At 41.0% G+C, this 57,671-nt stretch carries 52 protein-coding genes, 1 tRNA gene and 1 other RNA gene (1 of these 54 running past the window's edge); 35 read left to right on the top strand and 19 right to left on the bottom strand.

What is annotated here, in order from left to right:
- Positions 1-186, bottom strand: partial view of an SsrA-binding protein SmpB gene (gene smpB / locus GBN19_RS02970; RefSeq protein WP_111894706.1) — the 5' end (the start) only. Its footprint begins 291 nt before the window's first position; 186 of the gene's 477 nt are visible here — the first part of the coding sequence; the start codon lies at positions 184-186; the stop codon falls past the left edge of the window.
- Between the two features lie 145 nt (positions 187-331).
- Here smpB and coaD point away from each other — a divergent pair, with 145 nt between their 5' ends.
- The 5 genes from coaD to GBN19_RS02945 all read left to right on the top strand — a co-directional run bounded on the left by coaD (position 332) and on the right by GBN19_RS02945 (position 3,210).
- Positions 332-823, top strand: a complete 492-nt coding sequence (gene coaD / locus GBN19_RS02965; RefSeq protein WP_151777101.1) for a pantetheine-phosphate adenylyltransferase — start codon at positions 332-334, stop codon at positions 821-823.
- A gap of 1 nt (position 824) precedes the next feature.
- The gene (locus GBN19_RS02960; RefSeq protein ID WP_111894702.1) at positions 825-1,094 is read left to right on the top strand and encodes a YfhL family 4Fe-4S dicluster ferredoxin; all 270 of its coding nucleotides are present in this window, start codon (positions 825-827) and stop codon (positions 1,092-1,094) included.
- Between the two features lie 20 nt (positions 1,095-1,114).
- Positions 1,115-1,470, top strand: an RNA gene (gene rnpB / locus GBN19_RS02955) — RNase P RNA component class A.
- Positions 1,471-1,532: 62 nt separating this feature from the next.
- A tRNA-Met gene (locus GBN19_RS02950) sits at positions 1,533-1,609 on the top strand.
- A gap of 143 nt (positions 1,610-1,752) precedes the next feature.
- On the top strand, positions 1,753-3,210 hold the full coding sequence (locus tag GBN19_RS02945; protein WP_151777100.1) for a sensor domain-containing diguanylate cyclase: 1,458 nt from the start codon (positions 1,753-1,755) through the stop codon (positions 3,208-3,210).
- Here the strand turns inward: GBN19_RS02945 and GBN19_RS02940 are convergent.
- Complete coding sequence (locus GBN19_RS02940; RefSeq protein WP_151709042.1) at positions 3,207-3,983, bottom strand: DeoR/GlpR family DNA-binding transcription regulator; 777 nt, start codon at positions 3,981-3,983, stop codon at positions 3,207-3,209. The genes GBN19_RS02945 and GBN19_RS02940 overlap by 4 nt on opposite strands.
- A gap of 185 nt (positions 3,984-4,168) precedes the next feature.
- Here GBN19_RS02940 and GBN19_RS02935 point away from each other — a divergent pair, with 185 nt between their 5' ends.
- Positions 4,169-5,512 carry an aspartate aminotransferase family protein gene (locus GBN19_RS02935; protein ID WP_151777099.1) on the top strand — a complete coding sequence of 448 codons (1,344 nt, stop codon included), beginning with the start codon at positions 4,169-4,171 and terminating at the stop codon, positions 5,510-5,512.
- A gap of 234 nt (positions 5,513-5,746) precedes the next feature.
- On the opposite strand, the gene qhpR is transcribed toward GBN19_RS02935, so the two are convergent.
- Both qhpR and GBN19_RS02925 read right to left on the bottom strand, forming a co-directional pair.
- Positions 5,747-6,784, bottom strand: coding sequence for an AraC-like transcriptional regulator QhpR (gene qhpR / locus GBN19_RS02930; protein ID WP_151709082.1), 1,038 nt, complete (start codon positions 6,782-6,784; stop codon positions 5,747-5,749).
- A gap of 242 nt (positions 6,785-7,026) precedes the next feature.
- The gene (locus tag GBN19_RS02925) at positions 7,027-8,037 is read right to left on the bottom strand and encodes a phosphotransferase enzyme family protein (protein WP_151777098.1); all 1,011 of its coding nucleotides are present in this window, start codon (positions 8,035-8,037) and stop codon (positions 7,027-7,029) included.
- 235 nt (positions 8,038-8,272) lie between these two features.
- Here GBN19_RS02925 and GBN19_RS16400 point away from each other — a divergent pair, with 235 nt between their 5' ends.
- Positions 8,273-8,971, top strand: coding sequence for an amino acid permease (locus GBN19_RS16400; RefSeq protein ID WP_266095373.1), 699 nt, complete (start codon positions 8,273-8,275; stop codon positions 8,969-8,971).
- Positions 8,905-9,666 carry an amino acid permease gene (locus GBN19_RS16395; protein ID WP_266095372.1) on the top strand — a complete coding sequence of 254 codons (762 nt, stop codon included), beginning with the start codon at positions 8,905-8,907 and terminating at the stop codon, positions 9,664-9,666. Before GBN19_RS16400 ends, GBN19_RS16395 begins: the two co-directional genes overlap by 67 nt.
- A 69-nt stretch (positions 9,667-9,735) precedes the next feature.
- Here GBN19_RS16395 and GBN19_RS02915 read toward each other — a convergent pair whose 3' ends face one another.
- A complete protein-coding gene (locus tag GBN19_RS02915) occupies positions 9,736-10,527 on the bottom strand; it encodes a YdcF family protein (protein WP_151777097.1) in 792 nt (263 codons plus the stop codon).
- 134 nt (positions 10,528-10,661) lie between these two features.
- Here GBN19_RS02915 and GBN19_RS02910 point away from each other — a divergent pair, with 134 nt between their 5' ends.
- Both GBN19_RS02910 and GBN19_RS02905 read left to right on the top strand, forming a co-directional pair.
- On the top strand, positions 10,662-11,648 hold the full coding sequence (locus tag GBN19_RS02910; RefSeq protein WP_151777096.1) for a patatin-like phospholipase family protein: 987 nt from the start codon (positions 10,662-10,664) through the stop codon (positions 11,646-11,648).
- 183 nt (positions 11,649-11,831) lie between these two features.
- Entirely contained in the window at positions 11,832-12,356 is a 525-nt protein-coding gene (locus tag GBN19_RS02905) for an acyl-CoA thioesterase (protein WP_151709037.1), read from the top strand.
- 92 nt (positions 12,357-12,448) lie between these two features.
- On the opposite strand, the gene GBN19_RS02900 is transcribed toward GBN19_RS02905, so the two are convergent.
- A complete protein-coding gene (locus GBN19_RS02900) occupies positions 12,449-12,703 on the bottom strand; it encodes a hypothetical protein (RefSeq protein ID WP_151777095.1) in 255 nt (84 codons plus the stop codon).
- Between the two features lie 358 nt (positions 12,704-13,061).
- Here GBN19_RS02900 and GBN19_RS02895 point away from each other — a divergent pair, with 358 nt between their 5' ends.
- From GBN19_RS02895 to GBN19_RS02865, 7 genes are all read left to right on the top strand, one after another.
- On the top strand, positions 13,062-13,403 hold the full coding sequence (locus tag GBN19_RS02895) for an FKBP-type peptidyl-prolyl cis-trans isomerase (RefSeq protein WP_151709035.1): 342 nt from the start codon (positions 13,062-13,064) through the stop codon (positions 13,401-13,403).
- A gap of 450 nt (positions 13,404-13,853) precedes the next feature.
- Positions 13,854-15,848 carry a poly-beta-1,6-N-acetyl-D-glucosamine N-deacetylase PgaB gene (gene pgaB, locus GBN19_RS02890; RefSeq protein ID WP_151777094.1) on the top strand — a complete coding sequence of 665 codons (1,995 nt, stop codon included), beginning with the start codon at positions 13,854-13,856 and terminating at the stop codon, positions 15,846-15,848.
- 13 nt (positions 15,849-15,861) lie between these two features.
- Positions 15,862-17,118, top strand: coding sequence for a poly-beta-1,6-N-acetyl-D-glucosamine synthase (pgaC, locus tag GBN19_RS02885; protein WP_151709033.1), 1,257 nt, complete (start codon positions 15,862-15,864; stop codon positions 17,116-17,118).
- A gap of 27 nt (positions 17,119-17,145) precedes the next feature.
- Positions 17,146-17,559 (top strand): poly-beta-1,6-N-acetyl-D-glucosamine biosynthesis protein PgaD, encoded by a 414-nt coding sequence (pgaD, locus tag GBN19_RS02880; RefSeq protein ID WP_151709032.1) that lies wholly within the window; start codon positions 17,146-17,148, stop codon positions 17,557-17,559.
- 121 nt (positions 17,560-17,680) lie between these two features.
- Entirely contained in the window at positions 17,681-18,802 is a 1,122-nt protein-coding gene (locus GBN19_RS02875; RefSeq protein WP_151777093.1) for an acyltransferase family protein, read from the top strand.
- 47 nt (positions 18,803-18,849) lie between these two features.
- Entirely contained in the window at positions 18,850-19,434 is a 585-nt protein-coding gene (pnuC, locus tag GBN19_RS02870) for a nicotinamide riboside transporter PnuC (RefSeq protein ID WP_151777092.1), read from the top strand.
- 136 nt (positions 19,435-19,570) lie between these two features.
- Complete coding sequence (locus GBN19_RS02865) at positions 19,571-22,363, top strand: M16 family metallopeptidase (RefSeq protein ID WP_151777091.1); 2,793 nt, start codon at positions 19,571-19,573, stop codon at positions 22,361-22,363.
- Positions 22,364-22,432: 69 nt separating this feature from the next.
- On the opposite strand, the gene GBN19_RS02860 is transcribed toward GBN19_RS02865, so the two are convergent.
- The gene (locus GBN19_RS02860; RefSeq protein WP_151709028.1) at positions 22,433-22,828 is read right to left on the bottom strand and encodes a DUF3144 domain-containing protein; all 396 of its coding nucleotides are present in this window, start codon (positions 22,826-22,828) and stop codon (positions 22,433-22,435) included.
- Between the two features lie 105 nt (positions 22,829-22,933).
- Here GBN19_RS02860 and GBN19_RS02855 point away from each other — a divergent pair, with 105 nt between their 5' ends.
- Positions 22,934-23,566: a hypothetical protein gene (locus GBN19_RS02855; protein WP_151777090.1), complete on the top strand. Its 633-nt coding sequence runs from the start codon at positions 22,934-22,936 to the stop codon at positions 23,564-23,566.
- A 59-nt stretch (positions 23,567-23,625) separates the two neighbouring features.
- Here GBN19_RS02855 and GBN19_RS02850 read toward each other — a convergent pair whose 3' ends face one another.
- Entirely contained in the window at positions 23,626-25,038 is a 1,413-nt protein-coding gene (locus tag GBN19_RS02850) for a CYTH domain-containing protein (protein WP_151777089.1), read from the bottom strand.
- A 391-nt stretch (positions 25,039-25,429) separates the two neighbouring features.
- Here GBN19_RS02850 and GBN19_RS02845 point away from each other — a divergent pair, with 391 nt between their 5' ends.
- From GBN19_RS02845 to rapA, 5 genes are all read left to right on the top strand, one after another.
- Positions 25,430-26,191, top strand: a complete 762-nt coding sequence (locus GBN19_RS02845) for an OmpW/AlkL family protein (RefSeq protein WP_151777088.1) — start codon at positions 25,430-25,432, stop codon at positions 26,189-26,191.
- Between the two features lie 121 nt (positions 26,192-26,312).
- Positions 26,313-26,936, top strand: a complete 624-nt coding sequence (gene thiE / locus GBN19_RS02840; RefSeq protein ID WP_151777087.1) for a thiamine phosphate synthase — start codon at positions 26,313-26,315, stop codon at positions 26,934-26,936.
- A gap of 26 nt (positions 26,937-26,962) precedes the next feature.
- Entirely contained in the window at positions 26,963-28,261 is a 1,299-nt protein-coding gene (gene hemL, locus GBN19_RS02835; protein ID WP_151777086.1) for a glutamate-1-semialdehyde 2,1-aminomutase, read from the top strand.
- Positions 28,262-28,425: 164 nt separating this feature from the next.
- Complete coding sequence (locus GBN19_RS02830) at positions 28,426-29,070, top strand: RluA family pseudouridine synthase (RefSeq protein WP_151709022.1); 645 nt, start codon at positions 28,426-28,428, stop codon at positions 29,068-29,070.
- A 102-nt stretch (positions 29,071-29,172) separates the two neighbouring features.
- Positions 29,173-32,010: an RNA polymerase-associated protein RapA gene (gene rapA / locus GBN19_RS02825; protein ID WP_151777085.1), complete on the top strand. Its 2,838-nt coding sequence runs from the start codon at positions 29,173-29,175 to the stop codon at positions 32,008-32,010.
- A 56-nt stretch (positions 32,011-32,066) separates the two neighbouring features.
- On the opposite strand, the gene GBN19_RS02820 is transcribed toward rapA, so the two are convergent.
- Positions 32,067-33,083, bottom strand: a complete 1,017-nt coding sequence (locus GBN19_RS02820) for an AI-2E family transporter (RefSeq protein WP_151777084.1) — start codon at positions 33,081-33,083, stop codon at positions 32,067-32,069.
- Between the two features lie 138 nt (positions 33,084-33,221).
- A complete protein-coding gene (gene fabR, locus GBN19_RS02815; protein WP_151777117.1) occupies positions 33,222-33,896 on the bottom strand; it encodes an HTH-type transcriptional repressor FabR in 675 nt (224 codons plus the stop codon).
- Positions 33,897-34,078: 182 nt separating this feature from the next.
- Here fabR and GBN19_RS02810 point away from each other — a divergent pair, with 182 nt between their 5' ends.
- The gene (locus GBN19_RS02810; RefSeq protein ID WP_151709079.1) at positions 34,079-35,152 is read left to right on the top strand and encodes a flavin reductase family protein; all 1,074 of its coding nucleotides are present in this window, start codon (positions 34,079-34,081) and stop codon (positions 35,150-35,152) included.
- Between the two features lie 14 nt (positions 35,153-35,166).
- The gene (locus tag GBN19_RS02805) at positions 35,167-36,261 is read left to right on the top strand and encodes a fatty acid desaturase family protein (protein WP_151777083.1); all 1,095 of its coding nucleotides are present in this window, start codon (positions 35,167-35,169) and stop codon (positions 36,259-36,261) included.
- Positions 36,262-36,307: 46 nt separating this feature from the next.
- Here the strand turns inward: GBN19_RS02805 and GBN19_RS02800 are convergent, their stop codons facing one another.
- Together GBN19_RS02800 and GBN19_RS02795 are read right to left on the bottom strand one after the other, a co-directional pair.
- Positions 36,308-36,670 (bottom strand): Imm10 family immunity protein, encoded by a 363-nt coding sequence (locus tag GBN19_RS02800; RefSeq protein ID WP_151777082.1) that lies wholly within the window; start codon positions 36,668-36,670, stop codon positions 36,308-36,310.
- 31 nt (positions 36,671-36,701) lie between these two features.
- Entirely contained in the window at positions 36,702-37,400 is a 699-nt protein-coding gene (locus tag GBN19_RS02795; RefSeq protein ID WP_151777081.1) for an SIMPL domain-containing protein, read from the bottom strand.
- 465 nt (positions 37,401-37,865) lie between these two features.
- Here GBN19_RS02795 and GBN19_RS02790 point away from each other — a divergent pair, with 465 nt between their 5' ends.
- The 7 genes from GBN19_RS02790 (at position 37,866) to sohB (ending at position 47,152) form a co-directional block, all read left to right on the top strand.
- The gene (locus tag GBN19_RS02790; RefSeq protein WP_151777080.1) at positions 37,866-39,239 is read left to right on the top strand and encodes a diaminobutyrate--2-oxoglutarate transaminase; all 1,374 of its coding nucleotides are present in this window, start codon (positions 37,866-37,868) and stop codon (positions 39,237-39,239) included.
- Complete coding sequence (locus GBN19_RS02785; RefSeq protein ID WP_151777079.1) at positions 39,239-40,771, top strand: pyridoxal phosphate-dependent decarboxylase family protein; 1,533 nt, start codon at positions 39,239-39,241, stop codon at positions 40,769-40,771. Before GBN19_RS02790 ends, GBN19_RS02785 begins: the two co-directional genes overlap by 1 nt.
- 455 nt (positions 40,772-41,226) lie before the next feature.
- Positions 41,227-42,258 (top strand): substrate-binding domain-containing protein, encoded by a 1,032-nt coding sequence (locus GBN19_RS02780; RefSeq protein WP_151777078.1) that lies wholly within the window; start codon positions 41,227-41,229, stop codon positions 42,256-42,258.
- 87 nt (positions 42,259-42,345) lie between these two features.
- Positions 42,346-43,725: a phosphate ABC transporter permease subunit PstC gene (gene pstC, locus GBN19_RS02775; RefSeq protein ID WP_151777077.1), complete on the top strand. Its 1,380-nt coding sequence runs from the start codon at positions 42,346-42,348 to the stop codon at positions 43,723-43,725.
- Positions 43,722-45,113: a phosphate ABC transporter permease PstA gene (gene pstA / locus GBN19_RS02770; protein WP_151710515.1), complete on the top strand. Its 1,392-nt coding sequence runs from the start codon at positions 43,722-43,724 to the stop codon at positions 45,111-45,113. Before pstC ends, pstA begins: the two co-directional genes overlap by 4 nt.
- A gap of 13 nt (positions 45,114-45,126) precedes the next feature.
- Positions 45,127-46,038: a phosphate ABC transporter ATP-binding protein PstB gene (gene pstB, locus GBN19_RS02765; RefSeq protein WP_151777076.1), complete on the top strand. Its 912-nt coding sequence runs from the start codon at positions 45,127-45,129 to the stop codon at positions 46,036-46,038.
- Positions 46,039-46,189: 151 nt separating this feature from the next.
- Entirely contained in the window at positions 46,190-47,152 is a 963-nt protein-coding gene (sohB, locus tag GBN19_RS02760) for a protease SohB (protein ID WP_151777075.1), read from the top strand.
- Between the two features lie 63 nt (positions 47,153-47,215).
- Here sohB and GBN19_RS02755 read toward each other — a convergent pair whose 3' ends face one another.
- Both GBN19_RS02755 and GBN19_RS02750 read right to left on the bottom strand, forming a co-directional pair.
- The gene (locus GBN19_RS02755) at positions 47,216-47,830 is read right to left on the bottom strand and encodes an alpha/beta fold hydrolase (protein WP_151777074.1); all 615 of its coding nucleotides are present in this window, start codon (positions 47,828-47,830) and stop codon (positions 47,216-47,218) included.
- Positions 47,831-47,928: 98 nt separating this feature from the next.
- Entirely contained in the window at positions 47,929-49,194 is a 1,266-nt protein-coding gene (locus GBN19_RS02750) for a L,D-transpeptidase family protein (RefSeq protein ID WP_151777073.1), read from the bottom strand.
- 186 nt (positions 49,195-49,380) lie between these two features.
- Here GBN19_RS02750 and hemE point away from each other — a divergent pair, with 186 nt between their 5' ends.
- Positions 49,381-50,454: a uroporphyrinogen decarboxylase gene (gene hemE / locus GBN19_RS02745; protein WP_151777072.1), complete on the top strand. Its 1,074-nt coding sequence runs from the start codon at positions 49,381-49,383 to the stop codon at positions 50,452-50,454.
- A gap of 51 nt (positions 50,455-50,505) precedes the next feature.
- Complete coding sequence (locus GBN19_RS02740; protein ID WP_171494422.1) at positions 50,506-51,297, top strand: DUF817 family protein; 792 nt, start codon at positions 50,506-50,508, stop codon at positions 51,295-51,297.
- A 24-nt stretch (positions 51,298-51,321) separates the two neighbouring features.
- Here the strand turns inward: GBN19_RS02740 and folE are convergent, their stop codons facing one another.
- From folE to GBN19_RS02715, 5 genes are all read right to left on the bottom strand, one after another.
- Positions 51,322-51,870 carry a GTP cyclohydrolase I FolE gene (gene folE, locus GBN19_RS02735; protein WP_171494421.1) on the bottom strand — a complete coding sequence of 183 codons (549 nt, stop codon included), beginning with the start codon at positions 51,868-51,870 and terminating at the stop codon, positions 51,322-51,324.
- A gap of 91 nt (positions 51,871-51,961) precedes the next feature.
- On the bottom strand, positions 51,962-52,648 hold the full coding sequence (locus GBN19_RS02730; RefSeq protein ID WP_151777069.1) for a Smr/MutS family protein: 687 nt from the start codon (positions 52,646-52,648) through the stop codon (positions 51,962-51,964).
- A 211-nt stretch (positions 52,649-52,859) separates the two neighbouring features.
- Positions 52,860-53,666 carry an indole-3-glycerol phosphate synthase TrpC gene (gene trpC, locus GBN19_RS02725; RefSeq protein WP_151777068.1) on the bottom strand — a complete coding sequence of 269 codons (807 nt, stop codon included), beginning with the start codon at positions 53,664-53,666 and terminating at the stop codon, positions 52,860-52,862.
- A 9-nt stretch (positions 53,667-53,675) separates the two neighbouring features.
- Positions 53,676-54,725 (bottom strand): anthranilate phosphoribosyltransferase, encoded by a 1,050-nt coding sequence (trpD, locus tag GBN19_RS02720; RefSeq protein WP_151777067.1) that lies wholly within the window; start codon positions 54,723-54,725, stop codon positions 53,676-53,678.
- 8 nt (positions 54,726-54,733) lie between these two features.
- Positions 54,734-55,318: an anthranilate synthase component II gene (locus GBN19_RS02715; RefSeq protein ID WP_151777066.1), complete on the bottom strand. Its 585-nt coding sequence runs from the start codon at positions 55,316-55,318 to the stop codon at positions 54,734-54,736.
- 776 nt (positions 55,319-56,094) lie between these two features.
- Here GBN19_RS02715 and glnA point away from each other — a divergent pair.
- Positions 56,095-57,504: a type I glutamate--ammonia ligase gene (glnA, locus tag GBN19_RS02710; protein ID WP_151710504.1), complete on the top strand. Its 1,410-nt coding sequence runs from the start codon at positions 56,095-56,097 to the stop codon at positions 57,502-57,504.
- Positions 57,505-57,671 lie beyond the last annotated feature (167 nt).

Genomic DNA, 57,671 nt, shown 5'->3' with positions numbered 1-57,671 from the left:
GCCATTTTTAAAAATAATATAACTTTCAACCAGACTCATTCGTCCGGCACGCAGAGATTTAACTTCCCAACCTTGTAGGGACATTCCTGCTTCAAATTTTTCTTCGATAAAATAATCATGGCGGGCACGCTTATTTTGAGCAATGGTTCCGCCATTATTTTTCTTGACTACAGTTGCTTTCGTCATAATTAAATCATTCCAAAACTGCGTCTATTGTGCCGTAAAGTTTTCGCAAGGTGAAGCTTTTCTACAGAAAACAAAGCATTCCTTCGCTAAAAAACAACTTTTTGCTAGAATAGCAACACCTAAGCGGAAACTAGAGAAGATGAGGATGTCGAAATCACGCATCATTTACCCAGGGACGTTCGATCCGATTACCAAAGGTCATATTGATTTGGTTGTGCGTGCAGCCAAAATGTTTGATGAGGTGGTGGTTGCCATCGCTGTTGGGCATCACAAAAACCCCGTTTTCTCTCTTGAAGAACGTGTTCATTTGGCGCAGCAGTCATTGAGTCATCTGAATAATGTTGAATTTATGGGCTTTGATGGCTTATTGGTCAATTTTTTTAATGAACAAAAAGCCACAGCCGTGTTGCGTGGTTTACGTGCAGTCTCAGACTTCGAATATGAGTTTCAGCTTGCCAATATGAACCGTACCTTAGATGCAAGTTTTGAAACCGTGTTTTTGACGCCAGCAGAGCAATATTCATTTATTTCATCGACAATGGTACGTGAAATAGCCCGCTTAAAAGGGGACGTTTCAAAATTTGTTCCTCAGCATGTCGCTGAAGCCTTTCAGCGTAAACATCAGCAAGGTTGGTAAAGTGTCTTTATATATTACCGAAGAATGTATTAACTGTGATGTTTGTGAACCAGTTTGCCCCAATGAAGCAATTTACTTTGGGGAGCTGATTTATGAAATTAACCCCGATTTATGCACTGAATGCGTGGGACATCATGACAAGCCACAGTGTCAGCTGTTCTGCCCAGTTGACTGTATTCCACTCGATCCGAATCATGCAGAAACGCAAGAACAGCTCATGGAAAAGTATGAACGACTAACTGCTCAAAAAAACGCAAGCAATTCTGAATAAGATTTGCTACTATACGCGCCGAAGTGAGCTGGACGGTCGCTGCTGTGGAGGTCTTCGTGACTGAAGCAGGAGAGGAAAGTCCGGGCTTCAAAGGGCAGGGTGCCAGGTAACGCCTGGGCGGCGCGAGCCGACGGAAAGTGCAGCAGAGAGTAGACCGCCTCATTCGTGAGGTAAGGGTGAAAGGGTGCGGTAAGAGCGCACCGCGTGTCTGGTAACAGTTCACGGCATGGTAAACCCCACCAGAAGCAAGACCAAATAGGAATCCTGAGGTACGGCCCGTACTGGATTCGGGTAGGTCGCTTGAGCGTATGAGTGATTGTACGCCTAGAGGAATGATCGTCCTCGACAGAACCCGGCTTACAGGCTCACTTCTCCAAATTTTTTGAAAAAAAGCTTGACGCTGTTACAAAAAATAAAGATAATGCGCGCACAGTTTTCGGCTATGTAGCTCAGTTGGTTAGAGCACCGCACTCATAATGCGGGGGTCACAAGTTCAAGTCTCGTCATAGCCACCATTTTATAAATCACGCTCCTGCGTGATTTTTTTTTGAATAATTTTTACATTTAAATCCAAGTTTTTGTGTTTATTCAAGTTATGATTGTGCTATTACACAGAATAACCTAACACATTTCACATTTATAACAATAAGGATGAACGATGCAACAAATTGATGCCACCCATTCATTTCATATCTTCCAGCTTGCTCCGATTGCGTTGTGGATTGAGGACTGGAGCGAAATTGGGCATTTGTTTGGAGAGTGGCGAGCGCAAGGCATCACCGATTTGCGTGAATTCTTATCAGAAGATTTACAGCATGTACGGCAATGTGTGGAAAAAATCCGAATTTTAGATGTCAATCAGGCAACGCTGACTTTATTTGAGGCACGAGATTTAGCACATTTAATTGCACATTTGCCCGATATCTTTCGTGATGAAATGTATAACCTACAAATTGATGGACTGGTTGCAGTGTGGAATGGGGAATTACAATTTGCCAGTGAACAGGTGAATTATTCCATTACAGGAAAGCGGATTGATATTCAACTCCGTGGGCAAATTTTACCTGATGCTGAGCATGATTTAAGCCGTATTTTGGTGACGACGGAAGACATCACTGCGTATCAAAATGCTCGTCGGCAAGAATTTAAAAATCGTGCTTTGGCAGAAGGGCGATTTATCTATTCACCAGCAGCCTTGTGGGTTGAGGACTTCAGTGAAATCAAACATAAGTTGGATCATTTACGAAAAATAGGTATTGAAGACCTGCGTACCTTTTTAGATGTACATCCTGAATTTATTCGGGATAGTATTGCCAGTATTCGGGTGCTTGACGTTAACCAGAAAACATTGGACTTATTTCTTGCGCCTAATCGCCATGCTTTACTGGAAAATATCGACAAAGTGTTAGGTGGCCCAGAAATGCTCAATTCATTTCGTGAGCAACTGATGGAGCTTTGGGAAGGAAATCTGTTCCATCAACGTGAAGTAGTGAACTACGCACTCGATGGTTCAGAGCGGCATGTGTTGCTGCAATTTTCGATTTTTCCAAGTTATGAACATGACTGGTCGATGGTGCAACTGGCGATGACTGATATTACCGCACGTAAAAAAGCCGAGTCATATTTGGAGTATTTGGGCAAACATGATGTGCTGACTAAACTTTATAATCGGGCATTTTTTCATGAAGAACTTAAGCGACTTGCTCGTCAAAAAATATTTCCTGTTTCAATGATTTATCTCGATCTAAATGCACTAAAAGGTGTTAATGATGAGTTCGGGCACGATGCTGGAGATGATGTTTTACGTCGCACAGGTGAGATCGTGAAGCAGGTTGTAAACCCACCATATTCAGGTTCACGCATTGGTGGAGATGAGTTTATTGTACTTTTACCGCATGCTGATCAAAGCACGGCTGCAAAACTGATTATTACGCTAAAAGAACTTTTTCATTTGGATAATCAATATCATGCGGGTCTATCGATCAGTGTCGCAATTGGTACAGCCACCAGTGAACCGTATGAAAGCCTTGAAGATGTGCTTAAGCGTGCTGATGATCAGATGTATGTGGAAAAGAAACGTTTTTATGCTAAAAAAGTTTTGTTTGCCAATCATTAAGCCAAAATCACATGCTGAAAATGTTGTTGGTAAATAGCAAGATCAATTTCTGATTTGGCTTCCTGATTGCTAATCAGCATCGAAACTTCATGGCTTTGTGCATAGCGTACGCGACTGACAATACCGAGTTTACTCTGATCTGCCAAAATAAAGGTTTGCTTCGCTTGCTTGACCATGGCTTGAGCAATATTGGCTTCTTCACTATAAAAACTGCTTGCGCCGTGTTGCGGATCAATTCCAACGGGTGAGAGTAAAGCTACATCGGCTTGATAACGATAAATCTCAGAAATCACCAAATCGCCTTGGGTTTGTGGGCGCTGCTGTACCCGTCCACCCAGTAAAATAATTTCATGGGGGGGCGCTTCATGTTCATAACCAATGGTGAGATTGAAAACGGCTTGTAGACTGTTGGTGATGATGGTCAGTCCTGACAGCGTTCGTAATTCTTCCGCCAAAATTGAAGTGGTGCTACCTGCATCTAAAAAGATGGTTTGCCCTGTGTGTAAATGTTGTAGTGCAGCTCGGGCAATGGCACGTTTTTCTTTGGCCATTTGGGTATGACGTACATTGAGTGGTGCTTCAACGGCAACACTATCCACCGCCACAATTCCGCCATGTACACGTTTGGCAACCCCTAGAGCTTCCAGTTCAATAATGTCACGTCGTGCAGTTTCCCGAGAAATATCCAGCTCTTGCATCACGCGTTCCGTGCTGATGCGTTGTATTTTTTTCAGGAGCGCCTGAATTCGGTGTAAGCGTTCTTGCTGCAACATGCCTGTTCTCAATCATGATTTTTTCTAGGGTTCATCTTACTGAGTATTGGAGCGAAAATCGAGCCTAAATGTGTATAAAAAAGTATTTGTGTATTTTATTGCATTTTAAAAAAAAGCGGATTATGATCAAAACATGCAGAAAAATTAACCTCAGTCAGTATGAAACAGGTTTCAGGAGAATACGCATGAATACACGCTCAACGATTATGGACACCAACAGCTTCCGTGCTGAACATGCGGATGCTCTCGATACAGAAACACGTAAACTCACGGATAAACGCAGCAAAATTCTAGGTGATTCATATCGTCTGTTTTACCGTAACCCTGTGCATTTGGTTCGCGGTGAAGGGCAGTATTTGTGGGATGCTGCGGGCAACCAGTATTTGGATGTGTATAACAATGTGGCGAGCATTGGGCACTGTCACCCTGCGGTGATTGAAGCAGTCAATGCCCAAATGAAAATGCTCAATACTCACACGCGTTATTTGCATGAAAATATTCTGGATTACACTGAAGAGTTGCTTAAAACGGTTCCGAGCGAAGTCGATCGCGCCATGTATATGTGTACAGGTTCAGAAGCCAATGACTTGGCGATTCGTATTGCGCGTGAATACAGCGGTGGTACAGGGATTATTGTGTCGCAAGAAGCCTATCATGGCACCAGCAGTTTAACGTCTGGCTGTTCACCTGCACTAGGTACAGGTCAAGCTTTGGATGCAACCACACGCTTAGTGCCTGCGCCTGATTATTACCGTATTCAAACTGAAGATTTAGGCGACTGGTTTGCTGCACAAATCCAACAACAAATTGATGATATGAAAGCACACGGTATTAAATTTGCGGGCTTCCTTGCAGATTCGATTTTCTCATCAGATGGCGTGATGCCAAACCCAGTCGGCTTCTTGAAAAAAGCAGTAGATGTCGTGCATGCCAATGGCGGGATTTTTATTGCCGATGAAGTACAACCTGGTTTTGCGCGTACAGGCGATGCGTTCTGGGGCTTTGCGCGCCACGGGATTGTTCCTGATGTGATTACTACGGGTAAACCTATGGGGAATGGTATTCCTGTGTCTGGTTTGTTGGCAAAAGGCGATGTTTTGGCGGCATTTAGTGACCAGATTCCATATTTCAATACCTTTGGTGGTAACCCTGTGTCGATGGCTGCGGCACAAGCAGTATTGAAAGTGATTCAGGAAGAAGAATTGCAAGCGCATAGTAAGAAAGTCGGTGCATTGTTACAGGCTGAACTGGCAAAACTGATGGATAAACACGAATGCGTGGGTGATGTGCGCGGTGCAGGTCTGTTTATCGGTTTTGAACTGGTTAAAGACCGTGACAGCAAAAAGCCTGATAAAGCGTTAGCACTCGATTTGATTGAAGAATTGCGTAATACGCATCGTGTATTGACTTCAGTGGCAGGGCCTTATGGCAATGTCTTGAAACTTCGTCCACCGTTAGCATTCCAAGCGCATGACATTGACTGGTTGGTGAATGCGCTGGATCAAGCGATTACTAAACTCAAAGGCTAAACTCTAAAACATCTCATTGCAAAAAAGCCCGATCAGCAGATGGGGCTTTTTTTATGCGGTTTCTTTTATCACTATATACCCTCATCTTAGCCTTCTCCCAAAGCGAGAAGGATGTAAGGCTCGGTGATAGAAATTTAGGATGTTTCTAGTTCGACATTTTCATCACGATCTTGCGGATGCGGTTTGCCATATAAAGGGGGTAATGCTTTTAGAATTGTATTTTGAAGTCTAACATTAATTCCGCCACTGTCTTGGGTTAATCCCAAACCAGCGTTTAAATGCACGCGAAAAAGCACTGACTTCTGAATAACCCAGTAAAAATGCCATTTCAGAAATCGGGATATTTTTCTGTTTCATATAATGTTCAGCAAGCTCACAGCGCACACCATCGACCAGTGATGTGAAGGTCATGCCTTCCGATTTTAGGCGACGGGTTAGGGAACAGCTCGACATTCCCAAATCATCCGCGATATGTTCCAAATTGGGTTCACCTTCGCTCAGTGCCAGTTGAATCTGTGAACGAACCTGATCGCTTAAACCTTGTGTGGTATTGGACTGGTTGAGGAGTTGCAAGGTATCTTGCATCATGGTCAGTAGCAGAGGGTCGCTACTTGGCATATCACGCATTAAATCTTTTTTTGGAATCACAATCGAGTTAAATGGCTGATCAAAATACACGGTTGAATTAAACAACTTGCTGTGTTCTTGCCAGTATTCTGGGCGGGTATGCTCAAAGTGAATTTCACGGGGTGAATAATGTGAACCCAATACGCCACGAATCACATTCATAAACATGCCAATGGTCAGTTCAGCGTCTTGGCGACGTGTTAAAATTGCACCATGTTGGACTTGATAGTCCAGTCGCCAGCAATCTTGCTGTTCGACCATGCGGGTTAAAGTATCTTTCTGATGCAGGTGAAAATAGCTCACCATATTGCGCAGTGCAGTTTCTAGTGTAGCAGAGCACAGACCAATATAACCAATTAACCCCAGTTCTTTGGGTTGAAACTGTTGCCCATAGTGCAAACCAAAGTTGTCACAGCCTGAAATGTGAGCGGCTTGTTCTAAAACTTTACAATAATTAGGAAGTTGCAAGCTTAATGTCGGGCTTGAGAGTAACTCAGGATTGATTCCACTGATACCAAAGACACGGTCGACATCGGCACCTTTTTGCACAATAAAGTCGCTCAAACCTGATGCCGCAGCCGACAACACGCCTTGATTACCCATATTAGACTGAAAAAGTTGCGAAGAACTGGCGATGTGACGCATCTGAATCATATGAAATCTCCATATATCACATATTCATTAGATTAAGCAAAATGCATACCAACTGAGGAATCCTGAAATGGCAGTGGCATGCATTTGCTTAAAAGGGGAATCACCTGTCCGTGGTGATTAAATATTCAATATGAAAATATAACAGACTTCTTTCATCCTTGTTGACACCTGCTTTACATTTCTCCCACAAGGAAAAATAAAGGCTTGATGGTAGAAGTTTCATTCAACAAGATTTATGCAGCACCAACAGGCAGTTGTTGATGGTTCATATATTTTTTGCACAGGCGAACGGTGTGATCTGCCCAATCGGTACCTAAACTGAGTGCCATTTCGGTTTGTGCATGTGAACCAACCCACGCCATCATCTGAATACGACGTTGCATAATAAATGTTGGAATCAGTGCATATTCTTCATTGCTGATATGGGCTTCACGCTCATAACCTTCAATCCAGTTGTCTACCCATTCTGGTGCAGCAGCATGATGTTCATTAAAACTAATCGCAGCCGCCAAGTCGTGCATAAACCAGCTCATGCCACAGTCATCAAAGTCAATTACGCCGATACGGTCATTTTGCAGCAGGAGGTTGGTTAGGCGTAAGTCAGCATGAATCAGACCATAACGATCAGCAGATTGCCCAAACGTACTTAGGTCACTGCCGATACGTGCTACAGCTTCTTCAATAATCTCGTGATCCGATTTTTTTAAATACGGCGCATTGCGCCAGTCGCCCCAGTGACCTTCTGCACCGAGCATGGTGTCGTGATTCCAGATAATGCGTTGGAAACTGTCAGGCATTTGCCAAGTTTTGCTGTGGCGGTGTAGTTTCGCCGTGATTTGTCCAAGTTGCTGAAACGCAGTCGGATCGACTTCTGTGGTTGGCATATCGCCTTCAACCCAGTTAAACAGGGCGGCATAACGGGTTGTGCCATCGCTTAATGCCAGTGTCAGCACGCGTTCGCCGTGCTCACTCAAAATGGCTTGAGGTACAGCAATTCCGCTTTCGGTGAGTGCATCAAGCCAGTGTAATTCGCTCTCAATATCTTGTTTGCTGTGATAGTTCGGGCGATGAATGCGTAAAGCATAGCGGGCTTTATCGGTACGCACTAAAAAAGTCGCATTTTCAGATTGGCAAAGCAGTTTGACCTGTCCTTGGTAGGCTTTTGGATATTGCAAAATTGCTTGTTCAGCAAGCATTAGGAGCGTATTTGCATCTAAATATTCGTTTTGTTCTACGTGATTCATACCGTGCTGACCTCGTCTGTTCACCATGTCATGTTGAATGTGGCATGGGAAGATTTCCATGATTTGTATACAGCGTATGCGAGATTGATTTTTGTCGACTTGACAATAAACCAATAAAACTCGTCATTTAAAGTCAAGTTTTCTGCTTGTTGCCCGACGCATTATCTAAACAAGGACGTGCAACAGGGGTGTTGCATCAAACAATTTCTATTCTTCTGTTGAGAGGAGTGCTGCAATGAGTCATCAGCTAAAACCAACACTAGGAACCTTTCATTTGTGGGGGATTGCCGTTGGACTCGTGATTTCAGGCGAGTATTTCGGCTGGAGTTACGGTTGGGGAGTCGCGGGTACACTGGGCTTTTTAGTCACAACGCTCATCGTTGCGACCATGTATACCTGTTTTATTTTTAGTTTTACTGAGTTAACCACTGCGATTCCACATGCAGGCGGGCCTTTTGCTTATAGTCGCAAAGCCTTTGGCGAAACAGGGGGATTCCTTGCAGGAATTGCCACATTAATCGAATTTGTCTTTGCACCACCTGCAATTGCGATGGCGATTGGAGCCTATCTCAATGTGCAATTTCCAGATATCAATCCTAAAATGATTGCACTCGGTGCCTATGTTGTCTTTATGGGACTCAATATTGTGGGGGTACAGATCGCTACTACTTTTGAACTCATTGTGACTGTTTTGGCGGTGATTGAACTACTGGTGTTTATTGGGGTAGTACAACCAGGCTTTAGTTTTTCAAATTTTGTGCTGAATGGTTGGGCGGGTTCAAATCATTTTAGCGGGACTGCAATGTCAGGTATTTTGCAGCTATTCCATTTGCGATCTGGTTCTTCTTGGCAATTGAAGGCGCAGCGATGGCAGCCGAAGAAGCCAAAGATCCGAAACGTACCATTCCACGTGCCTATATCACAGGGATTTTGACACTGGTGGTTTTAGCTTTCTTGGTGATGATTTTTGCAGGCGGTGTAGGTGACTGGAGCAAACTGTCGAATATTAATGATCCATTACCACAAGCGATGAAAGCAGTTGTTGGCAACAATTCATCTTGGATGCATATGTTGGTGTGGATTGGTCTGTTTGGTTTGGTGGCAAGTTTCCACGGTATTATTTTAGGATATTCACGTCAAATCTTTGCTTTGGGTCGTGCAGGGTTTTTACCAAAAAGCTTGGCAAAACTTTCTCGATTCAATACACCGCATCGTGCGATTATTGCGGGTGGTGTGGTCGGAATCGCTGCCATCTTTAGTGATAATATCATTAATATTCAAGGCATGAGCTTAACGGCTGCGATTGTCACTATGGCATGTTTCGGTGCATTGCTGATGTACATCATGAGTATGCTCAGCTTGTTCAAGCTTCGCCGTTCTGAACCGAACTTGAACCGTTCATTTATGGCACCCGGTTATCCAATTATTCCAGGGATTGCTTTAGTGATTGCAGTGGTGTGTTTTGTGGCGATGTTCTACTACAACGGGACAATTGGCGCGATTTTTGTCGGGTTTGTGATAGTGGGTTATGTGTATTTCTTGGTAACCAAAAAACAGCGTGAACTGAGTGAGGAAAATCAACAACTTTTGAATGAAGTGGATGTGCAACAACTGCCTGAACATTCATAGAATACGATGATGTTGAGAGTTGAGTGAGCGCAAAAGCCCGAGTTTCTCGGGCTTTTTATTTATCGTGACTTAATATTCCTGCAAAATTTTTCCACTCATAAATGCAAAGTATTCTCTTAGCCATGCGTTATAACGTGTTTCTAACGGTGTTTCTGCTGCCAGCATCATGCTATGACTGTAGTTCTGTTTTTTGGCAATCGCCTGTGCACGAATGGTATGGAAATCACTGGTAACAATGGCAATTGGCATATCTTTGCTAATCTGATGCTGCACCAATAAAACTGCACTATTTTTGAGATTTAATTCTGTGCTGGTGCTGCGATCTTCTTGCAGCATACGCTGTGTCGATAATCTGTATTTTTGCTGTAAATAGGTTGCCATAACCTCTGCTTCAGTATGTTGCTCACTAAAATCTAAGCCGCCCGAAAGTACAATCCATGCTTGAGGTTGCTGCTGAGCAAGCTGAGCAGCACGATCAAGACGCAAAGCTAAAGTTGGGCTAGGTTGTCCCCGAATCGTACCACTGCCTAAAACAATGATCGCTTTGACAGGCTGATTGATGATTTGATCTTGAATATGATTTTTGAGTTGATAGGCGAATATTGCCAAGGTCATGAGCCAGATGACAAACAGTCCCCAAAGAATGAAATAAGTTTTTTTAATTTTTGGATGCCGATTTAAATAATCTTGAATCTGTGTCCATGCGAGCGTGATCACCAGAAAACCTGTGCCAATCAAAAGTGGCAGCACAATCCCAATATGAATTTTCCCTTGTAATAATAGATATAAACTGTCCACAGTCAAAAGACTTGCAACTAAAAATAAAATAATTCGAAAACAAGTGATTAAGAAAATTCGCATAGAAACCCAGTTGTTTTTTGGTAAAAAGCAACGATTAATCATAATGAAACAATACTGTAAAGAAACAGTTCAAAACGGATTATTCTTTCACAGTAAAATGCCTGCGATTGCCTTTGTTTGTTGTAATTTTAGTGATGCTGCTTATGAAAAATTGGATTCTTTCTGCGACTTGTTTGACGCTACTCACAGCATGTCAAAGCATCCCGCACAGCGTTACTCAACCTGTACCGCTCATCACGAATCTTGTGAATGACGTGACAACAGAACAGGCTCAGGTACGCCCCAATTTAATTGATTTTGAGAAGATTAAACAGCAACAGCATCGACCAGTTGTGGCTTTAGTGCTCGGGAGTGGTGGCGCACGTGGTTATGCCCATATTGGGGCGATTCAGGTTTTGGAAGAACATGGAATTCGTCCTGATTTTATTGTGGGAACCAGTGCGGGGAGTATCGTTGGGGCACTTTATGCCAGTGGTAAAACACCTGAGCAAATTAGAGAGATTGCCCTGAATATGAAAGTACAAGATGTCCGTGAGATTACCTTACGTAAAAATGGATTCTTAGATGGGGCTAAAGTTGAGCATTTTATTAATGATCAGATTGGAAATCTACCTTTAGAAAAAATGAAAATCCCCTTATTTGTGGTTGCGACTGAATTGAAACAAGGCAAAAAAGTGGTCTTTAATTATGGCAATACAGGGCAAGCAGTGCGTGCATCGTCTGCGATACCGAGCATGTTCATTCCTGCAATGATTCAAAACAAAGAATATGTTGATGGAGGCTTGGTCAGCCCTGTTCCTGTCGATGTTGCGCGACAACTGGGTGCGGATGTCGTGATTGCGGTCGATATTTTGGCTCAACCACAATATACCGAAACAGCAAATATGTGGGGATTGTTCAATCAGAACATTAATATTATGCAGCAACAGTTATCACATGCCGAATTACGACATGCCGATATTGTCATTCAACCTGACTTGCGTGAAAAAGCGCATATTTTTGATGTGACTGAGCGTGATCAAACTCGTTTGGCAGGTGTGTATGCAACACAGGCAAAATTAGCCGATATTCAACAGGTCATTCAAGAAAAAGAGCAACAACTTCTTGTCGCATCTCATTAATTTTTGATTGATTGATCAGCATCTTTTTAAGAAAAATCATAAATACAGCGCATTTTGATAAGATACGCTGTATAATCCTGAGTGCTTTTATCTGAAATATTGATGAATAAACTGAACAATAACAATAAAAAAATCGGTTATAATCCACGCTTGTCAATTATTCTTTAGTCGAAGAGTGTTTTAATGTCACCTTTAGATCAAGTTCTACAGTCAGCGGATGACCAATCTGAATTAACCATGACGGTGTTAATGACACCTGATATGGCAAATTTCTCAGGGAATGTACATGGTGGAGCCATCTTAAAATTACTGGATCAAGTGGCATATGCTTGTGCAAGCCGTTATTCGGGTAGTTATGTTGTGACTTTATCTGTCGATAAAGTAACGTTTAAAGAACCGATTTATGTAGGTGAGTTGGTTACATTCCTTGCAAGTGTCAACCATGTAGGTCGTACTTCAATGGAAATCGGGATTCGTGTAGAGGCACAAAATATTCGTAGTCGTAGTATGCGTCATACCAATAGTTGTTTCTTTACCATGGTTGCCGTAGATGAACATGGTCAACCGCAAGCAGTACCTCCTTTGAAACTTGATAATGAGTGGAAACGCTGCCGTTTTGAGGCGGCTGAACAGCGTAAGCAATTACGTTTACAAGAAAATCACCACCAATCTTGTAGTATCTTTAAAGAAAGTGCAAAACAAGGCTAAATTTTGCTGAGTGAAAAAAAGACTGTGGGTAGCAACCACAGTCTTTTTTTTATTTAATTGATACAACTTCGTATTGTCTTGGGTCTTTTCCTTTAGTGCTTGGATTTACTTTGACCCGATGCATGGCTCGGTGTGGTTGAGTTTTGCAGCGTTTGATCAGTATGTGTTGAGCCTTGGGCACTATTGTCTAAACTGCCACTGGTGGTGCTGTTGCCTTGTTCTTGTGTGGAAACCACGACTTTACCATCCTGATTTACTGTGCTGGGTGAAGCATTTGGCGTTGCTGCAAATGCCGCAATCGATGTTGTTGCTAGAGATGTTGCAAGTAGAATTTTGACAAGTTTCATAAAATGGCATCCTTTAAAGTCTTCGATTCATTCATCTGATTTGGATCAATCTGAATGTGAACTCATCGTAAGTGGCGCATAGCAAAACGGCAAATCATCTGACAAAAAATCACATCTGAGTTACGGCTTGAGCACAGAAGCAATATTTTTGTGAATAGGTCGTAAAAAATGTGTTACTCGAAAAGTGTAAAATTGTGAATAAAATGTGTATTTCATGCTGAAAAAAACAGCATGGTTTTTACATTGTGGTTACATATTGGGCGTGAGTCTTTTTTTTAAGAAAAAATAAACGGTCAGGCATCGGTTTATCTCTGGAAAATCGTAAAATACCGATTCATTTTGATTTTGGATGTGACTCATCATGCAAGAGTTGGAAATTATTGATCTTAAACTTGGAACAGGCAAAGAAGCAGTGAAAGGTGCTTTGATTACGACCCATTACACAGGTTGGTTAGAAGATGGAACTCAGTTCGATGCATCAATTGATCGTGGTCAGTACTTTGAATGTGTCATTGGTACAGGACGTGTGATCAAAGGTTGGGATCAGGGCATTATCGGAATGCGCGTTGGTGGTAAACGTAAATTACGGGTTCCTGCACATTTGGCATATGGCGATCGCAAGATCGGAAAAATTATTCCAGCAAACTCAAATTTGGTGTTTGAAATCGAATTATTTGATGTCAAAACTCGCGATGAGTAATCCGTTTTGATGGGGGATCATTTGGTGATCTGCCAAATGATCTATGTCAAAAAAATGAAATCCAAGTGTGTTAAATTATGTCGCGAAGATGTGCTGAATTGTAAGATCTGAATTGATTATGTAGATAAAAGACATGATGATTTTATAAATCACACAATTTTTTATCCTAAAATCAGTTTATATCTTTATCAGATCTATGAATTTCTTCAACTTTGTTTCTGGTTTTAAGTTTAAAAATTTCACTAGATTTTGAAAAAAATCACAAGATGAATGTCAGGATGTTTCCAGCAAACAGCCAAACTTTTAAGCTTGTTTTCAGTTTAATTTTTGAAAATATATCGTACTTACTAATCTGAAGCATCATGCAATATAAAAGCTTGTTTCTACGACTTGAATGTTTGAAATGTCATATCAGATTGGTCACATCACGATTTATAAAACAGGCATATTATGTTTAATCGCTTTTTAAGTTCGGTACTTGCAACTTGCGTTGGTATGGCTGCTGTTGGTATGACACAGGCTGTTTCTGCAAAGAAGCCAAAAATTAATCCAACAACGCTGACCGTGATTGGTTATCACGAAGTGACTGATGATAAAGATGCGTTGATTCCGCAATATTCGGTCACAACAGCTCATTTTGAAGAGCAAGTTCGCTACTTACAGAAAAATGGTTTCCACTTTATTAGTGTAGATCAGCTTCTAAAAGCACATCAGGGTAAAATCTCTTTACCTGAAAAACCTGTGTTATTAACAGTTGATGATGGCTATGAAAATTTTTATCAAAATGTTTATCCATTTGTGAAAGCCAACAAAGTTCCTGTGGTTTTGGCTGTAGTGGGTTCTTGGTTAGAGCCAAAACCAAACCAGATGGTGAACTTTGGTGATGAAGAAATTGCACGTAACAAGATTTTAACTTGGGCTCAACTCAAAGAAATGAGCCAAAGTGGTTATGTTGAAATTGCTAGCCACAGTTACAATTTACACCGTGGTATCATAGGCAACCCGCAAGGAAACTCTGAACCTGCGGCAACCACACGTTTTTATGATGCAAAAACCAAAACCTATGAAGGTGATGGTGCTTATGCCAAACGTATTTATGATGACTTAAAGAAAAATAATGACTTGATTAAAGCACATGGTATTCCTTCACCACGCGTGATGGTTTGGCCATATGGTCGTTATAACTTGGAAACAGTCCGTATTGCCAAAGAATTAGGCATGCCAATTACAGTAAGTCTAGATGATGGCCCTGTCTATCTGAAAAAGTCTTTGGGTGCGATTAACCGTATCTTGGTTGAACATGACATGACCTTGAACAGCTTGTCACGCGAAATTGAGATTCGTGATAAAAACAGGGGTGACAATTACCGTCCACAAAAGATCATGCATGTTGACTTAGACTACATTTATGATCCAGATCCAGCACAACAAGAACGTAATTTGGGGAATTTGCTAGATCGTATCCAGCAAATGCATATCACTACAGTATATTTACAAGCATTCTCTGATCCAGATGCCAATGGTTCAGCCGATATGGTGTATTTCCCGAACCGTTATATTCCTGTACGTGCCGATTTGTTCAACCGTGTTGCTTGGCAAATTCAAAGCCGTACACAGGTGACTCGTTTATATGCGTGGATGCCACTCCTTGCATGGGAATTGCCAAAGTCAAATCCTGTATCGAAAGATTTGGTTGTGACTCAGCAGCCGAAAAACAGTGATCACTTAAATATGGGTTATATCCGTTTAAGCCCATTTTCTGCTCCAGCGCGTCGTGTGATTGAAGGCTTGTATCAAGATTTGGCGAAATCTTCAACGTTTAATGGCATCTTGTTCCATGACGATACCACATTGTCAGATTATGAAGATGCAAGCCCGTATGCATTGAAAGCCTATGCATCAGCAGGTTTATCTACCAATTTAGAGCAAGTTCGTAATAATGATGCTCAACTGGAAAAATGGACAAAGTTTAAAACCAATTATATTGATAACTTTGCCTTACAGTTGGCAGGTGAAGTGCGCCAATATCAACCATTTTTGATGACTGCCCGTAATTTATATGCACAAGTGGCTTTAAATCCTTATGCAGAAAATTGGTATGCACAATCCTTAGAGCAGTCTTTAAAACGCTATGACTTTACTGCAATTATGGCAATGCCATATATGGAGCAGGCGGAAAATAAAGATAAGTTCTATCAAGATATTGTGAATCGTGTGAAATCTTATCCGAATGGCTTGCACAAAACCGTATTTGAGTTACAGGCAGAAAACTGGCGTACCAATGAGCCTGTACCATCGCAAGAGTTGGGTGATACCATTGAGTCACTCTATAAACAAGGTGCTTTACACGTGGCGTATTATCCAGATGATCCAATTAAACAATTGCCAAATGTGGATATCATGCGTAAAGCCTTTGATTCTAAATCAGATCGCATAGTGCCGTAGGAGTTTGAGCATTATGTCTGCGTTACAGCACTTTTGGCACTCTGCTTTAGAGTTTGTATTTTATTATCCGTTATTTATGTCCTATTTGTGGATGATCGGGGCAATTGTGTTCTACATGAAAGAACGCAAAGACCCCGTTTATACTCAACCTAAAGACTTACCTTCATACCCAAAGGTTGCGGTACTGGTTCCTTGCTTTAATGAAGGGGATAATGCTGAAGAAACGATTAGTCATGCACTAAAATTGGATTATCCCGATTTTGAAGTGATCGCGATTAATGACGGAAGTTCAGATAATACAGGCGAAGTGCTAGACCGTTTGGCAGGGCGATTTGAAAAATTGCGGGTTGTACATTTAGCGCAAAACCAAGGTAAAGCAATGGGGCTTCAAGCAGGGAGTTTACTAACCGATGCTGAGTTCCTCATTGGTATTGATGGTGATGCTTTGCTTGACCCACATGCTGCAAAATGGATGATTCGACATTTTCTTGCCGATGAAAAAATTGCAGCAGTGACAGGAAATCCACGTATCCGTACACGTTCAACTTTACTTGGACGTATTCAGGTGGGTGAGTTTTCATCGATTGTGGGTATGATTAAACGCGCTCAGCGTGTATTTGGACGATTATTTACGGTATCGGGTGTGATTACAGCATTTCGTAAGAGTGCTGTACACGAAGTTGGCTATTGGTCTCCAAATATGCTGACTGAAGATATCGATATTACGTGGAAATTGCAGCGTGCAGGTTGGGATGTTGAATTTGAACCCAATGCGCTGGTGTGGATTTTGATGCCTGAAACCTTAAAAGGCTTATACAAACAACGTCTACGCTGGGCAATGGGTGGCGCGCAAGTTCTGATTAAAAATTTTGACGTGCTGTTCAAACCAGGTCTGAATTTTTTGTGGCCACTCATGTTAGAATTGCTTCTGACATTGGTATGGTCGTATTTAATGTTGTTGGTAGCTTGTATTTGGTTAGTGGATTTAATTATTCCTAATCATGTCTTACCTGTCATGAGCTCACCATTTCTCCCATACGGTACAGGTATCTTATTAGGTGCAACCTGCTTATTCCAGTTCATGATTAGTAAATGGATGGATAGTCGTTATGAGCCAGGTTTACTGAAAAATTATTATTGGATGATTTGGTATCCATTCGTATTTTGGCTGATTACGGTCACTGCTAGCATTCTTGCCTTCCCAAAAGTATTGATGAGAGGGGATGGTAAACGTGCGCGCTGGGTAAGCCCAGATCGCGGTATCCGCTAAAATCATCGATCACTTAGGTATAGACTCATGAGTACAAATTCGTTAATTATTGACTTACGTGCGCAGTTGCCTTGGCATAGGCGTTATATGTCGACCACTTCAACTGCAATGCTTTGGGGTGTGTGGTTTTTATTGTGGCGTCCGATGGTGGTTTTAATCGGTTTAATCAGTGCAAATCAGCCTTATGGTTTTCATCGCTTGTTCAATGCATTTTGGTTTGGTCTACAAATGGATATGATCACTTTGTTGACCTGTGCGGCAGTGTTGTGCTTGTGGTGTAAGTTGATTCCTGCACACACGGTAAAACATGTTAAAGCAAAAAATATCAATGATTATGCCCGCCATTTTGATCTGCCAGAGCAAGAAGTCGCTCAGGGACGTAAGCAAAAAATCTGCGTTGTTCATCACAATGAACATGGCGAAATTGTACGCGTGGATTAAGTTCTAAATCTGTGATCTAAGCCCCTGTTACAGGGGCTTTTTGTGATTTATTCTTGCATGAATTAAGATTCAGTCCTATGCTTGGCAAGTTTTTAAACTCCCTATTGCTCCCACTACCACTATGGCAAAATTAAACGCAGCAGAAAGTATTCGTGGTCTGGCATGTTTAGCAGTGGTGTTTTCACACCTCTCCTTGAGCTTCTATCCATATTTACACCATTTTAGCCCAGATGATCGCGCACATGGCAGTTGGGATTATTTTATCCATCACTCACCATTTGCATTTTGGTATTCAGGTACCGCAGCCGTTTTTGTGTTTTTTGTCTTAAGTGGTTTTGTTCTAAGCTATGCGATTTTAAGACATCAAAATGTCCCTAAAAAAGTGGCTGAAATGGCGATTAAGCGCTATCCACGTTTGGCAATCCCCGCATTTTTTTCCTGTATTTTGGCGTGGTTGGCACTGAGTTATACCCATATTAACAGTGACTTGGTTAATGGTTGGTTACAAGCTTATGCAACTCAGGAAATTAGTTTGCAGCAAGCCGCTTATGAGGGCAGCATAGGTGCATTTTTATTTGCTGAAAGTGGCAGTAACTGGGTACTTTGGACAATGCAAATTGAATTGTTTGGTTCCATTTTACTGTTTATTTTATTGTTACTTTACCATTATAAAAAACCTCTATTTTATATTGCTTCAGTTGTATTACCTCTGTGTGCCTTGTGGAAAGCAGAACGTTTCTTTTTAGGTATGTCGAGTTTTGTGATTGGCTGTTATATGTATTTATACGGTCGGCAAATCAAACCCGTTTTGGCATGGGGAATGTTTCTTGCAGGTTTGTATTTCGCAGGGGTGCACAATAGCAGCCATGCATATCACTGGTTATATAAAATTTTGGGTTGGAGAACTTATGATTACAGTAATTTCTTCTCAGGTATTTTGATTGTTTATAGTATTTTGCTCTGTCAGCAGCTTTCAGATGTTTTTGATAAAAAACCATTGATTTATTTAGGTAAATTATCATTCTCAATTTATTTATTACACATGATGATGATTTATCTGATTTGTATTCCTGCATTTAACTGGTTTATGGCGCTGGGCTTTAATTATGATCTTGCCGTATTGTGCTCGGTGTTGATCTGTTTGAGCAGTGTGTTATTGATCTCTGATTTATATAGCCGATATGTTGATACTTTATCAATTACTGTCAGCAATGCTTTAGCCAAATGGGCGATGAAGTCTTAACGATTCAATCTGGTCGTTTAGCCCAAACGATATAGTGTGTGTTTTCCATGTCAAATTTAGAAATTTTTGCGGTCATTGTCAGCTTAATTGGTGTTGGGCTAACCGTGTTGCGTCATATGTGGTGTTGGCCATTTAATATGCTGGCTTATATTTTATATGGTTATTTGTTTTTCACTTATCAGTTGTATGGTGAAGTGATTTTGCAAATTTTCTTCTCTGTGGTCAATTTTTATGGCTTCTTTGTTTGGATGAAAGGTCAGCAAGTTGATCATGACATTAAGATTGAACCTTTAGCTTATTCGACAGTTGCATGGCAGTTGGTACTTGCCACAATAGCAGGTCTGATTTTTGGTTTAAGCTTGAAGCATTTTACCCATGCAGCTGTTCCTATGTTAGATGCCCAGTTGGCAGCATTTAGCCTGCTAGCAACGTATTGGACAAGTCGTAAGCATATTGCAACATGGCCACTTTGGGTAGTTGTCGATATTATTTATGTGGGCATGTTTATCTATAAAGACTTATATCTTACGGCGGGTCTGTATGCTGCATTTGTGCTCATGGCAGTCTATGGCTGGTATCAGTGGGTTAAAGTCAAACATCAACAGCATGGATCGGTCAATCAGAGCAATTAAGCAACTTATATTGTAAATTGCTCATTCATGACAACTTAAATCATAAGATTATGATTTTTTTAAATATTAAATTACTTAGTTTTCCAAAATTGCATCTTGCAACTCAAGCAGATTTTTATCAAATCGGATCATTATAATGTTCAAAAAATTAAAGAAACTCACGTTATCACTGTGTCTAATTGGCTGGACAACCACAAGTTTTGCACAACCCATTTTAGTGAAAAGTCAGCATCAAATTAGTGAGTATCAATTAGAGAATGGGTTACGGGTTATCCTTGCACCAAATAATAATGAAAATAAAGTCTTTATGAATACCATTTATTTAACAGGCTCGTTAAATGATCCTAAGGGAAAAGGAGGTTTGGCACATTTATTGGAACATTTGGCATTTAAAGGCACACAAGATGTACAGGGCAATGAATTTCAACGTCGTTTAGATCAATATACATTGGCGACAAATGCCAGTACTGACTATTACTCAACCAAATACACCAATATTATTCGCCCAGAGCAAAAAGTGATTGATCAGGTGCTTTATTTGGAAGCACAGCGAATGGATAAGCTGGTTTTACAAAAGAAATTTGTCGCAACGGAGATCGAGATTGTACGCCGTGAACGGGAATTACGTTTAGATCAACCTTTTGCGGTGTTGATGGATCAAATGTTTAAAGCTGCTTATGGCAATCAGGCTTTGGGGCGTTTGCCGATTGGTGATCTAGATGAGTTGAAATCAATCAAAATGAACGAACTCAACCAGTTTTATCGGATATGGTATGCACCCAATAATGCAATTATGGTCGTGACTGGAAAATTTGATCAAGCACAACTCCTGAAAAGTATTGAACAAAACTTTTCACATATTCATACACATCCTGTGCCTGCTATGGCAAAAGTTCCAATGCTAGATGCAACTAAAATTCGTCAGCGTCAGTTTAGTGTGCAGAAAGGTAGTGATCTCGCCAAAGTGAATATGTACTTGAATGGGCGTAATCCGAGTATTCAACCTGTTTTGGCAGTTGCCCCTTATTTGTATACGCTGCAACCGAGTGGTTCCTTGTATAAAACAATGGTTGAAACAGGAATGACAACAACCGTTCAAGCAACGACATGGTTAGATCAAGATTTTAATGTGGTTTTTATGGGAGCGATTTATGCACCCAATCAAAATCCACAGCAAATTTCTCAAGCACTTGTGCAAAATGTTGAGAAACCTGCGCAGTTCAATGATACAGACCTGAATCGTATAAAAGGTCTATTTAAAAATCAGGTGGAGAGTATTACCAGTAATTCGATTGCACTGGGTGGGCGGTTGAGTGATTATGCAGTATCTTCGGCAGGGCATTGGGAGCAATATTTTACAGATATAGATGCTGTACAAAATCTGACTTCAACACAGGTAAATCAAACACTCAATCAATTTCTGATTGCAGAACATCGTCTCTCTGGTGATATTCAGCCAACGCCTGAATCACAAAAAAAAGCCATCCAACCACAACAAGCAAGCCGACAAGCAAAAAGTCAATCTGCTGAAAATGTCACAGCTGAACCAGTCAAAGACGTCAAACAATATCAGCAGGAAACTCAAGATTATTTGACACGTTCACAGCAATATTTGCAGACAACAGAGCAAAAAATCCAGCGTGGTACGTTAAAAAATGGTTTGCAGTATGCACTTTTCCCAACAACCACAAATGACAATAAAGTCTATGCCAGTATTAATCTCAATTTTGGTACAGAAAAGTCATTATGGAATAAAGGGCAGGTTTTGGATTTAACGGCATATTTGCTCTTGCGTGGTTCAGATCAACAGAGCTTACAGCAGATTATTGATCATTCAATTGCGGCAGATGGTCAGGCGACAGTGGTGAGTCAAGATAATGGTTTGGAGATACAGATTCGCGTCAATAAACAGCATTTCACTGAGTACTTTAATTATATTTTAAGTATTTTGCAGCATCCAAGCTTTGAACAGAGTCAGTTTGATTTAATTAAATCCCAAAGTCTGGCAAGTTTGAATCGTCCCTATACTGAACCTGAAACTGTTGCAGGTTTAACCATGTCGCGGATTGTTGAGCAGTACACAGCAGGCGATTTACGGTTTCATTTTGAGCCTGAGCAAGTCAAGCAACAACTGCAATCTGCAACGCAAGCCCAAGTAGAGCAGCTTTATCGACAGTTTATGGGATTTAATCATGCTCAGTTATCCGTAACAGGTGATTTTGATGTCGCTCAAATTCGTCAAGTTATGAATCAGAAACTGGCAACATGGTCATCTTCAGCACCTTATCAGCGTTTATCTTCAAAATATCAAGTCTATCCAGCACAGCAAGTTCATGTACAAGCCGAACAACGCGAATTTGGTCATTATCAGGGGCTTTTACTGTTGCCTGTGGGTATGGATGATGCAGATGCTCCAGCTTTGCAAGTTCTGAGCTATATTTTAGGTGATTCACAACTATCTTCACGTTTAGGTCAAGAGTTGCGTGAAAAGAATCATTTGGTTTATGGGTTCTCAAGTAGTTTGGATCTAGATTTACATGATTCGGTTGGTGTATTCAGCATAGAAGCGAATTATACGACCGATAAAGCGCAACAAACGTCACAAGCTGTTCACACAGTTCTCAAAGATTTACTTGCACATGGGGTGACTCCACAAGAACTTGAAGCGGCAAAAGCGAACATCTTGAAAAAACGAGTCACGAGCCTTGAAGACAGTCGCATTATTCATCAGATGCTCAATAGTCAGCTCGAACGTGGAAAAACCATGCTCTCTCGTCAACAGCGAGATCAGGCAATTGCAGGATTAAGTAAAGCAGACGTGGATGCTGTCATTAAAAAATATATCCAATTGGATCATTATATTGAGGTAATGGCTGATCCCTATGGCAAAGTACAAGCCAGTTCATTTATTGCAAAATCTCAGCAATAAATCATGTCGATAAGACATAAAAAATGAGCTGATAACAGCTCATTTTTTTATGGGTGGGTCGATGATGATTTAATGATTGTGGTCATGATCATGTTTGTGAGTATGAAAATCTTCATTTTTACGGAAACGTAAATAGTTTTCAAATTGCTCACAATATTCATCAAAATTATCTTCAAGCATCATGTGAAATTGTTGCATCAGGTATGAAATCACTTGCTCTTTTGCATCGCGCATTTCATCACCATCTTTGAAGTTATTGGCAGCCACCCATGTATTAAAACGGGCAGTAGCAAAAAGCATGGCAGCGCTGACTTGTCCACGCAACTCAACAGGCTGAGGTTTTTGACCTTTTTCAGGACGGCAAAACTCGTTTGCTAGCTTAATAAATTCATCGGTACGTTCAAAAAAGACCGCATTTTGTGCTTCTTCTTCTGTAACATCCGTTGCTTGAATCTTTTGAGTCATGGGACTATTCCAACACAAAAATGACGGTCTATTATAGGCAAAGCCTTGCGGAAACTAAACAGTTGGCTTAATCTTTAAATAGCCTAAGCAAAACGAGTCACCTAAATGCAAGATTCCATTGCTATACAAACTTTAAAACAAGATATTCAATTATTACGACAACAGGTTTGGCCACCCGAGCAACTTGAACATGTTGAAGGCTTGCCAATTTATTATGCACCTCAAGCAGAGGTTGAACAGTATTTTAGTCAGTGGCAAGAACTGATCGAGCGGGCACAGCAACTCTGTCAGCCTTTTTTAGAAGATGACGTGATTGATGCCATTCATTTACCCAGTCATTTAAATTTACCCTTATTTTTCTTTCATGTAGATCGTATTCGTATCAATAAAACCCGCGCAAAAGAATCCAAAACCTTCCGTGGAGTACTCAGTCTGATTGAAAAATGCGGTCAGTTTGATGCTGAACAAATCGTTGCAATGAAAGCATGGCTCGAAAGTGATACTACAGCAGCTTTGGTCGCACATCGCGAGTTTATTGATTTGAGAACTTATGTATTTCAACATGGGCAAAGTGAATATACCCGTACCCGTTTTTATAACAATGGAATTGTTTTAGGCGGGGAAAAACATTTTAAGGTGGTGGATGCTCGGGAAAAACCACGTAAAGAGCGTAGTGATCGTTATAGTGACCCACTTGCAGATAATGGTGTCTGGAAGATTTTTGGAAAATATCGCTAGAACTAAGTTACAGTGACTCACACGACATCGTGTCGTGTGAGCAGCAGTGCTGATTTTGATTAGGTGATTTTTTTCAATAATTTTTTGAGTGAAATCTCAAGATGTGCTTGTTGTCGAGGAATCTGATTAGACAACCAACCAAGTACAAAATATTGTTGTTCAGGTGCTTTTAAATACTGAAAAGCAATTTGTTGAGCCACCCACAGATCAAAACTTTCACTAAGCTCTGGTTGTAATTCAACATAAAGTGCCAGTTGTTTTTTACTGGTTAATCGCGTGCCAAGTGCAAGCACATCTCCCCAAGTCTGTAGATGTGCCAGTGTTTGGCACTTTTCTGTATTTTTGAGTTGAGCAAACATATCAATATCGGCACTAAATTGTGCAATATATTGCTTAAATTGCTTTTTCACAGAGATTTCAGATGCAGTGGACGGGGTTGTATTTAAACTAAAAGCCAATAAATCTAAAACTAATAAAGTACTATGATTTTGCTTAAATACTTGCTCAGTTGGTTGAAGCGTCAATTCGGCAACTTGGGTAAGTTCAGATTGCAGTAAAATAGCAGGGTACAGGCTGGTCGCAACATAGGCTGCATGTGCTGCCTGTAGCAAATGCTGTAATTGTGCAACCTGTTCTAGGATTTGGTTGGGTATTACACTTTGAAAAAGTTGTAGGCTACTCACTAACTGACGTAGTGCTAAATAGGCTTGATAGTAATGGGCAGATTCTGCAACTTGATCTGTAATTGCTGCAAAATTAGGAAGCACATGGCGTAGAGCAGCTGCAATCAGATGTTGGGCAATCGTTTCATTGGATGCTTTTTTATCATAATGTACAGGCGCTGCTAGCGTTGCAGGACTTACCTGTGTACCTTGCGCCAATAAGTTACCGCGTTCTGCTTTGCTTCTGACATCGAGCCAAATATGATATTTTTTCACCCATTGTTGAGTGAGTTGAATCAAATCTTGAATCTCACCTTGTTTGAGTTCAAATTCAACTTCATAAATTTCACGCTGTTCCTGCGTATTTTGTACCGTGCCACGATCTAGGCAGATTTCAATTTTTGAACGATTAAACTGCACGATCCGATACGCACGTTGCACAATCGTTTCGAACTTTAATTGCAGACTCGAAAAGTCATCACCGAGCGCATTTTTGAGTAATTTGAGTGCGTGAGGTTCTTGCTCATATACAGTCAAATCTAAATCAGGTACTTCACTTGACTCACCTAAATTCGTTTCGTGTTCATAGCGCTGTAATGGATTTGCACCTGCACCTTTCAGCGTTTGAACCCATATTTGACCTTCTTTACGTATCCGAATGGCAATATGCTGTGCTGCAAGCTTTGAGTCTTCAGTGTCAAAATAACGTGCATGTAACTCGATGTGCTGAGTCGTTTTGGTTTCAAATGCTTTCACGACTGCGGCACGTTTCTGCTCTGGAATTTGCAGCTTTAATTCAATTTCATGCATGAGTGTGATCCTGTTATTTTCGCAGAAGATAAAGCAACTATAGACCGAGAAAGTGTTCTTTAAAATCTTAAAACTATATTTTTATCAAATTTTAATGCGTCTATTATTCTAAATTATGAAAAATTAAAAATCCATATTTAATATATGCTTACATTGAAAAGTAAGGTTTAAAAGATAGACAACTGGTATAAATTAAACTGATCAGTATATTTGTTTTAATATTTTGATAAATAAGAATATTTTTTCATTTTTTTTATGTAAAAATTCAAAGTGAATAAAATATTCATTTTATTGTATTGCTATTTAAAGTAATTATTCTAATATTGAAAAATAAATGATAAGGGCTTGGAAGCCTCGTGATCACTGTTTAACCATGATGGAATCTTAATTTATGAAAAAATTTACTCAAGCGTTAATTCCTGCTGCTTTATTGGCAGTAAGTTTTGCAGCTCATGCAGAAACTTCAGACGGTAAAGTCTTGGCTGTTTCTGCGGGATGGGCACATATTATGCCGCAAGGGACAAAGCAGGGAGTGAACTCAAGCTCGAATATTTCAACTTCAACTTTATATAATAATTTCAATTCAAATGCAGGTTTTGAATTGGAAGATTCAGACACGGCTGAATTTAAATTTGATTATTTAGTCAATGACAATGTTAGTTTGGGGTTGATTTTAGGTGTACCTCCAACATTTGACATTAAAGGTAAAGGACAATTATTGGGTGGCGCGTTAAATCTAGATAAATTTAGTAAAGTGGGCGACGTTAAAGTTTATAGCCCAGTTGTAACAGGTAAGTATCACTTTGGTACAGTGGACAGTAAATTCCGTCCTTATGTCGGTGCGGGTTTTATGTATGCACATTTTAGCGATTTTAAATTAGATTCTGCTGTCAGTGCAGATGTTGCATCTAAAGGTATGAGCATTCGTAATGTAAAAATTGATGATGCGGTTGCACCTGTTGCTTTTATTGGTGCGGACTACAACATCAATAAAAACTGGTTTGCCACTGCTTCTGTGAGTTATGTACACCTTAGTACACATGCAAAACTCGATATTTACTCAAATCTCTTAAAAACCACAGCAGTGACAGGCACGAGCAAAATCGAAATTAACCCAGTTGTGACGTACTTGGGGATAGGTTACCGTTTCTAAGACAAACCCAAGTGGGTCAACTAGCCGAGAAGTTTACTTCTCGGTTTTTTTATTTGTAGTTTGAGCTTCAGAGAGTCGAGCGTTACACTAAACCCAAATTTGTTTGTGATTTAGAGCTTTTATGCGTGGTTTATATCTCATTACCAATGATGACCCTTTAGAAACATTACTCGAAAAACTCGATGTGGCACTGGCGACAACTCAGGTGGCAATTTTGCAATATCGCCGTAAAAAAGTGGCTAAAGCTGATCAGCCTGCCGAAGTTGAAGAGATCAAACAACTTTGTGAAAAATACAACACGCCATTTGTGATCAACGATGACTTAAAACTGGCGGCACAATTCGGTTTGGGGGTGCATTTGGGTCAAACAGACGGTGAAATTACCGATGCAAAAGCCCAATTGACTGACGGTGCAATTATTGGTCGAACCTGTGCCAATTCACTTGAACTGGCTGAGCTGGCAATTGCACAAGGGGCAAGCTATGTTGCATTCGGTGCAATCTACGCAACATCGACTAAACCAGAAGCGGGCAATATCGGTTTAGAGATTTTAAAACAAGCATCATCGCAGTTTAAAAATGTGCCAATCTGTGCGATTGGTGGCTTAAGCGTTGAGAATTCTCAAGTTGTGGTCGACTCAGGTGCAGACTTATGTGCGGTGATTAGTGATATATTAGGGCGGTCGGTCGCTGAGATTCCTGCACGTGTGAATGCATGGGCAAGTTTATTTGTCAAACATTCCTAAATCATTCAATCCATTTGAGTAATGCTATGAGCCTTTCTGCAAAACAACAGCAACTTTTTGAACAAGCCAGCAAACATATTCCTGGTGGTGTCAATTCGCCAGTTCGTGCGTTTAATGGTGTCGGTGGAACGCCTGTTTTTATTGAAAAAGCACAAGGTGCATATCTGTGGGATGTCGATGGTAAGCGCTATGTCGACTATATCGGTTCATGGGGGCCGATGATTTTAGGGCATTCTCATCCTGCGATTGTTGCAGCAGTACAAGCAGCAGCACAAGACGGTTTAAGCTTTGGTGCGCCAACCGTTCATGAAACGACTTTAGCCGATGTGATCTGCGAGATCATGCCATCCATTGAAATGGTGCGTATGACCAACTCAGGTACAGAAGCGACTATGTCAGCGATCCGTTTGGCGCGTGGCTATACGGGGCGTGACAAAATCGTGAAGTTTGAAGGTTGCTATCATGGACATTCAGATTCACTGCTCGTAAAAGCAGGTTCAGGCATGCTGACTTTGGGTGAGCCTACGTCTAAAGGTGTACCTGCTGACTTTGCCAAACACACCATTACTTTGCCATACAATGACATTGAAGCGATCAAAGCGTGTTTCGCCAAATTTGGTCATGAGATTGCAGGGGTGATTGTTGAACCAGTTGCAGGCAACATGAACTTGGTTAAACCGATTGCAGGTTTCCTCGAAACCATCCGTGAAATGTGTGATGAATACAAGTCTGTCTTTATTATTGATGAAGTGATGACAGGTTTCCGTGTTGCACTGGGCGGTGCGCAATCGGTGTATAACGTTAAACCAGATTTAACCACTTTAGGTAAAATTATTGGTGCTGGTTTGCCAGTAGGTGCATTTGGCGGTAAACGCGAAATCATGGAATGCATCGCGCCACTTGGTGGCGTGTATCAGGCAGGCACATTGTCAGGTAACCCATTGGCTATGCGTGCAGGCATTGAAATGTTCAAACATTTACGCCAAGAGAACTTCTATAGCGATTTGTCTGCAAAGTTGGCGAAATTACTTGCAGGTTTCAAACAAGTGGCTCAGGAAGAGGGCATTGCACTGAAAACTGAACAAATTGGTGGCATGTTTGGTTTGTACTTTACCGATCAAACTGAAATTACCAGTTTCGATGACATTTTGAAGTGTGATGTGAATGCCTTTAAACAGTTCTTCCACGGCATGTTAGATCGTGGCATTCATTTTGCGCCGTCTGCATTTGAAGCGGGCTTTATCTCATCGGCACATAGTGATGAAGATATTGCTTATACCATTGCGGCAGCCAAAGCGGTCTTTGCCGAGATGAAACAGGCATAAGCCAGTGCCATCAAAACGGAATCAACAGATTCCGTTTTTTATTGGGCATACTTTCGGATGAAATATCGGGAATTTATGCTTTTGTTGCAGATTGTCTATTGTATTTCAGTCCTAAGCTTTTTATTATTGCCCGCTTGTTTTCGCGATCAGCCTGGGATTAAATTTTGAGTAATTTTTTAACCGATCATCTGATTCATCGAGATGAAGATTTTATGGTCATCCATAAACCGGCAGGGTTACTCAGCGTACCGGGAAAGGGCGAAGCTTTACAAGACAGTATGCTCACCCGTTTGGTGGCACTTGAGCCGAAAACTTTGCTGATCCATCGTCTGGATCGCGATACTTCAGGCATCTTGGTCTTTGGCTTGTCTCGCTTAGGGCAAAACCGTATTTCACGGCAGTTCCAAGAACGCCAAACCGATAAAACCTATCAAGCTTTGGTGGCTGGTACACTTTCAGGTCAGGGAACGATTGATATTCCTGTGGTCTATGATCCGAGCCGACCACCACTTCACATGGTCGATCCACAACATTCCAAGCCAGCACTCACCGAGTGGCAAGCACTCGAACAGTTTGAACTGGCAGGTCAGGTGGTGACACGTGTCAAATTAACTCCAATTACTGGGCGTTCACATCAACTTCGTGTACATATGCAATACTTGGGACATCCGATTGTCGGAGATACCCTGTATGCAACAGCGCAACACCAGCAATTGACTGATCGTCTGTGCTTACATGCGCAGCAGCTCAGTTTTCATCATCCCAAAACGGATGAATTGCTCAACTTTGAATGTGCCGTACCGTTTTAAAAAATCAGCAGCATAACCTGACGTTTTGTTATGCTTTGTGCGAAAATATTTAGATTGAAGCTAAAAGCCAACGCGTGCTTTTAGTGCAAACTTGAAATAAAGGTGAAAAAATTGCAACAGTTTGCTATTGGTCAACGTTGGTTATCCGATACTGAAACAGAACTTGGTCTGGGCGTGGTCATCGATGTAGATGAGCGTTCCCTCAGCATTTTATTCCCAAAAAGTGACGAAACACGAGTGTATGCGCGTAGCAATGCACCTTTATCTCGAATTATCTTTAATATCAATGATGAAATCCACGATCAGGAAGGTCAGCTGTGGGTGGTTGAGTCATTAGAAGAGCGTTTTGGCGTAATTCGTTACAATGCTGTTCGTACCTTAGACAACGGCGAAGAAGAACGTAAAACGCTGAATGAAACCCGTATTGGCGCACAAATTCAGCTCTCTAAACCCCTCGATCGCTTATTGGCAAGCCAAGTTGATATTAAAGCTTGGTATGACCTGCGTATCGAGGCACTTCAACTTCAAGCGGGTATGCAAACCAGTCGTTTACGTGGTTTGTTGGGCGCACGTGTCGGTTTAATTCCGCATCAGCTTTATATCGCACATGAAGTGGGTAAGCGTTTTGCACCACGTGTTTTACTCGCCGATGAAGTTGGTTTAGGTAAAACCATCGAAGCAGGCTTAATCGTACATCAGCAGCTTAAAACTGGGCGTGCTGAACGTATCCTGATTTTGGTGCCAGATTCACTCCAATATCAGTGGATGATTGAAATGCGTCGCCGTTTCAATCTGAATTTTTCATTGTTTGATTTGACCCGTACAGCATCAATTAAAGAACATGATCCTGAACTCAATCCGTTCCTGACTGAGCAATGTATTATTGCCAGCATCGATTTGATGATTGACCATGACGATTTGCGTGAACAAGCAGTCGAAGCAGGCTTTGACTTACTTGTGGTCGATGAAGCACACCACTTGATGTGGAGTGAAGAGGAGGGCGGTAATGACCGTTACGACTTGGTTGAAGAACTGGCAGAACAAACCGCAGGGGTTTTGTTACTGACTGCGACACCTGAACAATTGGGTGTTGAAAGCCATTTTGCCCGTTTACGTTTGCTTGATCCACAACGCTTTAGCAGCCTAGATCGTTTCTTGGATGAAGAAGAACAATATCAACATACTGCAAAAATTGCTGAAGTTTTAATGTCTGATGAAGCCTTGACTGAGCAGCATTTAACTGCGCTTGAAGGTTTGTTGGGGCATCGTATTGAAGATCAGCCTGAGCAGCGTTATCAGGCGATTCATGAATTGCTTGACCGCCATGGTACAGGTCGTATTTTATTCCGTAACACCCGTGAAGCCATTCAAGGTTTCCCAGGGCGTGACTGTCAGCCTGCGGCATTGCCTGCACCTGCGAATTGGTCAATCGATGGCAAGCTACGTGAGCAAATGTGGCCAGAAGAAGAACAGCTTGATGGTTCTTGGATGGAAACAGATCCACGCGTGGCTTGGCTCATGGAAATTCTGCGTAAAGATTTAAAACACAAAAAAGTTTTATTGATTGCACGTAGTGGGCCAGTGGTTGAAGCATTGGAAAGTGCTTTACGCTTGCATGCGGGTGTACGTACCGCAATGTTCCACGAAGGCATGAGCCTACTTGAACGTGACCAAGCGGCAGCATACTTTGCTGAAGAAAGTTATGGTGCACAAATCCTCCTATGTTCTGAAATTGGTTCAGAAGGGCGTAACTTCCAGTTTGCCAGTGACCTGATTTTATTTGACTTGCCTGCTAACCCAGATGTACTGGAGCAGCGTATTGGTCGTTTAGACCGTATTGGTCAGCAAAACCGTATTCAGATTCATGTGCCGTACTTACAAGGTACAGCGCAAGAGCGCATGTTCCGTTGGTATAACGAAGCCTTAAATATCTTTAGCAACATTTCACCAACTGCACAGACCTTACAAGAAAACTTCATTGTTGATCTGAAAGAATGCTTGCTGGCGGATATGGGGCAGAAGTTTGAAGATTTACTTGAAGAAGTGAATGTTCAGCGTGAAGCACTTGAAGCAGAACTCCAAGCAGGGCGTGACCGTTTGCTTGAGTACAACTCATGCCGTCCAGTGATTGCACAGGAAATTGTGCAGGCACTTGAAGACTATGATGACAACACAACCTTACCAATGTTTGTGAAGCGTTTTATGTCTTCGACCAACATCGACTTTGATGAGCAAAGCAATGGTACGGTCATCATTAAACCGACGGATCAAATGCAGGTTCAGGGTTTAACGCTCGATGAAGAAGGCATGACCGCAACGTTCTATCGTGATCAGGCGCAAATTCGTGAAGATGCACAGTATTTGACCCTTGAGCATCCATTCATTGAAAGTATGATGGAGATGATCAACACCCAATCGTTTGGTAGCACCAATGTCGCGTTGTTGAAATCGAATGCTTTAAAACAGGGTTCAGTCTTGCTTGAAGTTTGGTTTAAAGTCGATGTAATTGCACCGAAGTCGCTGAACTTGCCTGCAAGCTTGCCACAGCAGTTGGTGCGTGTCTTGCTCAGTGAAAATGGTCAGGACTTGTCAGCCAAGATTGATCCAATGATGTTGAGACCACATTTGCATCATCTCGATGGCAATAGTTGTCGCCAAGTGGTGAAAGCGCGCCGTGATGTGATTGAATTACGCTATCGTCAGGCACTCGACATTGCGAAAACTGTGTTGCCTGAACTGAAACAACAGGCGAAAAACAACTATGGTCAGCAATGGCAATATGAAATTGAGCGTTTAAGCTATTTAAAACAGTTCAACCCAAGTATTCGTCAGGATGAAATTGAACGCCTGCAAAAATTCCAACAGGAAGGTCTGAGTTTGTTAGATAGCTTGTCGATTACACCAGAGGCGATTCAGGTTTTGGTGGTGGTTAAGCCTTAATTTATGCGAAAAATAAAAAAGCCCTTAACTTTTAAGGGCTTTTTTATACGTCAGATTTATATCAGTTTGGCATCGCTCATCTCAAGCTTGATATAGGCATAGAAAATTGGCGCTACAATCAGTCCGCCAAAGCCAAAAATTGCTTCAAAAATCAGCATGGCAAGCAGTACTTCCCATGCATGAGCATTAATTTTACTGCCAACAATTTTGGCATTAATAAAATACTCAAGTTTATGAATCAGAACCAAATAAACTAAAGCAGCCGCTGCGACAGGTAAAGAAATGGTTAGACCTGAGATAATAATCAGGGTATTGGAAATCAGATTTCCAGCAATTGGGATTAGCCCAAAAATAAAGGTCAAGATGGTTAATGTCTTGGCAAAAGGGAGTTGTATATTGCATAAAGGGAGCGCAATAAACACAAAGATCACAAATAAAATCGTATTAATTAAAGAAATTTGAATCTGTGCAAACACCACATTACGAAATGATAATGCGAGCTTTTCGATTCGTAGCATCAGTGCTGTTTTAAAAACAGGCTGAGCTTCTCGATAGGTAAATGAATGGATTGAAATCAAAATACCAATAATCAGACCAATCAACATCGTGGCAAAATTATGCAGAATATCGGAACCTGTATGTCTTAGAAGAGATACATTATCTTTAAGTAAAATGAAAATATGATTTTTGAGATCTGTCACGCTATTTGGAATATAAATCGGAACATATTTTGAAACTTCTTGCTGTAGAAGGATCAGTGTTTGATCGACCTTTTCACTAAATGCTGCAAGACCAGGGCCTTGCAGATCATAAATGACAAAGCTGACTAGACTGGTGATTAAGAAACTCAATAAAGAAACAATCACGATGCTGAGCGCGATACTGATAATCAGTTTTGCTCGATGGCTGTCAATATAGCGGTCAATCACTTTACTCAAGCTATGAATAATTTCATAGATCAGAAAACCTGCAAAAAAACTTGGCAGTAAATGTAAAGGAATAACCACTAACAGAAACAAAATAACAAGAATATAGCTTGCCAGAGTACTTTGTCTGTCGCTCAAAATATTCATGGTGAATTTGACCCGATTTTTGCAAGAAGAAATGTGCTAGGCAGAAAAATTGCCATCGCTGTATAAGATTCACCCTAGACAAGGAGTCATTTTAACCACTTCTGAAATACTTAGAAATAAAAAAATCGGTTTTTATGTTTAGCGAATTCGTGCTTCATCAAGGCGACGCGCACCCTCCAAAATCATCCGAATCATGATCATGGTTTGCTGTGCGACTAAATCCCGTTCATGACGAGGTAAGTCGATTGCTTTCGCTCCCATATTAAAGACAAGTTGAGTGATCGCTTTGGCAACAAGATCGGGGTGGAATAATTTATTGTGATTTAGGCGCTCTAAACGAATGAGATCTTCTTGTAATTCCTGCTGGAAAAAACTCAGTTGTTGCTCTACTGCACGTTTATAGGAAATAGAACCTGTATAGCCTTCACGCAATAGTAAACTTAAGTTGCCATCATCAGCATCAAGCTGCTGTAAAAAAACTTCAACAGAGGTACGAATAATACTTTCTTGCTTAGATGCTTTTAGACGGGCTTCACGAATAATTTTTCGTAGCACCACACCCGCACGATTGATAAGTTCAATCGCAAGTTCATCTATATCTTTGAAATGCCGATAAAAACTGTTTGGTGCGATCCCTGCTTCACGTGCAACTTCACGTAGACTTAATGCTGAAATACTTTTTTCTGGACCAATTAAGTTAAGTGTCGCCTGAAATAATTCTTCTTTGGTAATGGTGGCTTTTCGTCCTGCACTGCGTGCAGGGGATTTGGCTTGAACCGCAGAAGCGTCAAGTAATGCGTGATCAGTCGGCATAGCAGTTGTCGATAAAGATGGCATGTAAACTCATGTAGCAAGCTCGGATTTATTGCAAGATTATAGCCTTAGAACTGACTGAGAAGAAATAGTGCAAGGAATTGTTTATTGAGTGTATAAATACTATACAAATATATATACATGTGTATAATAATTAAAAAGGCATAATTGAGATGGCCACAATGCATCATGTAGTCGCACCTAAAAAACAGCTTTTAAATTTTCTCTCTGGCAGTGTTTATGACAGCAACACTGTAAATTTTTGGCTTCAAAAAATAAATCCATTATGGTCAACCCATGAAATGTTGGGTCAAATTGTCAAAAAGCAAAGTATTGCAGATGACATGGTGAGTTTAACAATTCACTGTAACCAACGTATGCAATTTGGTATCGCAGGGCAGCATCATCCTGTTCATGTTGAAATTCAGGGTCGCCGTTATGAGCGGACGTATAGTTTGACTCAACTTGATGAACATCATGTACAGCTGACTTTGAAGAAGATTCAAGGTGGGATTGTGAGCACATGGCTTTGTGAGCAAGCACAAATTGGTGATGTGATTGAATTTGAAGCGCCTTATGGTGACATGTTACTGACAACACAAAACCAAAAAAAGGTTTTGTTACTGGCAGCGGGCAGTGGTATTACCCCAATGTACAGTATGCTTGAAGGTTTACACCGTTCAGGGCATCTCAAAGATTATGACATTCACCTGATGTATTGGGCGCAGCATGCAACGGGCTTGGCTTTTAAAACACAATTTGAAGCGTGGCAAAATAGCTATCCAAATTTCAAATTTACAGCCTTATGTACACGTGATGAGCCAGCTGCTGAGCGTATTAATGAAAAGCATACTCAGTACGCTGCTGATTTTACTGAGCGTAGTGTTTTTGCCTGTGGCCCATCAGGTTTTGTCAACACTGCTGAACGTGTTTTCTCAGGTGCAAAATTATTTCGAGCTGAAGCATTTAGCTTAACGCCAATCGAAACCAACGATATTGGTGTTGTCAATATTACGCTGACCAAATCAAACAAAATCGTGACAGTAGCAAAAGGTCAACCGATTTTGGTGGGTTTAGAGCAGGCTCAATTAAAACCAACACATGGTTGCCGTATGGGAATTTGTAATAAATGCTCATGTACGAAAGTTTCGGGTGCAACCAAAAACTTAAATGATCAGTCTGAAAATACTGAACCACACAGTTTACTCCGTTTATGTGTCAACTCCGCCCAAACTGACCTTGTGTTAGACCTTTAAGAGAGGCATCTATTATGAATATGCAAGTAAAAACACAATATTTTAAAAATCCAAAGAACCGTGAACTTACAGAAGCAGACTTAGATGCGCTTGCTCAAGAGTTAGATGCGATCAAACAAGAAGTTGTGGATGACTTGGGCGAGCAAGATGCCAAGTATATTCGCCGTGTTTATTCAGTAGTGCGTTATAGCAGCCTTGCAGGTCGTGCATTATTGTTCGCAGGTTGGTTTCCACCAGCATGGGTTTTAGGTACAGGTTTGTTGGGTGTATCTAAAATTTTAGAAAATATGGAAGTCGGTCATAACGTCATGCATGGTCAGTATGATTGGATGAACGATCCGAAATTCATGGGTCAAACTTACGAATGGGACAACGTAGGGACAGGGGATAACTGGCGCCAAACGCATAATTATAAGCATCACACGTATACCAATATTAAAGGTATGGATGATGATATTGGCTATGGTCTGGTACGTTTATTCCCAGAACAACGTTGGAAGAAAAGCTATTTATTGCAACCATTGTACAGTATTCCATTTTGCTTGTTGTTCCAGTGGGGTGTTGCGATTCAAAACCTAGAAGTCGGGAAACTGATGATGGGTCGTAAAACCAAAGCCAAATTTTTGCAAGAAATACGTCCTGTACAGCGTAAAGTCGAGAAGCAATTATTTAGAGATTATGTCTTTTTTCCATTGATTGCAGGTCCAAGTGCAGTACCTGTATTCTTAGGAAACTTGGCGGCGAATGGTATTCGTAATATTTGGACATTCAGTATTATTTTCTGTGGTCACTTCACCAAAGATGTTGAAGTATTTCCAAAGAGTGTCTTGGAAAACGAAAGCCGTGGACATTGGTATATGCGCCAAATTCGTGGTTCTTCGAACTTAACCGGTTCAGAAGCCTTTCATATTTTGACTGGACATTTGAGCCATCAGATTGAGCATCATTTGTTCCCAGAAATTCCTGCACGTCGTTATCGTAAAATGGGGCCAAAAGTTGAAGCAGTCTGTAAAAAATATGGTTTGAACTACAACAATGCCAGCCTGTTTAAACAATATGGACAAGTGATTGGGCGTATCTTGAAATATTCATTACCATTTAAAAAATAAGCGCTTGAGCATAAAAAAGCGCAGTTTAAACTGCGCTTTTTTTTGATTAGTTAGAACTCAATTTGATACTTGAGCCAATCAACATCTGTTTGAGTGACTTATACAAATGATCGTGTGGAGCTTCTAACTCAATATGAATACTGTCGTAATCTAGCTCTTCGGCAACTGTATCAGTTAAATGAATCACCATCTGGCTACCAAAAAGACGAATTGCTGTGATGGCATGCTGAAACTCCAGATCAGTTTCATTGACTAAAAGTCCAATCTGTTGATCGGCAGAGCGATCAGGCTCAGCAAAACGACTTAAAATAACAAAATCAATCGGATCAAACTCATCATCTGCTAAACCAATACTGAGAACATCATCATCTTGGCTGCAAGAAATATGATTGGCATAAAAAGATTTCATTGAGTTCATTCCATTTCATGGGTTCAATTCTTTATTTTAATTGAATTGAACCATTTGCGCTGACACTAATTTTAGAATCACCCGCATTCATGTCTTGCGCAACGGGCGCAGCCTCAGCAAATTTTGCAGTGCGTAAGGAACTCATCATCATTGGACGATAGCTGCTGTTGGTATTGATATTTAAATTGACTAAGTTATAGCTATTTTTATGCCAAGACTGTGCCAGTAGTTGGGCGCGTTGCTGGAAGTTCTTTGATGCTTCAAGCATCAGTTCACTTTCAACTTTACTGCGCTGTTCGTCAGATACGCTAAAACCAATCGATTCGGTTTGAAAGTTTTGCTGTAATTCAGCAATCAGTTGACTTGCCGCCTTAAAATCTCGGCTTTGAAGTTGTAACTCAGCACGACCACGCCATTCTTTGAGTTTTTGGTTGTCATTGTCATACACTGGATAGGTACTTTGAGCGCCTGTTGTGACTTTTACTTGAGGGTATTTTTTTGCAATTGCCAAGGCTTGATTCATATTTAGATTAATTTGATTGGAAAGCTCGGCAGGCTGCTTGTTATTCTTTTCAATATAAAGTACTGCTTGAATTTGATCGTTAGACACTTCGCGGGAAGCATCAGCCTGAATATTGACAACATTGTAGTTTAGCGGTTCAGCAGTGGCTGCAAAAACAGGGCTGCTAGCACTGACAAGTAGGAGGCTTGATAAGAGTAAATGACGCATAAAAGTTCCTTGAATTTACTGTGTTTGTTATCAGATTTATGTTAATTGGATAAAACGGATTATATAAAGTGAAATTGTCGCTTCTTTGTATATAGTTTTTTTGGTTTTTGTATCTATTGTTTGGCTATAAAATTTTTTAAATTCAGTGGTTTAAATGCTGGGTCATTGATTATAAAAACAATTGTCTGAAAGATGGAAAAATATTTCTTTATACATGGATTTTCTTATTTCTGTCATGGAGTATGATGATAATGAAGCTCATTGATTAGATAAATGTTTTTTTCAATGAAATTAGGCTAAATAAAGAGCTAAAAGGTCTTTATTTTTATAGAAAAAAGGGTATTATCGCCCTCCTAGTTAAAAGATATAAATTTTGTCTAACTAGAACTCTACAAGCACCGAGTCAAAGGACCACAAGTCACCAGACTTATTTCTTTCAACCCATATCAGAGATGGTAATTCGATATGAGCGTTACTTCTGTAAATCCTGCCACCAATTCTACTAACGAATATTATTTGACTCGCCAAAGTCAGATGGAATCGAATGTTCGTAGTTATCCACGTAAATTACCGTTAGCGATAGCGAAAGCACAAGGTTGTTGGGTTACTGATGTTGAAGGTACTGAGTACCTTGATTGTTTAGCTGGTGCAGGGACATTGGCATTAGGTCATAACCACCCTGCGGTTGTTCAAAGTATTCAGGACACACTGACAAGTGGTATTCCTTTACATACCTTGGATTTAACCACTCCTTTAAAAGATGCATTTACCGAAGCTTTATTGGCGTATTTGCCAGGCGGTAAAGAAGAATATTGTTTACAGTTCTGTGGTCCATCTGGTGCAGATGCAACAGAAGCAGCAATTAAACTTGCAAAAACATATACTGGCCGTTCAACAGTGATCAGCTTCTCTGGTGGCTATCATGGTATGACACACGGTTCATTGGCGATGACAGGCAACTTGAGTGCAAAAAATGCAGTCAATAACTTAATGCCTGGCGTGCAATTTATGCCATACCCACACGAATACCGTTGCCCACTTGGTCTTGGTGGTGAAGCGGGTGTTGATGCATTAACTTACTACTTTGAACAATTCATCGAAGATGTGGAAAGTGGTGTAACTAAGCCAGCAGCTGTGATTCTTGAAGCTATTCAAGGTGAAGGTGGTGTGGTTGTTGCGCCTACCAAATGGTTACGTAAAATCCGTGAAGTGACTGAAAAGCACAACATCGTTTTAATCTTGGACGAAGTTCAAGCTGGTTTCGCACGTTCAGGTAAAATGTTTGCCTTCGAATACGCAGGAATCGAGCCTGATGTTGTTGTTATGTCAAAAGCGGTTGGCGGTGGTTTACCACTTGCTGTATTAGGTATTAAACGTAAATTTGATGCTTGGCAACCAGCGGGTCACACGGGTACGTTCCGTGGTAACCAATTGGCAATGGGTACAGGTTTAGTGGTATTAAAAACCATTACTGAACAAAAACTTGCTCAAAATGCCCAAGAACGCGGTGATTTCTTACAAGCTGAAATTAAACAATTGGCGCAAGAATTCCCATGTATCGGTAACGTACGTGGTCGTGGTTTGATGGTGGGTATTGAAATTGTAGATGAGCGCAAAGCAGCTGATCACATGGGTTCTTTACCAGCAGATGCACAACTTGCAGCAGCAATTCAGACAGCATGCTTTAACAACAAATTGTTGTTAGAAAAAGGTGGTCGTAACGGTACAGTCATTCGTTTACTTTGCCCATTGATCATCACTCAAGAAGAGTGTGTAGAAGTTGTTGCACGCTTCAAGAAAGCAGTTGCTGAGGCGCTTGTTGCCGTTCGAGGTGCTTAATGGTTGATTTTGCGCAACATCGTAAAGCTCTACTTTGTAATGATGCACAATCTATTGCTGACTATGAGTCAGCAATGGGTGAAGCTGTAAAAGCAGTTTCAGCATGGTTACAAAATGATAAAATGTACACAGGCGGCAGCATCAAAGATTTGCGTGCAGCGATTTCTTTCAAGCCATCAAAAGATGGTTTGGGTGTACAAGACTCATTGCAACGTATGGTTGAACTTTTTCTCAATAAAAGCTTAAAAGTCCATCATCCACATTCTTTAGCACATTTACACTGCCCGACTATGGTGATGAGCCAAATCGCGGAAGTGTTAATCAATGCAACCAACCAATCAATGGACTCTTGGGATCAAAGCCCAGCGGGTTCATTGATGGAAGTTCAGTTGATTGACTGGCTTCGTCAAAAAGTCGGTTATGGCTCAGGTCAGGCAGGGGTATTCACCTCTGGTGGTACGCAATCGAACCTTATGGGTGTATTGCTTGCACGTGACTGGTGTATTGCTAAAAACTGGAAAAATGAAGACGGTCAGGAATGGTCTGTTCAGCGTGATGGCGTACCAGCCGACGCGTTGAAAAAAGTCAAAGTCATTTGTTCTGAAAATGCACACTTCTCTGTGCAAAAGAACATGGCAATGATGGGCATGGGCTTCCAGTCAGTTGTGACTGTTCCTGTGAATGAAAATGCACAGATGGATGTTGATGCGCTTGAAAAAACCATGGCGCATTTACAAGCTGAAGGCAAAATCGTGGCTTGTGTGGTTGCAACAGCAGGTACAACCGATGCTGGTGCAATTGATCCACTCAAGAAAATCCGTGAACTGACCACTCAGTATGGCGCATGGATGCATATCGATGCAGCTTGGGGTGGCGCACTAATTCTTTCTAATGACTATCGTTCAATGCTGGACGGTATTGAATTGTCAGACTCAGTGACACTGGATTTCCATAAGCACTATTTCCAAAGCATTAGCTGTGGCGCGTTCTTGTTGAAAGATGAAGCCAACTATCGCTTTATGCATTATGAAGCAGAATACCTAAACTCTGCTTATGATGAAGAACATGGTGTACCCAACCTTGTGTCTAAATCATTACAAACGACTCGTCGTTTTGATGCATTGAAATTGTGGATGACAGTTGAAGCATTGGGTGAAGAACTTTACGGTTCAATGATCGATCACGGTGTTAAATTGACACGTGAAGTTGCTGACTATATTCAAGCAACGGCAGGTCTAGAATTGTTGGTTGAGCCACAATTTGCGTCTGTGTTGTTCCGTGTTGTGCCTGAAGGTTATTCTGCTGAATTCTTGGATAGCTTGAACCAGAATGTGGCAGATGAATTGTTTGCACGTGGTGAGGCAAATATTGGTGTAACGAAAGTGGGTGATGTTCAATCATTGAAAATGACCACTTTAAGCCCAGTAGCAACACTAGAAAACGTTCAGAACTTACTTGCATTGGTCTTGGCTGAAGCAGATCGTATTAAAGATGCGATTGCAGCAGGAACTTATGTTCCAGCGATTGACTAAGTCTAGATAGCATTCTTAAAGGCTGAATATTGAACCGAGCTAAGTCATTAGCTCGGTTTTTAACTTTTTGTGTCTTGAAAGCCATTTAAGTGGCTGAGATTAACTTGTTAGACCAGTGATACATTCGATACACAATAGTCATAAATACTGAACAGATTTGCTATAAATTCACCAATTATTGGTTTAAAAATAATCATAAAAGCACTCAAATTGGATTTAAATAAGCCAACTTTAGAACCTTTTGTGACATATTTAAAAAAATACTGAATAAGAAAATAAATTTTAAATTGCATAATATTTTGATTTATATAAATTTTATTTTAATTGTATAAATATCATTAAAGCGTAATAAAGCTGTAATCGAAGTGTCACATAAAAAAATCAAAATGCATCTATCAAATACGGACTCGTGCAAGAAAAACAGCGGCTTTCTTGACATAAATTGAGAGATGAAAATGAATTTTAGCAAAAAATACCTTGCCTTGGCATTTGCTTTTTCTGGGGTAACTTTGGCAACAGGTGCACATGCTGCACGTGATACCATTCAAATTGCAGGTTCTTCTACAGTACTTCCTTATGCAAGTATTGTTGCTGAAGATTTTGGGCACACTTTTCCACAGTTTAAAGCACCTGTTGTAGGTTCTGGTGGTTCATCTGCTGGTTTAAAACAGTTCTGTCAAGGTGTAGGCGATAACACAATCGATATCGCAAATGCATCACGTAAAATTAAAGATACAGAAATTGCAGCATGTAAAAAAGCTGGTGTAAACAAAATCCAAGAAATCAAAATTGGTTATGACGGTATTGTTTTTGCATCAAACAGCTCAAAGCCAGCATATAAATTAAAGCCTTATCATGTGTTTGCAGCACTGGCTGAAAAACTTCCTTCAAATGGTAAGCTTGTTCCAAACCCATATACACGCTGGAATCAAATTGATCCAACTTTACCAAATGAACCGATTACTTTAGTTATTCCTGCATCTAACCACGGTACACGCGAAGTGTTCCAAGAAAAAATGGTTGAAGCTGGCTGTGAAACTTATGACTACTTCAAAAAGTTAGATAAAGATGCTCAGAAAAAAGCATGTTCAACTTTCCGTAAAGATGGTCGTGTGATTGAAATTGCAGGTGACTACACAGAAACATTGGCACGCTTAAAAACTTCTCCAAGTGCAGTGGGTGTATTTGGTCTAGGTTTCTATGATCAAAACCGTGACAAACTTCGTGTTGCAACAGTAAACAATGTTGTACCAAGCGAAAAAACCATCTTGAGTGGTAAATATCCTGTATCTCGCCCATTGTTCTTCTATGTAAAAGGTGAGCATGTCAAAGTGATTAAAGGTTTACCACAATACACTGAATTCTTCTTGAACAAGCGTGTTTCAGGTAAAGGCTCAAAACTTGAACGTGCGGGTCTGATCGCAATGTCTGATGCAGAACGTGCAAAAGTATTGGCAGATTTCAAAGCAGGTAAAACTGTTAAGTAATTGGTTGTGCTCAAAAAGAGGTCAGTCTGAGGTTCTTGGACTGACCCTTGGGCGTTTTAATTAAAATGGAAACCGAGCGGAGATAAGATGAATCTGCTTCTTTTGGGTGTACTGCTGGCTTTTGTTGCAGTTGCATACCAGTTAGGCTTGAAAAAAAGCCGTCAACTGGCAGGGAAAGGCAATAGCTCAGTCAGTTTGCATTCTCGTCCGGGATATTATGGCGCACTTGTCGCGATTTGGTGTGGTATTCCTGCATTTATCATTCTTATATTGTGGAATGCTTTGGAACCTGTCCTGTTACATCAGGCGGTTTTCAACCAAGTTCCAAGTTCGATCTTGTCTGGTCTTGATGAAGCGAGCAGAACCGTCTTGCTCGATCGTGTACAAGCCATCGCTTCAGGATTTGGTGTGACCGATCAGCCACAAGCGTATGAGTTGAAAGCGGCAGAACAATATGCACAGATGGCAAAAATTGGTGATTATGCCAAGTTTGCTGTTGTGATCTGTGTTGCAATGGCAGGTCTTATCTTCGCACAAAAAAGAATTAATCAAAAATACCGTGCCCGTAATGGTGTTGAGAAAGTTATTCGTATTGGCTTGGCACTCTGTTCAGGTGTTGCAATTTTGACAACCATCGGCATTGTGATGTCAATGCTTAGCGAAGCTTTGCATTTCTTCCACTTTGTCAGTCCTGCAGCATTTTTCTTTGGAACAGAATGGAACCCAGGATTTAGTACCACAGGTAATGCAGAAGGCAGTTATGGTTTATTACCATTGTTGTGGGGCACACTCATGGTCAGTGCCATTGCCTTATTGGTTGCCATTCCTGTTGGTTTAATGATTGCGATTTATTTAGCTGAATACGCTTCACCACGTTTGCGAGCATGGGCAAAACCAACCATTGAGATTTTGGCGGGTATTCCAACGATTGTCTATGGTGTATTTGCCATGATGGTGGTTGGGCCATTTTTCAAATATTTGGGTGATCAAGTTGGCGTTGAAATTAATGCGACCAGTGCACTCACCGCGGGCTTTGTGATGGGGGTGATGATTATTCCATTTGTCTCATCTTTGTCAGATGACATTATTACCCAAGTTCCACGTGCTTTACGTGATGGTTCGTTGGGTTTAGGTGCAACCAAATCTGAAACCATACGACAAGTGGTTCTTCCAGCTGCATTGCCAGGGATTACAGGTGCATTCTTATTGGCAGTTTCTCGTGCTGTTGGGGAAACTATGATTGTGGTATTGGCAGCAGGAAATAGTCCATTGTTACATGTTAACCCACTTGAAGCGGTATCGACGGTAACCGTTACGATTGTGAAGCAATTAACAGGCGATACTGACTTTGCAAGTCCACAAGCATTGGTTGCCTTTGCATTGGGTCTCACCCTGTTTGTAATCACCCTCGGTCTTAATGTTGTTGCGCTCTACATTGTGCGTAAATATCGTGAGCAATACGAATGAGTATGACAAATACCTCAACGCAGCAGCCAGTATTTGAGCCAAATACTGCGGCTGAATTGCGTGAAAAACGTAAAAGAACTATTACCCAGTCTTTGGCAAAGCGCCATCGCAAAGAAAAAACCTTCCGCTTTTTTGGGTTATTTGCGGTTGTTACGGGTCTATGCTTCGTTGCGATATTATTTGGCAGTATTTTGTATAAAGGTGTGCCTGCATTTTGGCAAACCAGTTTGACAGTACCTGTTTATTTTGACCCGAAAATCATTGATGCAGGGCCAAAGCCTATCCAAACTGCCAATGAATCACCTGCTCAATATCAAGAGCGTTATGTCGATTGGCAAACCAAAATGGGTATGGTGGACTGGGATAGTCTGATTGTGAAGGGTATGATCGCCAAAGACCCAAGCCTTGCTGGTCAAGAAGATGATCTACGCAGTATCTACACCAGTTCAGAAGCTTTCCGTGTACGTGACATGGTATTTAAAGATACCAGTCTGATTGGTCAGAAGCTTGATCTTAAATTCCTTGCCGATGCTAATATTGATGTTTGGTTAACAGGTAAAATTGATCGCAGTTTACCTGATGATCAGCAGCAGTTAAGCCCAGAAGTGCGTAAGCTTGCTGATCGTATGGAGAAACAAGGCTTACTTGAGCATACGTTTAACTTCAAGATCTTTACCAATACAGACTCACGTAGTTCACCAGCAAGCAGCGGTTTGGCAGGCGCATTTATGGGTTCATTGTTCATGATGCTAATCGTGATCTTTATCTCGATCCCAGTTGGTGTGGCAAGTGCAATTTATCTTGAAGAATTTTCTAAGAAAAATATTATCACTGACATTATTGAAGTAAACATCAACAACTTGGCAGCAGTTCCTTCGATCGTCTTTGGTTTATTGGGTGCTGCGATTTTTGTGGGTTGGATGCATTTACCTTTGTCAGCACCTTTTGTTGGTGGTTTGGTCTTGAGTCTAATGACCTTGCCAACAGTCATTATTACAACACGCGCATCGTTAAAAGCGGTGCCACCATCGATTCGTCAAGCCGCACAGGGCTTAGGCGCATCAAATGTACAAACCGTTTTTCACCATGTTTTGCCATTGGCATTACCCGGGATTATGACGGGTTCAATTATTGGTGTTGCTCACGCATTGGGTGAAACTGCACCATTACTTTTGATCGGAATGAGCGCCTTTGTTGCAAACATTCCACATACTCCATTAGACCAAGCAACTGCATTACCTGTGCAAGTTTATTTATGGCAGGGTAATGAATTGCGTAACTTCTTTGAAGGGCGTACCGCAGCAGCCATTATTGTGTTGTTAGGCTTGATGATCGGCTTAAACAGTTTGGCAATTTGGTTACGTAAGAAATTTGAAGTACGCTGGTAATTGAGGCAAAAAAATGAATACAGCAAATACAAGTCCATTCCAAGCGCAGGATACACAGGTGGTTCCAGAATCTCATACTTCACATGAAGGTACAGCTCATCGTCCAATCAATATTCATGTTGGACAGTTTGATCAACAACCTGAGAATGCAAAGAAAAAAGCAGCACAGCAAGTCAAAATCAGCACTGAAAATGTTCATGTTTATTATGGTGAAACCGAGGCCATTAAAGGGATTGACCTGAACATTTACCAAAATGAAGTGATTGCTTTTATTGGGCCATCGGGTTGTGGTAAGTCTACCTTCTTGCGTACTTTAAACCGTATGAATGACACCATTGACAGTTGTCGTGTCACGGGGAAAGTGACTCTGGATCAGCAAGATATTTATGATCCAAATCTTGATGTGGTCTTGCTGCGAGCGCAAGTTGGTATGGTTTTCCAAAAACCAAACCCATTTCCAAAATCAATTTTTGATAACGTGGCATACGGTCCAAAATTACATGGTTTGGCGCGTGATAAGTATGATTTAGAGGAAATTGTTGAAAATAGCTTGCGTAAAGCGGGTTTATGGGATGAAGTGAAAGACCGTTTAACACAATCAGGTACGGGTTTGTCAGGTGGTCAGCAACAACGTCTTTGTATTGCACGTACCATTGCCGTGAGTCCTGAAGTGATCTTGATGGATGAGCCTTGTTCGGCACTTGATCCGATTGCAACAGCAAAAATTGAAGAATTAATTTCAGAATTATCTGATCAATATACCATTGCGATTGTGACTCACTCGATGCAACAAGCTGCGCGTGTTTCAGATCGTACAGCATATTTCCATTTGGGTGATTTGATTGAAGTCAACTCAACTGAGAAAGTTTTCACACAACCTGATCATCAACTTACAGAAGCTTATATTACAGGTCGTTTTGGTTAATGCTGGTCTAAACGACTTTATAGATTGTGATTAAATCCCTATGCGCAGGCATGGGGATTTTTATTGAATTGTAGTCATGATCATTTGGCTATTGATTTTTAATGCGCTAACCCTCATCTTGAGCTTATAACTTTATGTATTAGGCGAAGATATGTTATTTCAATTGCCCAAAATTCCTGCTGAAATGCACGTGACCCATTTAAACGCACGTGTGAATGAACAAAGAAAGAAAATTATTCAAAGTACCACATCAAAAATTGAATTTTTGAAATTTAACAAGCAGTTAGCGAAAGAAGCAAAACAACGTAAGAAAAACAATAAAAAAGTTTATGTGATTGACTTTAAAGGTGATGTTCAAGCATCTGCGGTCAGTGCATTACGTGAAGAAATTACCCTGATTTTGTCAACTGCAAAAGCAGGGCAGGATCGTATTCTGATTCGTTTAGAAAGCTCAGGCGGTATGGTGCATGGTTATGGCTTGGCGGCTGCACAGCTTGTCCGTCTACGTGAAGCAGGTTTTCATGTCACGATTGTGGTTGATAAAGTGGCTGCAAGTGGCGGTTATATGATGGCGTGTATTGCCAACGAAATTATTGCAGCGCCATTTGCCATTGTTGGGTCAATTGGTGTTGTTGCGCAGGTGCCAAACTTTAATCGTTTACTGCGCGAACATCATGTCGATTTTGAACTTTATACCGCAGGGCAGTACAAACGTACAGTCACCATGTTTGGAGAAAATACACCAGAGGGTAAAGATAAGTTTGAGCAGGAATTGCAACAAACCCATACTTTATTTAAGCACTTTGTTGAAAAATACCGTCCAAAACTCAATGTTGAAAAAGTGGCAACAGGTGAACACTGGTATGGTCAGGACGCTTTAGAACTGAACTTGGTTGATGCCTTACAAACATCAGATGAAGTCATTTTAAAATTACTTCCAGATCATGATGTTTATTTGATTCATACTCGCCGTAAGCCAACTTTAGGTGAAAAGTTAGGTTTGCAGGCAGCACAGGTTGCTGATCAGTTTATGCCTGTAGTGTTGAATAAATTTACTGAGATGTTGACGAAAGCCAACCAATCATTGGTCCAGTTACGCGACCCTAAACTTTAATTAAATTCAGTTTTTTAATCAAAAAGCCTGTCTAAGAATGACAGGCTTTTTTGATTTTGGTCGCTATTGTTCATGTCGTGCAAGGAATGTTCGGATTAGATGACTGACCTCATCCGCATGTGTTTTTGCAAAATGATGTTGACCTTGAGCAATAATATAGAGTTCGACTTGGGTTAATTGTTGCTGTAAATATTCACCGACAGCAATAGGACTAATTGGGTCGATCTCTCCCCAAAGTAATAAGCTTGGGCACTGAATGTGCTGTAATTGATCTTCATAACGGGTTTGAGTGGTGATAAACCAATCAGGATGAGTTAAATACTCTTCTTTATACATTTGCCGCCAGTCTGCAACATGAAAGTGATCAAGGTTTATGCCGCCAGATGTCGCAGCCAGTACCAATCCTTGTACCAATTCGGGTTTGGCTAATGCTGCGGCAACAGCAAAAACGCCACCCATAGATTGTGCAACGAGATAACAAGGCTGTTGAATTTGACTGATGACGTAATCCGTCAACTGCTCAAAATTATTGAGATTGTGAATGCTTGGCGTACGCCCAAAACCAGGGTAGCCAATCACATGACTTTGATAGGTGTCCGCAAGTGCTTGTTGGACAGGGTGCCAAAATTGGGTACTTCCTGACGCACCTGGCAGGAAAAAGATCTGCTTCATATCCATGACTATTCTTTTTATATCGTTAAGCTTTTACACTTTAAAGCGAAAAGCATAAAAAATAAGCCCAGAAATTCTGAGCTTATTGGAATACTGAAGTTTAATTATTCAAGAAATTTAACGGTAACACCAGCTTTTACTTTACTTGCTAAATCATTGGCATCCCAGTTGGTTAGACGAATACAACCATGAGATGCTGTTTTAGAGATTAAAGATGGGTTTGGCGTACCATGAATACCAAATGAACGCTTGCTTAAACCAATCCATACATTCCCTACAGGACCATTAGGGCCTGGTGGTAGCATTAAAGGTTTTAAGTTTTTACCCTGAACAAAGTTACTCGGCGAGTAGCTGTAGTAAGGGTTCTTGGTTGCGCCCACAACTTTATAAGTTCCTGTTGGCGATGGTGTGTCTGTACTGCCAATTGTTGCAGGGAATGAGCCAATCATTTGATTGCGGTCATTAAATAGGTACAGTTGTTTTGCGCCCTTATGTGCCACGATCAAGTGAATATCTTCAGGGAGATTATTGCGAATGTTGGTCACAATAATTTTTTCCCCAACTTTGTTGAACGTTGCCTTAGGATTGAGCTGTTTGAGGAATGCTTCATCCATATGGAATTTTTCACCAAGCATTTCTGTTACGCGGGTATAATACAAACCTGGCATTTTTGCTTGTAGCGCATAATCAGAAGGGATGCTTTTCGCATAAGGTCCTTTTAGATCAGCTTCGGTCAACGTGTATTCAATAAAAGCAGGCTTATTTTGAGTCGCAACAAGTGCATTCCAAGTGGCTTGATCTAGCTCACCTGTTGTGGGTAGACCTTGCATTTGTTGGAATGAAGCCAATGCTTTTAATGTATTTTTACCGCTGCTGCCATCAATTGCGCCTGGCGAAGCATGGTTGTTATTGAGCATCACCTGTGCACGTGCATAGACAGGGAATTGACCCTTAGCAATATCTGCATACCACTGAATATTATTTAAATTATCTAACGTCCATGCATTACGTGCAGCATTATTTTTTGTTGGTGCTGCCGTTTTCTCAGAACCCTGATCAATGGTTTTAACGGTCTTAGTGACTTGGTTAAGATTTTTTTGTTCTTGCTGAGAGATTTGTACTTCAGATGCAGCCGTAGTTGAGCTGACATCGGATGCTGCTGTACTGACAACATTCGATGCTGTATGCTCATCACCCATGACTTCTGATGCGGCTTTAGTATCTAGCGCAAGTGGATTGATCGGATCTTGAATGGTCGCCGCTGAAGCGACTTTTTTAGGAGTTAATGGTTGCTCTGCATTAGAAGCTGCAAAAGCAGTATTTAGCATGAGATAGCTTAAACTCATAGCGAGCAATGAGCGAACGAACATCTAATTCAACCTTAAGAATTATGTATCTGTGATGAAAAAACGCAGTCAGTATTACAGAATTTGTAAACCCATGCATTAACTATTTCGTATTGATATTGCACCCATAAAAATAACCAACAGCTTGATTATTCAAAATACGGGCTTTTTGTTATGATAGGTAAATTTTTTCTAACTCATGGAAAGGACATGACGACTTTAAAAAATGATCGTTTCCTACGTGCTTTATTGCGTGAACCTGTCGATACCACCCCTGTCTGGATGATGCGTCAAGCAGGTCGATATTTACCAGAATATCGTGCAACACGTGCCCAAGCGGGTGATTTCCTTTCTTTATGTAAAAATACTGATTTTGCATGTGAAGTGACACTGCAACCTTTGCGTCGTTATGATTTGGACGCTGCAATTTTATTTTCAGATATTTTAACTGTGCCAGATGCTTTGGGTTTAGGTCTGTATTTTGAAGCAGGCGAAGGGCCAAAATTTCATAGAACAGTTCGAACAGAACAAGATATTGCTCAGTTACCTAAATTGAATGCCAAAACTGATTTGGCCTATGTGATGAATGCCGTTTCAACCATTCGTTCGGCATTGGCGGGGCAAGTTCCACTGATCGGTTTTTCAGGCAGCCCTTGGACACTGGCAACTTATATGGTTGAAGGTGGTTCAAGCAAAGACTTTCGTTTTACCAAACAGATGATGTACGCACAGCCTGAGTTACTCCATGCATTGCTTGATCATTTGGCTGACTCTGTGATTGATTATCTTAATGCGCAAATTGATGCAGGTGCACAGGCGATTCAGATTTTTGATAGTTGGGGTGGCTCGTTAGCACATCGTGAATATCAGGAATTTTCTTTGCAGTATATGCAAAAAATTATTGCAGGTTTACAGCGCGAAAAAGACGGTCAGCGTATTCCTGTCATTCTATTTACCAAGGGTGGTGGGCAGTGGTTAGTACCAATGCTGAGTACAGGTGCGGATGCGTTAGGACTAGACTGGACAACATCATTACAGACTGCACGTGAAATGGTGCAGGGTAAAGTTGCATTACAAGGTAATCTAGATCCTGCAACTTTATATGGCTCAGCAGACACGATTCAAAAAGCTGTTCATGCCATGCTTGATGATGCTTATGCAAATGGTGAAAAAACAGGATATATCGCAAACCTTGGACACGGTATCACTCAATGGGTTGATCCAGATCATGCCAAAGTTTTTGTCGATACTGTTCATGAATATAGTGCCAAGTATCTAGGCTAAATTTGCGTGAACTTTGCCGTTCGATTTATTTTTACTGTAGTGCAGCGTGCCATGTCCGCTGCACTTTTTGGTATTTTATTGCTGATTGTTTTTGCCTTGAGTTTTAAAATGGGGCATCAGTCTTATTGGGGCTTGTATCGTTACGATTATTTGTTTTTCTGTGCGATTCTGATCCAAGGTTTGATGCTGTATTTTCGTCTGGAGTCATGGCAGGAAGCGAAAGTCATTGCGCTATTTCATGTGATGGCGATGATTATGGAACTGGTACTGACTGCACCGAATATTGGTTCATGGCAGTATCCTGAACCTGCGATTCTCAAAATTTTGACTGTGCCTTTATTTGCAGGCTTTATGTATTCGGCAATTGGCAGTTTTTTTGCGCGTTCAATTCGTTTATTTCATCTCTCATTTGAAAAACTTCCCAGCTTGGTCAATATGCTGGCTTTGGCATTGTGTTCTTATATCAACTTTATCAGTAAGTTTTTTATTCCAGATATTCGCAGTATTTTATTTGTGTGGAGTGTGTTGATTTTCTGGAAGACCAAGGTGAATTTTCAGATTTTAAGTCACTCATGGCATTTGCCCATGCTGCCAGTCTTACTATTTTTAGCTTTTCTGATTTGGATTGCGGAAAATATTAGTACTTTTTATGACATTTGGGTTTATCCAAGTCAGATGGATGGTTGGCACATTGTCTGGTGGGGAAAAATTGGCTCGTGGTATTTATTGTTACTGCTCAGTTTGGTGCTGGTGCTGAAAATTTTGGGGCAACGTGACGCACAGGGCAACTGGCAGTTACACGAAGCATATGTTCAACATCGCAGACATAAAAAAGGCAAGTAAAAACTTGCCTTTGGTCGTTTAAGCTTAATAGCTCTCAGGCACAACGCGTAAAAACTCGCGGCGTACTTCTTCATCAGTTTTGAATTCACCAACAAAAGAGACCGTACGCGTTGTTGAGTTTTGTTTGCCAACGCCACGCATCATCATACACATATGTGCCGAATCAATCACCACGGCAACACCGCGTGCATGCGTTACGCTTGCAACGGCTTCCGCGATTTGCTGCGTTAAATTTTCCTGAATTTGCAAACGACGCGCAAACATTTCAGTAATGCGGGCAAATTTAGAAAGTCCCAAGACTTGTCCTTCAGGCAAATAGGCAATATGCACACGACCATAAAATGGTAATAAATGGTGTTCACATAGCGAATAAAATTCGATGTTTTTCACCAAAACCATTTCGCGATTTTCAGATGGGAAAACCGCGTTGTTTGTAACTTCTTCAAGCGTTTGGTTATAACCTGAAGTCAAATACGAAAAAGCGCGCGCCGCACGAACAGGCGTGTCTTTAAGACCCGGACGTTGAAGGTCTTCACCGACCGCAGTGAGAATTTTTTCGTAGGATTGCTGCATAGACATAACAGGTGTTCACTTACACTGGTTGAGCAAGGTCGGCATTTTAACAGAAAACTTGCCAAAGACCGACAATAATTATTAAAACAGCTTACTGTTTATACTTTGGATTTTTCTCTGTACGTTTCAGAAGCACCAAAACTGCACCTGTCCCACCTTGGTTTTCAGGCGCACTGACAAATGCCAGTACATCACGATGTTGACGTAACCAGCCATTCACATAAGTTTTTAAAATGGCTTCAGGGCCTTTGCCATGTACAATTTTAATCACATTTTGATTTTCATCTTTTGCTATTTGAATGACTTGTAAAACAGCAGCACGTGCTTGTTCAACAGTACAGCCATGCAGGTCTACCGCCTCGAACCAGCGTAAATTGCCTGCTTTTAAATCTTCAAACACCCGATGTTGTAAGGTTGCAATGCGATAACTCAAAGTTTGCTGGCTGCCGACGGGGTTCAGTACAGCTTGCGTATCAGAGAGTTCAGCTCCTTCAGTTTCTGCTGAACCTTCCGCCGCAACACGTTTTGCAAGCGTCTGAGCATCGAGTTTTTTACGTTTGGTTTGATTGAGATTGGCAATATTGGCGTGATCTAACTTTTGCACACCTTGGGTAGCTTTTTTAAATAAATCCCAGTCATTCTCAGGTTCTTCAGCTTTCGCTTTTTCTACAGCCTGTTGTTGTAACAGTTGAGTCGTCTGAGGATGAGTGATTTGTTTTTTAAACTGCTTGAGCAGTGATTGTTGCTCTTTAGACAGAGCAGAATCTTTATTACTCATGATAATAAACATAAAAAAGTGAAATTTGACTTAGTCAGTATAGTACGAAATTGCACAGGGTGAGAGATCAAAAGCTGAATGCTTATTTGTAATATAAATTTTGTTAAGTCGGCAAGGGATGGTTTTGAATTATTTTAATTCTGCTAAGCAATCAAAATAATACAAAAGCCGAATCTAGATGCATCTAAATTCGGCTTGCATCAAGATGCTTTTATAACTGTTCAGGTCTTCCAAATAGGGCTTGGAATGCCTGTGCAGGATCAGGTTGTTTCATAAAGCTTTCGCCAACAAGGAAGCTGTGAATGTCATGATCTTGCATGATTTTGACATCTTCGGTTGTTGCAATGCCGCTTTCTGTCACGAGTAATCGCTGTGGATCAAGTAATTTTTTCAAACGTAATGAAGTGTTTAAATCGACTTCAAAAGTTTTTAGATTGCGGTTATTGACGCCAAGTAAGCAGCGTTCATCGAGTTGTAATGCACGTTCAAGTTCAGCTTCATCATGCACTTCAACCAAAACATCGAGGTTGTGCTCGAATGCAGTTTGTGACATTTCCTGAAGTTGTTGATCGGACAAGCACGCCACAATCAGCAAAATACAGTCTGCATGCAAAGCACGTGCTTCAACCACGTTGTAAGGATCAATCAAGAAATCCTTACGTAGAGCAGGCAATGCACAATGTGTGCGTGCAATCTGAATATTTTCATCTGCACCTTGGAAAAAGTCGACATCGGTCAGGACAGACAAACAAGCTGCACCCGCACGCTCATATTGCTGTGCAATTTCAGCAGGATTGAAGTTGGCACGAATCACACCTTTAGATGGCGAGGCTTTTTTAATTTCAGCAATCACGCCTGGGCGTTTAGCACGCAATGCTTGTGCAAAACCACGTACAGGTGTGGCTTGCGCAGCCAGTTTTTCAAGGTCTTGCAGGCTGTAAGTTTTACGGCGTGCGGCAAGCTCCTCAACTTTACGGTCAACAATTTTACCTAAAATTGTGTTTGCGATATCTACCATCACCGTTCCTTATGCGCTTTCAATCTGTTTTAGGGTTTTTGTAAATTCGGCAAAAACACTCATTTTTTCAAGTGCCTGACCACCATCAATAATATCTTGGGCAAAGGCCACACCTTGTTTGTAGTCTTTCGTCAAGCCTGCAACATAAATCCCTGCACCTGCATTGAGTGCAATCATGTCTGCTGCTTTTTGCCCAATCTCTGATTTGTTGCGTCCGAGGGCATCTTTAATCAGTTTCAGGCTAGCATCTGGGCTATCAATAATCAGACCATGCAAACTTTGCGGGGTAATGTCGACCTCTTCAGGGGAAATCGTCCAAGTTCGAATTTCACCGTCTTTGAGTTCGGCAACCGTTGTGGGTGCAGCGAGGCTGATTTCATCCAAACCATCTTTAGAATGCACCACCATGACATGCTCTGCACCGAGCTGCTTCATGACTTCTGCCATTGGGTAACAAAGCTCGTCAGAGAACACGCCAATCACAAGACGTTTTACGCCCGCAGGATTGGTGAGTGGGCCAAGTAAATTAAAGATGGTACGAATACCCAATTCTTTACGTGGGCCAATTGCATGTTTCATGGCTTGATGATGATTTGGCGCAAACAAGAATCCAATACCCATTTCACGGATACAACGTTCGGTTTGGGCAATGTTCAGATCCAACCGAATTCCTGCCTGTTCGAGCAGGTCAGATGAACCCGATTTACTCGAAACACCACGGTTACCGTGCTTGGCAATGCTGGCACCTGCAGCCGCGATCACAAAGCTAGAGGCAGTTGAGACATTAAATAAGTTCTGACCATCACCGCCTGTGCCCACGATATCAACCAAATGAGGAATATCACGGGCATCAATTTTGATGGCTAACTCACGCATGACTTCGGCAGCAGCAGTAATTTCATCAATGCTTTCACCTTTGAGACGCAGCCCCATCAGTAAAGCACCAATTTGTGCGTCAGTGGCTTCACCTTGCATAATGCTACGCATCACATCTTGCATCTGACTTCGGGTGAGGTGAATGTTTTTTGTAATATGGCTTAGAGCTTGTTGAATATTCATGGCAACCGCTATTTATAAATATCGAGGAAATTTTGGAAAATTTGATGTCCGTGTTGGCTTAGGATCGATTCTGGGTGAAATTGCACACCTTCAACAGGCAATGTCTTATGTTTCACACCCATAATTTCTTCCATAGAACCATCAGGTTCATTGGTCCAACAGGTCACTTCGAGGCACTCAGGTAAGGTCGCTTGGTCAATCACAAGTGAGTGATAGCGTGTCGCTGTAAATGGTGATGGCAAGTCGCTGAAGATCCCTTTATCACTATGGTACATTTCGGATAAACGACCATGCATGACATGTTTGGCACGCACAATTTTTCCACCAAAGGCTTGTCCAATACTTTGATGCCCCAAGCACACGCCAAGCAACGGAATTTTGCCTGCAAAGTGCTGAATGGCAGGAATGGAAATGCCAGCTTCAGATGGAGAGCAAGGGCCAGGGCCAATCACCAGATACTTCGGTTGCCATCGTTCAATATCCTCTAATGAGACTTGATCATTGCGAACTACTTTTACTTCTTGATTTAATTCGCCAAAGTACTGGACGATGTTGTAAGTAAAGGAGTCGTAATTGTCTATCATTAGAAGCATGATATTTAACCTATTGAGATGCATGCACGTAAAATGTGCTTAGTCCAAAATTACTGATATAGAACATGAAAAACCCATATTTGTCTAAAAAATAAAGGCGGTTTTCTATAGCGAAAATCATCATAGCAAAAAATAACCGATTTTTGCTGAACTATTTCACGCTGAATTGTTGCATTCTCAATCAAGTACAAAGTCAAAGATAATAGAAATCCTGACTGTGTAGATATGCAGTCTTACAGTGCTACGAGCGTTGCTCGCAATTTTTATATTTCGGGAGAAAATGCTCAATGCACTAAGGCGATACAAATTGCTTTCATGAGTGACTTGATGTTGTTGTGGAACCTTTAAATTGCTCATTTAATATCAGTTTTTGATCTGCCAGTTTGTAAAAGATGAGCGGCTTTGACGAGTTGGGGTGTAACATTTGACATAAAATCTTCAAAAAACTGTAGTACTGTATAAAAAAATAGCAATTAATTTTCAGCAATCGGCTTGAGAATGCACTGCATTAAATCATAAATATATAAATGCACTTTTTTGGTTCATTTTGTGTGGTTTTTAATAGAATACTACCTAAAATGTTTGAATATGGTGCATTTCATTTTATGAACAGTATAATGATGAAAGGTGAATTGGCTAACCACTATTTAGAATATATACTTATCAATAGCTTAGCTAAGCATTATAAAGTTGGCACGGGAGTTGCTTAATTACGTCCAACTTCTAACACGCACCTCATACGTGCAATAAAAATACTTGATTGGAGCATAAAGAGCATGGCGAACAAGGTTCTTGAACTTATCAAAGAAAGTGGCGCTAAATGGGTCGATTTTCGCTTTACAGATACTAAAGGTAAAGAGCAACACGTAACTTACCCAGCTGACTCAATTGATGAAGACTCTTTTGAAGACGGTAAAATGTTTGATGGTTCTTCAATTGCAGGTTGGAAGGGCATTGAAGCGTCTGACATGATTTTGCGTCCAGATGCAGAAACAGGTTTTATCGACCCGTTCTTCGCTGAACCGACTGTTGTTGTGACTTGTGACGTTATTGAACCATCTACTGGTCAAGGTTATGAACGTGACCCACGTTCGATTGCTCGTCGTGCAGAAGAATACTTAAAATCTACAGGTATTGGTGATACAGCATTCTTTGGTCCAGAACCAGAATTCTTTGTATTTGACGAAGTGAAATGGGACATCGACATGTCTGGCGCTCGTCATACTTTGATCGCTGAAGAAGCAGCTTGGTCAACTGGTAAAGATTACGAATCTGGTAACTCTGGTCACCGTCCACGCGTTAAAGGTGGTTACTTCCCAGTTCCGCCTGTTGATTCTCATCAAGACATGCGTGCTGAGATGTGTAACAAAATCGAAGACATCATGGGGCCAGGTCGTGTAGAAGTACATCACCACGAAGTTGCATCTTGCCAGTTAGAAATTGGTGTAAGCTTCAATACAATGGTTCGTAAAGCTGACGAAGTACAACAGTTCAAATATGCGGTTTGGAACGTTGCACACCAATATGCCAAAACTGCAACCTTTATGCCTAAACCAATGGTAGGTGATAATGGTTCTGGTATGCACGTTCACATGTCAATCTCTAAAGATGGCAAGAACTTGTTCGCTGGTGATGAGTATGCTGGTTTGTCAGAAATGGCACTTTACTTCATCGGTGGTGTGATCAAGCATGCTCGTGCATTAAACGCGATTACTAACCCATCGACTAACTCATACAAACGTTTGGTTCCTCACTTTGAAGCACCAATCATGTTGGCTTACTCAGCACGTAACCGTTCAGCATCTATCCGTATTCCTTACGTTTCTAGCCCTAAAGGCAAACGTATCGAAGCGCGTTTCCCTGATCCAATGATGAACCCGTACTTAGGTTTTGCTGCATTGTTGATGGCTGGTCTTGATGGTATCCAAAACAAGATCCACCCAGGTGAAGCTGCTGACAAAAACTTGTATGATCTTCCTCCTGAAGAAGAAGCTAAAATCCCAACTGTTGCTCATAGCCTAGAAATGGCGCTTGAAGCACTTCAAGCGGATCATGAGTTCTTGTTGAAAGGTGGCGTGTTCACTAAAGAAATGTTGGATGCTTATATCGACCTTAAAATGGAAGATGTTCGCCGTCTAAATACAACAACTCACCCTGTTGAATTTGATATGTATTACAGCTTGTAATTTATTTGCTGTAACCATATTTAAAAAACTCGCCTTGTGCGTAATGCCAGTCAGTTAAGCTGATTGGCATTTTTTCTTTGGATATTTTGCAGGTTTTGCTTTAACTACTCTCGGACACAGCCTATGCCTTTTTTCAGGTAATACATACATTTTTGAACTTTCTAATA

The sequence above is a fragment of the Acinetobacter brisouii genome (genome assembly GCF_008993995.1).
Classification (GTDB): domain Bacteria; phylum Pseudomonadota; class Gammaproteobacteria; order Pseudomonadales; family Moraxellaceae; genus Acinetobacter; species Acinetobacter brisouii_A.
The sequence above is the reverse complement of the archived record's forward strand: the minus strand, read 5'-3'. Positions and strand labels throughout refer to the sequence as shown.

Coding starts and splice junctions, on each gene's coding strand:
- trpD (WP_151777067.1), bottom strand. CDS start 54,725: ATGAATATTCAACAAGCTCTAAGCCATATTACAAAAAACATTCACCTC.
- pgaB (WP_151777094.1), top strand. CDS start 13,854: ATGTTTAATCGCTTTTTAAGTTCGGTACTTGCAACTTGCGTTGGTATG.
- GBN19_RS02715 (WP_151777066.1), bottom strand. CDS start 55,318: ATGCTTCTAATGATAGACAATTACGACTCCTTTACTTACAACATCGTC.
- GBN19_RS02805 (WP_151777083.1), top strand. CDS start 35,167: ATGAATATGCAAGTAAAAACACAATATTTTAAAAATCCAAAGAACCGT.
- GBN19_RS02915 (WP_151777097.1), bottom strand. CDS start 10,527: ATGCGAATTTTCTTAATCACTTGTTTTCGAATTATTTTATTTTTAGTT.
- GBN19_RS02855 (WP_151777090.1), top strand. CDS start 22,934: ATGCAAGATTCCATTGCTATACAAACTTTAAAACAAGATATTCAATTA.
- GBN19_RS02740 (WP_171494422.1), top strand. CDS start 50,506: ATGTCCGCTGCACTTTTTGGTATTTTATTGCTGATTGTTTTTGCCTTG.
- GBN19_RS02860 (WP_151709028.1), bottom strand. CDS start 22,828: ATGACTCAAAAGATTCAAGCAACGGATGTTACAGAAGAAGAAGCACAA.
- GBN19_RS02925 (WP_151777098.1), bottom strand. CDS start 8,037: ATGAATCACGTAGAACAAAACGAATATTTAGATGCAAATACGCTCCTA.
- thiE (WP_151777087.1), top strand. CDS start 26,313: ATGCGTGGTTTATATCTCATTACCAATGATGACCCTTTAGAAACATTA.
- GBN19_RS02900 (WP_151777095.1), bottom strand. CDS start 12,703: ATGAAACTTGTCAAAATTCTACTTGCAACATCTCTAGCAACAACATCG.
- GBN19_RS02810 (WP_151709079.1), top strand. CDS start 34,079: ATGCATCATGTAGTCGCACCTAAAAAACAGCTTTTAAATTTTCTCTCT.
- GBN19_RS02910 (WP_151777096.1), top strand. CDS start 10,662: ATGCTGCTTATGAAAAATTGGATTCTTTCTGCGACTTGTTTGACGCTA.
- GBN19_RS02730 (WP_151777069.1), bottom strand. CDS start 52,648: ATGAGTAATAAAGATTCTGCTCTGTCTAAAGAGCAACAATCACTGCTC.
- GBN19_RS02795 (WP_151777081.1), bottom strand. CDS start 37,400: ATGCGTCATTTACTCTTATCAAGCCTCCTACTTGTCAGTGCTAGCAGC.
- GBN19_RS02940 (WP_151709042.1), bottom strand. CDS start 3,983: ATGTTGCAGCAAGAACGCTTACACCGAATTCAGGCGCTCCTGAAAAAA.
- pnuC (WP_151777092.1), top strand. CDS start 18,850: ATGTCAAATTTAGAAATTTTTGCGGTCATTGTCAGCTTAATTGGTGTT.
- GBN19_RS16400 (WP_266095373.1), top strand. CDS start 8,273: ATGAGTCATCAGCTAAAACCAACACTAGGAACCTTTCATTTGTGGGGG.
- hemL (WP_151777086.1), top strand. CDS start 26,963: ATGAGCCTTTCTGCAAAACAACAGCAACTTTTTGAACAAGCCAGCAAA.
- folE (WP_171494421.1), bottom strand. CDS start 51,870: ATGCAGCAATCCTACGAAAAAATTCTCACTGCGGTCGGTGAAGACCTT.
- hemE (WP_151777072.1), top strand. CDS start 49,381: ATGACGACTTTAAAAAATGATCGTTTCCTACGTGCTTTATTGCGTGAA.
- pgaD (WP_151709032.1), top strand. CDS start 17,146: ATGAGTACAAATTCGTTAATTATTGACTTACGTGCGCAGTTGCCTTGG.
- pgaC (WP_151709033.1), top strand. CDS start 15,862: ATGTCTGCGTTACAGCACTTTTGGCACTCTGCTTTAGAGTTTGTATTT.
- GBN19_RS02790 (WP_151777080.1), top strand. CDS start 37,866: ATGAGCGTTACTTCTGTAAATCCTGCCACCAATTCTACTAACGAATAT.
- glnA (WP_151710504.1), top strand. CDS start 56,095: ATGGCGAACAAGGTTCTTGAACTTATCAAAGAAAGTGGCGCTAAATGG.
- GBN19_RS02935 (WP_151777099.1), top strand. CDS start 4,169: ATGAATACACGCTCAACGATTATGGACACCAACAGCTTCCGTGCTGAA.
- GBN19_RS02875 (WP_151777093.1), top strand. CDS start 17,681: ATGGCAAAATTAAACGCAGCAGAAAGTATTCGTGGTCTGGCATGTTTA.
- GBN19_RS02785 (WP_151777079.1), top strand. CDS start 39,239: ATGGTTGATTTTGCGCAACATCGTAAAGCTCTACTTTGTAATGATGCA.
- GBN19_RS02945 (WP_151777100.1), top strand. CDS start 1,753: ATGCAACAAATTGATGCCACCCATTCATTTCATATCTTCCAGCTTGCT.
- pstC (WP_151777077.1), top strand. CDS start 42,346: ATGAATCTGCTTCTTTTGGGTGTACTGCTGGCTTTTGTTGCAGTTGCA.
- GBN19_RS02780 (WP_151777078.1), top strand. CDS start 41,227: ATGAATTTTAGCAAAAAATACCTTGCCTTGGCATTTGCTTTTTCTGGG.
- GBN19_RS02755 (WP_151777074.1), bottom strand. CDS start 47,830: ATGGATATGAAGCAGATCTTTTTCCTGCCAGGTGCGTCAGGAAGTACC.
- GBN19_RS02865 (WP_151777091.1), top strand. CDS start 19,571: ATGTTCAAAAAATTAAAGAAACTCACGTTATCACTGTGTCTAATTGGC.
- GBN19_RS16395 (WP_266095372.1), top strand. CDS start 8,905: ATGGCAGCCGAAGAAGCCAAAGATCCGAAACGTACCATTCCACGTGCC.
- fabR (WP_151777117.1), bottom strand. CDS start 33,896: ATGCCGACTGATCACGCATTACTTGACGCTTCTGCGGTTCAAGCCAAA.
- coaD (WP_151777101.1), top strand. CDS start 332: ATGTCGAAATCACGCATCATTTACCCAGGGACGTTCGATCCGATTACC.
- GBN19_RS02750 (WP_151777073.1), bottom strand. CDS start 49,194: ATGTTCGTTCGCTCATTGCTCGCTATGAGTTTAAGCTATCTCATGCTA.
- GBN19_RS02845 (WP_151777088.1), top strand. CDS start 25,430: ATGAAAAAATTTACTCAAGCGTTAATTCCTGCTGCTTTATTGGCAGTA.
- GBN19_RS02850 (WP_151777089.1), bottom strand. CDS start 25,038: ATGCATGAAATTGAATTAAAGCTGCAAATTCCAGAGCAGAAACGTGCC.
- GBN19_RS02820 (WP_151777084.1), bottom strand. CDS start 33,083: ATGAATATTTTGAGCGACAGACAAAGTACTCTGGCAAGCTATATTCTT.
- sohB (WP_151777075.1), top strand. CDS start 46,190: ATGTTATTTCAATTGCCCAAAATTCCTGCTGAAATGCACGTGACCCAT.
- pstB (WP_151777076.1), top strand. CDS start 45,127: ATGAATACAGCAAATACAAGTCCATTCCAAGCGCAGGATACACAGGTG.
- GBN19_RS02800 (WP_151777082.1), bottom strand. CDS start 36,670: ATGAAATCTTTTTATGCCAATCATATTTCTTGCAGCCAAGATGATGAT.
- trpC (WP_151777068.1), bottom strand. CDS start 53,666: ATGGTAGATATCGCAAACACAATTTTAGGTAAAATTGTTGACCGTAAA.
- GBN19_RS02905 (WP_151709037.1), top strand. CDS start 11,832: ATGTCACCTTTAGATCAAGTTCTACAGTCAGCGGATGACCAATCTGAA.
- pstA (WP_151710515.1), top strand. CDS start 43,722: ATGAGTATGACAAATACCTCAACGCAGCAGCCAGTATTTGAGCCAAAT.
- qhpR (WP_151709082.1), bottom strand. CDS start 6,784: ATGCGTCACATCGCCAGTTCTTCGCAACTTTTTCAGTCTAATATGGGT.